Genomic DNA, 57,671 nt, shown 5'->3' with positions numbered 1-57,671 from the left:
GTCTCGGCGGACTCGAGCGAGGTCTCCAGCTCGGAGGCGGGGGTCTTCAGGAAGACCGCGGTGCCGCCGGACTGCTCCGAGACGCCGTCGAGCACGTCCTGGCTGTCCTGGTAGATCGAGACGAGCTTCGTGTAGGTCTCGTTCTCGGCGTCGTCGGCCCGGGCGGCGAAGATGTTCGTGTAGAGCAGGGAGGCGGGGTCGCTCGGGTCGTCCTGGGCGATCGCGTCCGAGGCCTTCAGGCCCGCGTTCTCGATGAAGTCGTTGTTGATGATCGCGGCGGCCACGTCCGGGAGCGACGTCGGGGTGAGGGAGGCCTCCAGCGCGGTGACCTCCACCTTCGAGGAGGACTCGACGTCGTCGACGTTCGAGAGCACTCCGCCGCCGTCCTTCAGCTCGACGAGCCCGGCCGACTGCAGCACCAGCAGCGCGCGCGCCTGGTTGGTCTCGTCGTTGGGGATCGCGACGGTGGAGCCGGCGGGGATGTCCGCGACGTCGTCGTACTGCGAGGAGTAGAGGCCGAGCGGGTAGATCGCGGTCGCGCCGATCGGCACGAGGTCGGCGTCGGCCGAGGTGTTGTACTGCGCCAGGTAGGCGATGTGCTGGAACTGGTTGAGGTCGATCTCGCCCTCGGTGAGGGCGGGGTTGGGCTGGTTGTAGTCGCTGAAGTCGACGATCTCGACGTCGATCCCGGCGTCGGCGGCGGCCTTCTCGTAGGTGGCCCAGTAGGGGTCGCTCGCGCCGACCACGCCGATGCGGACGGTGTCGTCGCCGCCGCCCGCGCCGGAGCAGCCGGCGAGGAGGAGGGCGGCGGAGGCGGCGATCGCGGAGGTCGCGAGGAGTCGGGTGCGCAGGGTCATGGCTGTGGGGATCCTTCCGTGGAGAGGATCCGGGCACTCGGCGCCGACCGAGCGGTGCTGGTCACCGCCGGCGCTGCGACCGGCCTCCGGTCGCTCGGCGCCGCGACTGCGCGGATCCCGGGGATCACCTTACGAAGGCGGTCGGACCCGCGCGGAACCCGCGCGTAACACGGCGACTCGGAGGCAGCGGAGGCGCGCGCTCACCGCGGGATCGCGCTGTGACGGCTGCTCAGCGCCTGACCGCGCCGCGCCGGACGCTCAGCTCGCGAGCGCGCCGTCCTCGCCCGCCGACGCCTCGTGCTTGGCGATCCGCTTCGCGATCGCGTCGCGCTCGGCCCGGAGCGACGCGATGGTCGGCTTGTCCAGGCGGGGGTCGGCCAGATCGGCGAAGGGGCTCGCGGCGCCGGTGCGCGCGGACACGAGCGCGGCGTACGCCTTCGTCGCGGCGCGGAGCTCGGCTCCGGCCCGTTCGACCTTCCGCGGCTTCGACTCCTTGTCCGAGACGAGTCGGGCGTGCTTGTCGAGGGCCTCTACCAGTGCGCGATGCGCAGCGTCAATCTTCTTGCTCATAGGCGCATTATGGCGCAGGATCGGCGCACGGCGCCGACTGTGACTCCCCGCGCCCGCCGCCCCCTTCCGTGAGACGCCGCCTCGGCACGCGACACGCCGGGGGAGGCGCACCGGAGCGGCATCTCGCGGGGAGGGGACGGTCGGGTCAGCGGGCGACCGGCGTGGAGACGGACGACGCGCCCGCGCTGGTGGCGACCGCGTCGAGGACGCGCTGCACGTCGAGGGCGTCGGCGAATGTGGGCGTGACCGCCGTGCCTCCGGCGATCGCCTCGACGAGGTCGACGACCTGGTGCGTGAAGAGGTGCTCGTAGCCGATGCCGTGCCCGGTCGGCCACCAGGCCGCCATGTACGGGTGCGCCGGCTCGGTGACCTGGATGCGCCGGAAGCCCTGCGCCTCCTCGGGGTCGCGGGCGTCGTAGTACTCGAGCTCGTTCATCCGCTCGAAGTCGAACGCGATCGAGCCGAGCTCGCCGTTCACCTCGATCCGGTTGGCGTTGCGGCGGCCGGTCGCGACGCGGGTCGCCTCGAAGACGCCCAGGGCGCCGCCCTCGAAGGAGGCGGTGAAGGCCGCGGCGTCGTCGACGGTCACGGCGCCGCGCGGGGCGTCGGCACCGGCGCGGCCGCCGAGGCCGACCTGCTCGCTGAGCACGGGGCGCTCGGTGGTGAAGGTGCGCAGCGTCGCCGAGACCGAGGTGATGCCGCGGCCGGTCAGCCACTGGGCGGTGTCGATGCTGTGCGCGCCGATGTCGCCGAGGGCGCCCGAGCCGGCGCGCTCCTTCTGCAGGCGCCAGGTCAGCGGCGCCTCGGAGTCGGACAGCCAGTCCTGCAGGTACTGGGCGCGCACGTGGCGGATGTCGCCGAGGCGGCCCTCCTCGATGAAGCGCTTCGCGAGGGCGAGGGCCGGGGTGCGGCGGTAGCTGAAGCCGCACATCGCCACCTTGCCGGAGGCGGCGGCCGCGGCGACCATCCGCTCCGCCTCCTCGACGGAGTTGGCGAGGGGCTTCTCGCACAGCACGTGCTTGCCGGCCTCGAGGGCCGCGATGGCGATCTCGGCGTGGGTGTCGCCCGGCGTGCAGATGTCGACGAGGTCGATGTCGTCGCGGGCGATGACGGCCCGCCAGTCGGTGGAGGCCTCGCTCCAGCCCAGCCGCTCGGCGCGCTCGGCGGTCGAGTCGGGGTTGCTCCCCACGAGCACGGCGAGCTCGGGGCGGAGGGGGAGGGGGAAGAAGCGGGAGGCGGTGCGCCAGGCGTGCGAGTGGGTGCGGCCCATGAAGGCGGTCCCCACCATCGCGACGCGCAGGGCTCGGTCGTTCGACATCGTCGTCCTTTCGTCGGCCGTACGACCCTGCCACGGGTCGGGGCGCGGGCGCTACCGCGCTCGGCGAGGCCGCCTCCGGGGCGACGCGCCCGGGCTGCACGGACATGAGCGCGTTCATAGGGTTCGGAGAGCGCTCTATCACGGACGGAATGTCTCAACCGCCGCCGTCAGATGTCGCGTAATCCCGCGGATCCCAGCCCTGACGCGGTAGCAGGAAGCCCTTGGGGCGACTGGGCGATCACTCGAACCGCCTTCGAATCGGTTCAGAACTTTTGCTTGACCCGCGACGTAAGTGGAAGTAGCTTCATCCGCATGGTCACCGCAGACCCCCGCAGCACTGCTGCACAGCCTCTTCCCCGCACCTCCGACGAGTCTCAGCAGCTGCTTCTGCAGATGCGCGGCATCGTGAAGGTCTTCCCCGGCGCCCGTGCTCTCGACGGCGTCGACCTCGATGTCCGACCCGGTGAGGTGCACTGCCTCCTCGGCCAGAACGGCGCCGGCAAGTCCACCCTCATCAAGACCCTCGCCGGGGCCCACCAGCCCACCGAGGGCGAGATCCTCGTCGACGGGAACGTCGTCACGATCCCGTCCCCGACGGCGGCCCTCGCCCTGGGCATCGCGACGATGTACCAGGAGCTCGACGTCGTCGACGGCCTCTCCGTCGCCGAGAACATCTTCCTCGGCCACGAGCTCTCCCGCGGCGGCTTCACCGCCCGGGCGAAGGCCACGAGGATCACCCGCGAGCTGATGGAGCGCCTCGGCCACTCCGAGATCTCGCCGAACCGCGAGGTCGGCACGCTCTCCGCCGCCGGCAAGCAGATCGTGCAGATGGCCCGTGCCCTCTCGCACGACGCGCGGGTCATCATCATGGACGAGCCCTCCGCGGTGCTCGACTCCGAGGAGGTGGAGAACCTCTTCCACGTGGTGCGCCAGCTCACCGCCTCCGGCGTCGCCATCGTCTACATCTCGCACCGCCTCGACGAGATCCGCGCCATCGGCGACCGGATCACCGTGATCAAGGACGGCGCGACCGTCGCGCAGAACCTCGCGGTCGCCGACACCCCCACCTCGAAGCTCATCACCCTGATGACCGGCCGCGCCGTCGAGTACGTCTTCCCGGACCGCCAGGAGCTCGACGTCGAGGCCGAGACGCTGCTGAAGGTCGAGAAGCTGGGCCTGCAGGGCTCCTTCTCGGACGTCTCCCTCGAGATCCGCGCCGGCGAGGTCGTCGGCCTCGCGGGGCTGGTCGGCTCCGGCCGCTCCGAGATCCTCGAGACCATCTACGGGGCGCGCCGCGCCAGCACCGGGACGGTCAGCGTGGCGGGCAAGCGCCTGCGCGCCGGATCCGTCACCTCGGCGGTCGACGCCGGCATCGGCCTCTGCCCGGAGGAGCGCAAGAGCCAGGGCCTGCTCCTGGACGAGCCGGTCTACCGCAACATCACCCTCTCGACCTTCGACCGCTTCGCCAAGCGCGGCTTCCTCGACGAGCGCTCCGAGCGCGCGGCGGCGGCCGAGCAGGCGGTCTCCCTCGACCTGCGGCCCTCCGGGGTCGACCGCGACGCCCGCACCCTCTCCGGAGGCAACCAGCAGAAGGCGCTCCTCGCCCGCTGGCTCGTGCGCGGCTGCCGCGTCCTGCTGCTCGACGAGCCGACCCGCGGGGTCGACGTCGGCGCACGGGCCGAGATCTACACCCTGATCAGGGACCTCGCGACCAACGGCGCCGCCGTGCTCGTGGTCTCCAGCGAGATCGGCGAGGTCCTCGGACTCTCCGACCGAGTGCTCGTGATCTCCGACGGCGCCGTGGTCCACGAGGGCCCGGCCGATTCGATCGACGAGCACCGCGTGCTCGATCTCGTCATGGAAGGAAGTGCAGCGTGAGCGGACAGCTCGACACCGCGTCGCCGTCGATCGGCGGTCCGCAGGAGGACGCCGCCCGTCACGCGTCGGCCGCGACGGGAGGCTCCTCCGGGGGCGTGCCCTCGAAGGACTCCCGCTCCGGGATCGCCCGCCTCATGCAGGGCTCCCTCGGCCGCAACGTCGGGCTGCTGCTCGCGCTGGTGATCCTCTGCATCGTCGGATTCGCGACCGCGGGGGAGCGCTTCGCCAGCGTCGACAACGTGCTCACGATCCTCCGCCTCGCCGCCGTCATCGGCGTGCTGAGCATCGGCATGACCTTCGTCATCACCTCCGGCGGCATCGACCTCTCGGTCGGCTCCGTGATGGGGCTCGCGACGGTCTGGGCGAGCACGGTCTCGACCCAGTACTACGCGGCCAACACCTCCTGGCTGGTGATCGTGCTCACCGCGGTCGTCGTCGGCCTCGTCTGCGGCCTGATCAACGGCGCGCTGATCGCCTACGGCCGGGTCGTCGCGTTCATGGCCACGCTGGCGATGCTCGTCGCCGCCCGCGGCTTCGCCGAGCTGATCTCGAACCGCCAGACGCAGGTCGTCACGGTCACGCCGTTCCTCGACTTCTTCCGCGCCGACGTGCTCGGCATCCCGGTGCTCGTGCTGATCTTCGTGGTCGTCGCCGTCGCCGGCTGGATCCTGCTCAACCGCACCACCTTCGGCCGTCGCACCATCGCGGTCGGCGGCAACCCCGAGGCCGCCCGCCTCGCCGGCATCAAGGTCCGCCGCCACACCATGTACGTCTACGGCCTCGCCGGGCTCACCGCCGGCATCGCCGCCGTCATGATGCTCGCCCGCACCACCGCCGGCAGCTCGACCAACGGCCTCCTCTACGAGCTCGACGCCATCGCGGCGGTCGTCGTCGGAGGCACGCTGCTGGCCGGCGGCCGCGGCACCATCGTCGGCACCGTGTTCGGCGTCCTCATCTTCACGACCCTGACCAACGTGTTCACGCAGAACAACATGTCGACCTCGACTCAGGCCGTCGCGAAGGGCGCGATCATCGTCGCCGCCGTCCTGCTGCAGCAGCGGTTCGCCGCCCGCGGCAGGAAGTCCTGACCCCGGGGCTCCGGCCCCGCTCCTCCACACACAGCAACCCACCCGACCACTCAGGTCACCTCTCCGCAGGACACGTGTGCCCTCGGACCCCTCGGATCGATCGAAGGAGATCACTTCCATGCCCGCACGCCCCTTCACCCGCAGCCGCCTCTCCCGCACCGCCCGACTCGGCTCGGCCGGCGTCGCCTTCGGCGCCGTCGCGCTGATGCTCACCGGCTGCATCTCGAACGCCCCGGTCGAGACCGGCAACGCCGCCTCCGGCGGGACCGCCGCCGCCGTGGCCGCCTCGGACAACGACGCCTCCGGCGACAACGTCGTCATCGGCTTCACCGCTCCCGCCGCCGACCACGGCTGGATGGGCGCGGTCAGCCGCGCCGCCATCGCCGAGGCCGAGAAGTACGACGACGTGGAGCTCCGCACCGCGGAGGGCACCAACGACGTCAACCTCCAGATCAGCCAGGTCGAGACCTTCATCAACGACGGCGTCGACGCGATCGTGCTCCTGCCGATCGACGGAGCGGCGCTCACGCAGGTCGCCACCCAGGCGATGGAGGCGGGCATCACCGTCATCAACGTGGACCGCGAGTTCTCCAGCCCCTTCGCCGCCCGGTCGACCATCCTCGGCGACAACTACGGCATGGGCGTCAGCGCCGGCACCTACATCTGCGAGGAGCTCGGCGACAACCCCGACGCCGTCGTCGCCGAGATCGCCGGCATCGACTCCCTCCCGCTGACCCAGGAGCGCAGCCAGGGCTTCTCGGACGCGCTCGAGGGCTGCGGACTCGACGTGGACAACCGCGTCGCCGCCGACTTCACCGTCCAGGGCGGAGAGCAGGCCGCGGCCAACCTCCTCCAGGCCGCGCCGAAGATCGACGCCATCTGGAACCACGACGACGACCAGGGCGTCGGCGTCCTCGCGGCGATCGACACCGCCGGACGCGACGAGTTCCTCTTCGTCGGCGGCGCCGGATCGGCCAACGTGATGCGCGCGATCGAGGCCGACGACTCCGTCGTCAAGGCCACGGTCGTCTACCCCTCGACCCAGGCCGCGGACGGCATCAAGCTCGCCCGCCTCGTCGAGCAGAACAAGTCGATGGCCGACACCAGCTCGCTCGGCGTCCCGCGCCAGATCCAGCTCTTCGCGCCGGTCGTCACCAAGGACAACGTCTCCGAGTACCTGCCCTCGGCCTTCGAGTCCTGATCGGCCCCACCAGCCCGGGTCGGCGCGGGAACCATCCCGCGCCGGCCCCCACCTCGGCGCCGCCCCGGGATCACTGACGACCCGCAGCGCAGCGCCACCGGCATCCGCGAGAGGAGGAGGAGTGCAAGACACCGGCCCCAGGGCCGGACAGGAGGAGACCGGATCCGCTCAGTCGTGCGGACAGCGACGGACCCGGCCTCTGCGATGAACACCTCATTGAAGGAATCACATCACGCATGAATGGTAAGCGATCCTCGAGAAGAAGCATCAGGCGTCTTCTCGCACTCGGCATCGCCGGGATGGTGACGGTCTCCGGACTCACCGCCCTCGGCCTGCCCGCCTCGGCCCACGACGGAGTGGACCACGGTTCCGAGGGCGGAGCATCCGCTCTCGACTGGAGCAACTACGAGAAGGTCCTGCTGACGAAGAACGTCGGCGAGCCCCTCGACCTGGCCGTCCTCCCGGACAAGTCGGTCCTCCACACCGCTCGGAACGGCGAGATCCGCCACACCGACCCCAAGACCGGCACCACCCGTGTCGTCAACACGATCCCCGTGTACCAGAACTCGGAGGACGGGCTGCAGTCCGTCGGCATCGACCCCGACTTCGCCGAGAACAAGTGGGTCTACCTCGTCTACGCGCCCCCCGGGAACACCCCGACCGGCGCGGCCCCGAACATGCTGCCCGAGGGCGCGACCGACAGCTACTGGGACCAGTGGAAGGGCATCAACCGCCTCTCCCGGTTCAAGTGGACCGGCTCGGGCCTCGATCTCGCGAGCGAGCAGAAGATCATCGACATCGAGACCCAGCGCGGGCAGTGCTGCCACGTGGGTGCCGACTTCGACTGGGACGCCGACGGCAACCTGTACCTCTCCACCGGCGACAACACGCCGGCGAGCGCTCCGGGTGCCGCGGGCTTCGCGCCGAACAACGACGCGCCCCGCATGAACCCGGGCTTCGACTCGCGTCGCGGCGCCGGCAACACGAACGACCTCCGCGGCAAGATCCTCCGGATCACCGTGCAGGAGGACGGCTCGTACACGATCCCCGACGGCAACCTCTTCCCGGTGGGAACCGAGAAGACCCGCCCCGAGATCTTCGTGATGGGCGTCCGCAACCCGTTCAAGATCGACGTCGACGCCGAGACGAACACCCTCTCCTGGGGCGACTACGGCCCCGACGCCACGAAGGCCGCTGCGGCCGACGGCGTCCGCGGCCCGATGGGCCTCGTCGAGTGGAACGCGACCGGACTGGACGAGCCGCACAACTCCGGCTGGCCCTACGTCCACGGACCCAACGCGCCGTACAACGAGTGGAACTTCGAGACGTCGACGCCCCGCGGCTTCTTCGACCCGGAGAACCTGAAGAACAACTCGCGCTGGAACACCGGCCTCGTCGACATCCCGGACGCCAGGGCGGCGACCGTCTACTACGGCGACAACCCCGGCGACCAGCCGTTCGACGAGCTCGTCAACTTCGGGACCAGCACCGGCCAGGGCCCCATGGGCGGACCGGTGTACCACTTCGACGCGGAGAACACCTCGACGTCGAAGTTCCCGGAGTACTGGGACAAGAAGACCTTCTTCGGCGAGTTCTCGCAGGACTACATCGCGGCGTTCACGCTCGATGAGGACCGCGCGGTCACGCACATCGAGGACTTCCTCCCCAACGCGGCGCTCAGCCAGGCCGCGCAGCCGATCCACGACAACCCGATGGACATGGAGTTCGGCCCCGACGGGTCGATGTACGTGATCGAGTACGGCGACGGATTCTTCCGCGCCAACCCCGACGCGGGCCTGTACCGGATCGACTACGCCGAGGGCAACAAGGCGCCGCAGGCCCGCTTCACCGCGACCCCCCTGTCCGCCTCGCAGACCCCGCTCGAGGTCACGTTCGACGCCAAGGGATCGACCGACCCCGAGGGCGACGCGCTCACCTACGACTGGGACTTCGACGGCGACGGCACCTTCGACGCCACCGGAGTGACCGTCAAGAAGACCTACACCGAGCTCGGACAGTTCACGGCCCGTCTGCGCGTCACCGACGCCAAGGGCAAGTTCAGCCTGACCTCGCGGGTCATCTCGGTCGGCAACCAGGCGCCGCAGATCCAGATCCAGACGCCCGGCAACGGCTCGTTCTTCAGCTGGGGCGACGCGATCCCCTACCAGGTGACCGGCAAGGACGCTGAGGACGGCGACCAGATCGTCAGCAGCCGCGTGGGCTGGACCTACGGCCTCGGCCACGACGAGCACGCCCACCCCGAGGTCACCGGCACCGGTGCCAAGGGAGCGTTCCCGACGTCCAAGGACTCGCCCGAGCACGGCCCCGGCGCGCTGCTGTACGGCACCGTCGTCGTGACCTACACGGACGGCGGCTTCAACGGCCTGCCCCCTGCTGCGGCCGAGGCGACGCTGCGGCTGAACCCGAAGACGCAGGAGGCGGAGCACGCCGCCCGTGAGGGCGTCCTGCCCTACGCGGACACCACCGCCAGCGGCGGCAACGCCGTCAGCGGACTCGGTGCGGGATCCTTCCTGCGCTGGGACCCGGTGAACTTCGCCAACCTGACCGGCGTCGTGGTCCGCGCCACCGGTGAGGGCACCGTCGACCTCCGCTGGAACGCTGCCGACGCAGCGCCCTTCGGAACAGCGACCATCCCCGCGGGAGCCGGCTGGAAGGACGTCCTCGTCCCCTTCGGCACCAACGTCCCCCGCGGCACCGGCTCGCTCTACGTGACCTCGCCCAACGGCCTGTCGCTCGACTCCCTCACCTTCCAGGGTGCCGGCGCCGGTGACAAGACGGCTCCGACCGTCGCGGCGACCCTCGACCCGGCAGCGCCTGCGGGCGTCGGCGGCGTCTACAACAAGCCCGTGACCCTCGGCCTCACCGCCACGGACAACGGAGCGCTCTCCACCGTCCAGTACTCCGCCGACAACGGCACGACGTGGACCACGGTCCGCGCCGTCAACGGCGCGTACACGGTCCCGTTCACCACGAACGGCGCCCGGACGATCCAGTACCGCGCCACCGACACCGGCGGCAACGTCTCGGCGGTCGGCACGGTGAAGTTCACGATCGACCTGGCCGCGGCGAACGCCCCGACCGCCGCGTCGACCACCACTGTGGCGCTCTCGGCTCCCCGCGTGACCTTCGGGGCACCCGGCGAGGCGACCGTCACGGTCACCGGTCAGGGGGGGAACCCCGGCGGAGAGGTCGTCCTCTACGAGGGCGCCACCGAGCTGGGCCGCGCGACGCTGAAGGACGGCAAGGCGACCTTCGCCCTGCCGAAGACCCTCGGCGCCGGCACCCACACCCTCCGTGCGGCGTACGGCTCGGACGCCACCTTCAAGGCCTCGGAGGGCACCGCCCGCCTGATCGTCTCGAAGGCCGCCTCGGAGCTCACCGCGACCGTCTCGCCCAACCCGGTCAAGCCGGGCGCCAGCGCGCAGGTCACGGTCGACGCGAAGTCCTCGACGGGTGTCGCCGGCACCGGTCAGGTGAGCGTGATGGTGAAGAGGAACCTCTCCACCGTCGCGATGCTCACCGGGACCCTCGACGAGAACGGGCACGTCGTGGTGACGCTCCCGAAGCTCACGGCGGGCAGCTACAAGCTGACCGTCACCCACACCGCCACGGCGGACACCAACGCCGCGTCGGCGCTGCTGAACCTCACCGTCCAGCAGTAGCCCCCGCGCAGGGGCCGGCCGGCTCGACCGGGCCGGCCGGCCCCCCACCCCCTGCACCATCTGCCATTTCGAAGGAGAAATGATGCACCACCACCACGCATCCATCACGGCCAAGCCGATGAGCCGGCGCTCGCTGATGACGGCCCTGGCCGCATCGACCGTCGCGGTCGGCGTCGGAGCGGGAGCCCTCGCGGCGCCCGCCACGGCCGCCCCCGCGCCCTCGTCCGGATCCACGCGCCTGGTCCCGATCAACCGCATCGGCATCCAGCTCTTCAGCGTCCGCGACAAGGTCTCGTCGCTCGGCTTCCGGGCCGTCTTCGAGGAGCTCGGCCGCATCGGCTACAGCGAGATCGAGTTCGCCGGGTACACCCAGGGCAACGTCGGGGCGATCACCCCGCAGCAGATCCGCCAGCTGCTCGACGACAACGGCCTCCGCGCCGTCGGCTCGCACGTCGGCACCAACCTCCTCCGCTCGGAGCTGGGCAAGCAGATCGAGATCGCGCAGATCCTCGGCACGCCGCACCTCGGCACCGGCAACGCGCCCACCAACGTCAACACCAAGGCGGGCTACCTGGCCGCGGCGGAGGAGTGGAACAAGTGGGGCCAGCAGGTCTCGGCCGCGGGCATGAAGCTCTACCAGCACAACCACGCCGGTGAGTTCGGGTTCGCCACGGACGACCCCAAGACCCGCCTGTACGACCTCTTCTACGACAACACCGACCCGCGTCACGTGTACCTCGAGATGGACGTCTACTGGGCGTACGTCGGCAAGAAGCTCTACCCGGGCTTCGAGCCGCTCGACTACATCAAGCGCAACCCGCGCCGCTACCCGATCCTGCACCTCAAGGACGGCAAGACGAACAACGCCAACACCAACGGCTACGACATCGTCGAGTTCGGCGCGGGCAACCTGCCCTACCAGGCGTTCCTCTCGGAGCTGCGCGACCGCGGCCAGCGCTTCGGCGTCTGGGAGCAGGACACCGCTCCCACGCTGGCGACGCCGCCGAGCACGGGGAACTCCCTCGAGGCCGCTTCCCGCAGCTACTCCGCGATCGCTGCGCTCCGTGGCTGAGCGCACCCCGCGCCGCGCGCGCCGCACCGACAGCACCACCACCAGCACGACGCGCACGAGCGCACCGAGGAGAACCCCCATGAAGTGGAAGACGCCCACGGCGGTCCTCGCGGCCGCCTCCCTCGCGATGGTCGCCGCACCGTCCGCCTTCGCGGCGACGACGGACTGCACCACCGAGCTCGGGAACCAGACGATCACCGGAGACCTCAACGTCGGCGCGGGCCAGACCTGCGTGCTCGGCAACGTGACCGTCACCGGCAACGTCATCGTCGGCGACGACGCCTGGCTGGACGCCACCTCGGCGACCATCGGCGGCGACGTCATCGGCACCGACGCGTACGGCATCTCGATCGACGGCACCAGCGTCGGCGGAGACGTCGTGTCGTTCTCGGACGGCAGCCGCAACGGCTTCCTCTACCTGCGCGACCTCACGGTCGGCGGCATGGTCGAGGCCGGCGGGATCGACGTCGAGTTCAGCGACCTCTCGGTCGACGGCTCGGTCAGCACCGACGCGGCGAACTACGTCGACGTCGACCGCACCAGCGTCGGCGGCGACGCCACCTTCGCCGGCAGCGACTTCGGCGTGAACGTGCAGGGCGCCATCGTCGGCGGCTCGCTCGCCGTCACCGGCTCCTCGCGCGGCGTCCTCCTGGGCGCGAACGAGGACGGCTCGGCCTCGGCCCTCGGCAACACGGTGGGCGGGAACCTCACGCTCTCGGGCAACTCCGGCAACGTCCAGCTCGCGGGCTCGACGGTCGGCGGGCGCATCGCGCTCGCCGACAACGCGCCGGCGGTCAACTTCGGCGCGGGCAACACCGCCGCCGGAGTCGACGGCACCTTCACGGGAACGGCGGCGGGCGCTGCGGCGGCCGGCGACCAGGCCGTGGCCGTCATCGTCCCCGAGGCCAACAAGGGCGAGCTGACCTGGACGCTCGAGGGCACCAGCAACCTGGTGAACCTCGGCGTCGCCGAGGAGCAGGGCGACCACTTCGCCGCCTCCGGTGAGCTCGTGCCGGTCCGCGTGACCGACACCCGCCTCAACGGCCCGGCCTGGTCGGTCACCGGCCAGCTGAGCGACTTCCGCTCCGGCGAGAAGACGTTCTCGGGCAAGCACCTCGGCTGGACCCCCGAGGTCCTGGAGAACACGGGCGGTGCCGTCGCCGGCGCAGCCGTCCCCTCCGGGTTCGACTCGGGCAACGGCCTCGCCACGCCCCGCGTCCTCGGCTCCGCCGCGGCGCAGCACCCGACCGGATCCTCGGTCCTGGGCGCCGACCTCGACCTGAAGCTCCCGCTCTCGGTCGGAACCGGCACCTACACCGCGACGCTGACGCTCACCGCGCTCGGCTAGCACCGGTGGGGCGGCCTCCGGGCCGCCCCACCCTCCCCCCGTCTCCCCGCGAGACGCCACTCCGGTCCGCCCCGCTCGGCGTGCCGCGTACCGGAGCGGCGTCCCGCGGGGAGGCATCCCCCCTTGCAACGGAAGCCTGATCGATGTCGCTCATGCCACGCACCTCCCGCACCACCGCCGCCCTGCTGCTGATGACGCTCCTCGCAGCCGGCGGCCTCTCGGCTCAGGCGGGTGCCCAGGAGGCGGACCCCGCCTCCACGCCGGTCACCTGGGGGGTGCGCCCCGCCGACACCGAGCAGGGCAGCGAGCGGCCGAACTACGCGTACGCCCTCGATCCCGGCGGCCGCCTCAGCGACGCCCTGATCGTCTCCAACTACGACGACGAGGAGCAGACGTTCCGCGTCTACGGCTCCGACGGCTTCATCACCGAGGCCGGCCAGCTCGACCTGCTCCCCGCCGCGGAGCCCTCGACGCAGCTCGGCAGCTGGATCGCGTTCCCCGAGCCCGAGGTCACCGTGCCCGCCGGCGAGAGCGTGCAGGTCCCGTTCGAGGTCGTCGTCCCCGACGACGTGACCCCGGGCGACTACGCCGCGGGCGTCGTCTCCTCGATCCTGGTGCAGGGCGAGACCGGAGTCTCGGTCGACCGGCGCCTGGGCTCGCGCATGTACCTCCGCGTCGGCGGCGAGCTCGCCCCGCGCCTGTCGATCGACGGCCTCGCCGTCTCGTACCAGGGCGGCTGGAACCCCTTCGCCCCCGGCTCCGCGACCGTCGACTACACCGTGACCAACGCGGGCAACACCCGCATCGCGCCGGGCGCCGAGATCAGCGTCGCCGGCCTCTTCGGCCTCGCGCCGGTGTCCGCGACCGACCCGGAGCCGCTGCCCGAGCTCCTCCCCGGAACCTCCGTCTCGCGCACCGTGACCGTCGCCGGAGTCTGGCCGCTCTTCGTCGCGACCGCCCGCGCCGCGCTCTCGGGCACCGTCGTCACCGCCGACCAGGCCGCGCAGGCCGACTCCGCCGTCGTCGTCCCCGACGTGCCGGTCGCCACCGCCGAGACCTCGGCCGCGGCCGTGCCGTGGAGCGCCGTGCTCCTCCTCGCCCTGCTCATCGGGCTCATCGTGCTGACCGTCGTCCGCCGCCGCCGCCGGGCCGCGGGGGAGCAGGCGCGCATCGACGCCGCCGTCGCCGCCGCTCTCGGCGCCCAGCCGGAGGACGCCGACCGCGCGGAGGTCCGCTCCTGACCGGGTGCGGCCGACGCGGTCCGCGGGGGATCGCGCCGGCGCGGCCCGCCGTCTCCGGGCGCGCGGCCGCCGCTCTAGCGGACCGCCCGCCCCTCGGCGCGCAGCTGCTCGAGGAAGCCGTCCACCACGGCGGGGCTGAGCAGGTGCCCGCGCAGCATCAGCGCGGCACCGCGCACGCCCCCGCTGCCGCCCAGCTCGGCGGTCACCACGTCGAGCCGCTGCGTCGCGAGGGGGAGGGAGCGCTCGTCGATCACCGAGCGCACGGCCGTCAGGATCTCCGGGCTGGCGAGGGCGACCGCGCCGCCCAGCACGATGACGGAGGGGTTCAGCAGGCTCACGCAGGTGGCCAGCACCTCGCCGAGCTGGAGTCCCGCGATCCGCGCCGCCTCCACGGCCTCGGGATCGCGCGCCTTCAGCAGGTCGATCAGCTCGCGCACCGACTGCACGTCGCGGCCCGCCCGGGCGAGCCCGGCGGCCAGAGCGGAGCCGCCCGCGACCGCCTCGAGGTCCCCCTCCTGACCGCCCGCCGCGGCCGGGGCCGTGCGCGGCACCTGGACGTGGCCGAGATCACCGGCGGAGCCGAGGGCTCCGCGCTGGAGCAGCCCGGACGAGACGATGCCCGCGCCGATGCCGGTGCCGACCTTCACGAACATCAGGTCGAGGGCGTGCGGGAACCGCGAGGCCCGCTCGCCGAGCGCCAGCAGGTTCACGTCGTTGTCGACGAGCACCGTGGTGTCGTAGCGCCGGCGCACGAAGGCGGGGATGTCGAAGCCGTCCCAGCCGGGCATGATCGGCGGGCGCACCGGGCGGCCGCTCGCGTGCTCCACCGGGCCGGGCACGCCGACCCCGATTCCCGCGAGGGCGGTGCGGTCGACCCCGGCCGCGGCGAGGATCCCGTCGCAGACGTCGAGCGCGTGCCCGAGCACCGCCACGGGGCCCTGCGCGATGTCGAGCTCCTCGCGGCGCTCGGCGATGATGCGGCCGTCGAAGTCGGTCAGCGCGATGGTCGAGTGCGCCGCGCCCAGGTCGATGGCCAGGAGCGAGCGGACGGCCGGGTCGAAGACGAGGCGCGCGGACGGGCGGCCCCCGGTCGACGGAGCGCGGTCGAGGTGCGCGATCAGTCCGAGCTCGAAGAACTGCTCCAGGCGCGTCATCACCGCGGTCCGCGCGAGGCCCGTCTCCTCGACCAGCTCGGCGCGGGTGCGCGGTCGACCGTCGGCGAACAGCCTCAGCATGTCGCCGGTCGCGGTACCCGCGCGCTCGGCCACGCTCAGCTCCTTCTCTCGGCCCGGAGGACGGGTTCGGGGGACAGCACACCTGAGGAAACCAGTCGACGCACGGTCGCGCAATCTCGGCGGGCCCTGCGTGCGGTTCCTGCGCAACACGGCCGGCCGGAGGCGCGACGCGCGCCCGGCCGAGGCCCCTCCCCACTCCGATCGCCCGGGTGCGCCCCGACGATCGCCGCTCAGCCAGCCCTTCCAGACAGGAGAGAACGATGACCTCGTCCGACACCACCACCACAGGCGCCCCCCGATCGAGCGGGCGCATCGGCCTCTGGCTGATCGGGGCCCGGGGCAGCGTCGCCACCACGGCCGCCGTGGGCCTGCACGCCATCGCCGCCGGAGCCGCGCCCAGCTCGGGCTGCGCCACCGCGACCCCCGCCTTCGAGGACGTCCCGCTCGCCGGGTTCGCCGACATCGTCATCGGCGGCCACGACGTCTCGCCGACCCCGCTGCTCGAGAAGGCCACGGGCCTCGCGGCCGGTGGCATGTTCCCGACCTCGGTCGTCGCCGAGGTGGCCGACCGGATCGACGCGACCGACGCCGAGATCCGCCTCGCCCCCGCCGACGCCGCGTCGCAGCAGGAGGAGATCGACCGCCGGGCCGCCGACATCGTCGCCTTCCGCGAGCGCCACGGCCTCGCCCGGGTCGTCGTGATCGACGTCGCCTCGACCGAGGTGCTGCCGGCCGACCGTCCCGAGTTCCACGACCTCGCCGCTCTGCGCGCCGCCCTGGCGCGTCCGGGCGAGCGCCTCCTGCCGCCGAGCTCGATCGCCGCCCTCTCGGCCGTCGTCGCGGGCGCGGCCTACGCCTGCTTCACTCCCTCGACCGCGCTGGCTCTGCCGGCCCTGGAGGAGTGGGCCGCCGAGGCCGGGATCCCGATCGCCGGCCAGGACGGCAAGACGGGGGAGACCCTGCTCCGCAGCGTGCTCGCGCCGATGTTCACGGCGCGCGGGATGCGCGTGCTCTCGTGGGCGGGCGCGAACCTCCTCGGCGGCGGCGACGGGCAGACCCTCGCCGACCCGGAGGCGGTGCGCTCGAAGCTCGTCTCGAAGAACCGCGGACTCCGCTCCCTCCTCGGCGACGACGTCGTCACTCCGCTCCACATCGACAACGTCCCGGACCTCGGCGACGTCAAGACCGCCTGGGACCACGTGCACGCGGAGGGCTTCCTCGGCTCGCGGATCACGGTGCAGACGATCTGGTCGGCATACGACTCGGCCCTCGCGGCGCCGCTGATCCTCGACCTCGCCCGCCTGCTGGCGCTCGCGGACGAGGCCGGCGTCTCGGGCCCGGTCGGCGAGCTCGGCTTCTTCTTCAAGGACCCGTGGGGCAGCGACGTGCACGGCTTCGCCGAGCAGACGGCGGAGCTGGTGGCCTGGTCCGCCCGCACCGGCGCGCTCGTCGCCGAGCGCCGCACCCCGGTGACGAGCGGGACGCGGAGCGATGGCTGAGCTGCGCGACTACCTCGAGCTCGTCCGCGCGAAGGCCGCGCTCACCGTGATCGGCGACACCGTCGCCGGCGGAGCGTGGGCGGGCCGCGGCGTGGGAGCGCGCACGGTCGCGCTCCCGCTGTCCTCCGCGCTGCTCTACTCGGCGGGCATGGCGCTCAACGACTACGCGGACGCCGAGCTCGACGCCCGGGAGCGGCCCGAGCGGCCGATCCCCTCGGGGCGCATCCGGCGCTCGGCGGCGCTGGGCACGGCGGCCGCGCTGACCGCGGCGGGGATCGCCGTGGCGGCCGTCGTGGACGGGCGGCGCTCGCTCGCGCTCTCACTGCCGCTCGCGGCCGGGATCTGGTCGTACGACCTGCTCGCGAAGCCGACTCCGCTGGGCCCGGTCGTGATGGCGGCCTGCCGCGGTCTCGACGTGCTGCTCGGCGCGGGCGTCGACGGCGTGCGCGCGGCGGCCCCCGCCTCCGCCGCCGTGGCCGCGCACACGCTCGGCGTCACCGTGCTCTCGCGCGGCGAGGTGCACGGCACCACCCCGGTCGCGGCGGGAGCGGTCTCGGCCGGCACCGCGGCGATCGCGCTGTCCACCGCGGCCGGCGCTCTGGCCGAGCGCCGGGCCGCCCCCGCCGCGGTCGTCGCCGCGGGCCTCGGGCGCTGGCTCCTGCTCGTGCTCACCGCGCAGCTGCAGGCCGTGCGGACGCCGACGGCCGCGGCCGCGCGGACGGCCACCCGCGCGGGCATCACCGGGATGATCCCGCTGCAGGCCGCGCTCGCCGGTCTGAAGCGTCCCGAGCTGGGGGCGGCGCTGCTCGCGCTCGACGCGCTCGGCTCCCTCCTGCTCCGCCGCCCGCGGACGGCGGACATCACATGAGCGCCACCGGACCCGTCCTCGGCTACGGCACCAACGGCTTCGCCGACCACACCCTCGACGACGCGCTCACGGTGATCCACGCCGCGGGTTACCGCGCCGTCGCGCTCACCCTCGGGCACCCGCACCTCGATCCCTTCGCAGCCGACTGGCGCGAGCGGACGCTGGCGCTCCGGTCGCGGCTCGACGAGCTGGGCCTGCGCGTGGTCGTCGAGACGGGCGCGCGGTACCTGCTCGACCCGTTCGCGAAGCACCGCCCCACGCTGGTCGACGAGGAGGCCGGCCCCCGGGTCCGCTTCCTCGAGCGCGCGATCGAGATCGCCGCGCTGCTGGGCGCCGACGCCGTCTCCCTCTGGTCGGGGGTCGTGCCGGCGGGCGCGGATGCGGCCGCGGCCTGGCGGCTGCTCGTCGAGCGGATGCGCGGCGTCGTCGCGACGGCCGAGCGCCACGGCGTGCGGCTGGCCGTCGAGCCCGAGCCGGGGATGCTGGTGGAGACGGTGGCCGACGCGCTGCTGCTGCGCCGCGAGCTCGGCGACCCGGAGTCGGTCGGGCTGACGGTCGACCTCGGCCACTGCGTCGTGGTGGAGCCGGACGGCGTGGTCGGAGCCCTCCGCAGCGCCGGGGACCTGCTGCTGAACGTGCAGGTCGACGACATGCTCCCGGAGCGGCACGAGCACCTCGAGCTCGGCACCGGATCGCTCGACCTCGCGGCCGCCTTCGCGACCCTCGCCGAGATCGGCTACCGCGGGATCGCCGCCGTCGAGCTGCCCCGGCACTCGCACGACGCGCCCCGCCTGGCCGTGGCGAGCCTCGCGGCGATGGAGGAGGCGCTCGGCGGCGCCTCCTCGCACGCCGAGCACCCGTGGACCGCGGCCGCCCGCTCCGCCGTCCTCGAGCGCCCGTCGCGGATCGAGCGCTTCTTCCCCGCCGCGGGCCGCGAGGCCGGACGCGAGCCGCTCCGGCCCGCCGAGGACCCGCACGGCCTCGTCCACGGCACGCACGACGACGCGGCCCGCGCCGCCCTGGTGCAGGCCGCCGCGCAGGCGCTCGGCGACGACGACCTGGCCGCTCTCCTCCTCCGCCTCTACCGGGGCGGGGACGGCGCCGAGCGCCGCGGAGTGCTGGCCGGGCTGAACGCCCTCGGCGACCCGGGACCGGCGACGACCCTCGCCGGCCTCGAGCTGACCGCCGACGCCCTGCGCGCCAACGACACCCGGCTCGTCGCCGCGGCGATGGGCTCCTTCGCCCGCCGCCACCTCGACGCGCACGCCTGGCGGCACGGGGTGCTCAAGCTCGTCTTCCTCGGCGTCCCGCTCGCGGCGGTCGCCGGGCTGGAGGAGCGCAGCGACGCCGAGCTGCGCGCGATGGCCGGCCGCTTCGCGGACGAGCGCCGCGCGGCCGGGCGCCCGCTCCCGGACGATCTGGCGGTGCTCCTGCCGAGCTGACCGCCCCCGAACGCCGCCCCGACCGCGGGGCACCACCACCGATGAGAAAGGCGCGACGATGCGCATCTTCGACCCGCACATCCACATGACCTCCCGCACCACCGACGACTACCAGGCGATGTTCGACGCCGGCGTCCGCGCGGTCGTCGAACCCTCCTTCTGGCTCGGACAGCCGCGCACGAACGTCGGCTCGTTCACGGACTACTTCGACGCCCTGATCGGCTGGGAGCGCTTCCGCGCCGCGCAGTTCGGCATCCGCCACCACTGCACCATCGGGCTCAACCCGAAGGAGGCGAACGACCCGCGCTGCCGGGCCGTCCTGCCCGAGCTCGACCGCTACCTCGCCAAGGACGGCGTCGTCGCGGTCGGCGAGACCGGCTACGACTCGCTCACCCCCGAGGAGGACCAGGTCTTCCGCCAGCAGCTCGAGCTCGCCGGCGAGCACGGCCTCCCCGCGATGGTGCACACCCCGCACCGCGACAAGGAGTCGGGCACCCGCCGGACCCTCGAGGTCGTCGCCGACTCGGGTCTCGAGCCCGGGCGGGTCCTCGTCGACCACCTCAACGAGGTCACCGTCGACGCGGTCCGCGACTCCGGCTGCTGGATGGGCTTCTCCATCTACCCCGACACGAAGATGGACGAGACCCGCCTGGTGACGCTGGTCGAGCGGATCGGGCTGGACCGCGTGCTGGTCAACTCCGCCGCCGACTGGGGCCGCTCCGACCCGCTCACGACCGCGAAGACCGGCCGCCTCCTCCTCGTCGCCGGCTTCAGCGCGGGCGACGTGGACCGGCTGCTCTGGCAGAACCCGGTCGAGTTCTACGGGCAGAGCGGACGCCTGGACCTCTCGCCCGTCGCGGGCTTCGACGTGCAGGAGTCGGCCGGCCGCACCTTCGAGGGCAACTCCGTGCTCCGGGGCGCGCCGCGCGTGGCGGAGGTCGTGTGATGCACCTCTCCTACTGCACCAACGTCCATCCCGCCGAGGACCTGGCCGGGGTCGTCCGCCAGCTCGACGTCTACGCCGGGCCCGCGCGCGTGGCCGCCGGGCTCGCCCTGGTCGGAGTCGGCCTGTGGATCCCGCGCGACCTCGCGGCCCGCCTGGTCGCCAGCGCCGAGGACCGCGCCGTCCTCCGCGCGGCCCTGCAGCGCAACGGCCTGGAGGTGCGCACGCTCAACGCGTTCCCGTACGCCGCGTTCCACGCCGAGGTCGTGAAGCTCGACGTCTACCGCCCCGACTGGACCACGCCGGAGCGCCTGCAGTACACGATCGACTGCGCGCGGATCCTGGCCGACCTGCTGCCCGCCGGCGCCGACGGCAGCATCTCGACGCTGCCGCTGGGCTGGCGCGAGGGCTGGGGACGGGAGCAGGACGAGGCCGCCTGCCGGAACCTCGCCCGGCTCGTCGAGGAGCTGCGCGACCTTCGCCGCTCCACGGGCCACGCGATCCGCCTGGCGATCGAGCCCGAGCCCGGCTGCATCCTCGACACCGTGGACGACGTCGTCGACTGGCTGCACCCGCGGATCGGAGTGGTCGACCCGGCGTACGTGGGCGTGTGCCTCGACACCTGCCACCTCGCCGTCTCCTTCGCCGACCCGGTCTCGGCCGTCCGCCGCATCCGCGACGCGGGTCTGCGCGTGGTCAAGGTGCAGGCCTCGGCCGCGCTCCACCTGGAGGACCCCTCGGGCCGCGCCGCGCTCACGCCGTTCGTCGAGAAGCGCTACCTGCACCAGACCCGCGAGAACGGGATCGACGGGGTGCTCCGCGTCGACGACCTGCCCGAGGCGCTGGACACGCTCCCCGGCACCGGCCCGTGGCGCGTGCACTTCCACGTGCCGCTGCACCACCGGCCGGAGGCGCCGCTCTCGGCCACCACTGCCGTCCTGGCGGAGGCGGTCTCGGCGGTCGACGCCGCCTGGCCGTACGACGAGATCCACCTCGACGTCGAGACCTACACCTGGTCGGTGCTCGCCGACGCCCCGAGCGACCTCTCGACGGGCATCGGCGCCGAGCTCGCCTGGGCGGCCGCGCACCTGCTCACGCCCGCCTCCCGAGAGGCGCTGCTGGCGCCCCTCCTCCCGCAGGCGGCGGCGCTGTGAGGCCCGTGCTGCTGCTCGACGTGGTCGGGCTGACCTCGACGGCGCTCGCCGACATGCCCCGCCTCTCTCGGCTGGCCCGCGCGGGCGGGCGCCTGCCGCTGGACACGGTCCTGCCCGCGGTCACCTGCAGCGTGCAGTCGACCATGCTCACCGGCTCGATGCCCGCGCAGCACGGGATCGTCGGCAACGGCTGGTACTTCCGCGACCTCGGCGAGGTGCACCTGTGGCGCCAGCACAACCGCCTGGTCACGGGAGAGAAGGTCTGGGAGACCGCGCGCCGGCTGAGCGGGGAGCCGTACCGCGCGGCCAACATCGGCTGGTGGTACGCGATGGGGGCGACGACCGACGTCACCGTCACTCCGCGCCCGATCTACCACGCCGACGGCCGCAAGTCGCCGGACGCGTACGTGCGCCCGCCGGCGCTGCACGACGAGCTGGTCTCGCGCTTCGGCGCCTTCCCGCTGTTCCAGTACTGGGGGCCGACCGCGTCGCTCCGCTCGACCCAGTGGATGGTCGACGCGACCCGGCACGTGCTGGCCGGAGACGGCTCCGGACCGCCCGAGCTGACCACGGCGTACCTGCCGCACCTCGACTACGACCTCCAGCGCTTCGGTCCGGACTCGCCCGAGGCGCGCCGGGCCGCGTCGGAGCTCGACGTGGTGCTCGCTCCGCTGCTCGACGACGCGGAGGCGCTGGGCGCGTCGGTGATCGTGGTCGCCGAGTACGGGATCGCCGACGCCGACACTCCGGTCGACGTGAACCGGGCGCTCCGCCGCGAGGGCCTGCTCGAGGTCTACGTGCAGGACGGCCGCGAGCAGCTGGACCCGTGGACGTCGCGCGCGTTCGCCGTCGCCGACCACCAGGTCGCCCACGTCTACGTGCAGGACGCGGCGGACCTGCCGCGGGTGCGCTCGATCCTCGAGGGGCTCGACGGCGTCGACGAGGTGCTCGACCGGGAGGCGCAGGCCCGCTACGGCCTCGACCACGAGCGCTCGGGGGAGTTCGTCGTGGTCGCCCGGCCGGGGGCGTGGTTCACCTACTACTACTGGCTCGACGACGACCGCGCGCCCGACTTCGCCCGCGGCGTCGACATCCACCGCAAGCCCGGCTACGACCCGGCCGAGCTCTTCTTCGATCCGGCCGACCCGCTGGTGAAGGCGAAGGCGGCGGGCAACCTGGCCAAGAAGGCCCTGGGGCTGCGCTACGCGATGAACCTGGTGCCCCTGGACGCGTCGCTCGTGCGCGGCACGCACGGGAGGCTGCCGTCCTCGTCGGCGGACACTCCGCTCGTGCTGGCCTCGGACGCGGACCTGCTGCCGGCCGGAGCCGCGTCGCTCCCGGCCACCGCGGTTCGGGACCTGGTGCTCGCGGCGCACGGCCCGGCCCTCGCGAAGGAGGCGTCGGCGCTCGCGCGCTGAGGGAGGGGACGCCCGGCGGCCTGCGCTCGTGTACGGGCCGTCAGGCGTCGGGGGCTCAGCCGAGGTCGCCGCGGCCCGACGCGAGCTCAGGCGAGCTCGCCGCGGGCCGCAGCGGGCTTCGTCCGGGCCGCCGGGGGCTCAGCGCGGCACGAGCCCGGTGAGCCGCGCCGTCAGCCGCTCGACGGGGCCGGCACCGAGGAACCGCCACCACAGCACGGCGGCCGTGCACAAACCGAGCACGAGGGCGAGAGCGGCGAGCGGAGTGTCGGCGGAGTAGCCGAGGCCCGCCCGCGCGAGCGCTGCGACGAGAGCCACCTGCAGCACGTAGATCGAGAGCGCGAGCGTGCCGATCGCCCGGAGCGGCACCAGCAGCCGCTGGACAGCGGGGGAGCGCGACGTGGTCGACAGCACCACCGCGACGTAGGCCAGGAGCACGAGCCCGAGGTCGTGCAGGGTGTCCGGGAGGCTGCCGGAGGGCGACTCCACGCCGAGCAGGAGCGCGACCAGCGGCCGCACCGGGTACGCGACGACCGCGACCGCCGCGAGCACCGGCAGCAGCCGGTCGCGCTGCGCGCCGTGCCGCAGCAGCAGGGCTCCGAGGAGGAAGAAGGGGAGCAGGTTGGTCGCGCGGTAGCTCGGCCCGGTGAAGAGCCAGACGGCGAGCGGAGAGCCGGGTGCGGCGGCGGCGACCGCGGCGTTCACGGGCCCGGCGGCGAGCGCGAGCACGGCGGCCAGCGCGGCGATGATCCGGGAGCGGAGGAGCAGCAGCGGCGTGCCGAGCACGAGCACGACGCCGAGGTACTGCAGCACGATCGCGATCCAGCTGCCCCAGGTCTCGAGCCAGACGCCGAGCGCCACGAGCACCGCGCCGCGGATCGCGTTCCGCAGCAGCACCCGCCCGGGGGAGGCACCGGGCCGCGCGAGCACCAGGGCCGCCGACATCCCCATCACCAGCGCGAACAGCGGTGACGCGAGATCGTTGACGTTCCACGCCAGGAACCCGACGACCCCCGTGCGGGCGCTCGGCACGAGCGGCATCGCGTGCGCGACGAGCATGGCCGCCACCGCCACTCCGCGCAGCACGTCGGGGGCGACCAGTCGGTCGTGCCGGAGTCGCGGAGCCGTCGCAGTCATCCCGCGAGAGTAGGCGCGCCCCCGCCGCCGCGCCCCGCGCGAGCGCACCTCGCGCCACCGGCCGTCCGCCGGGCCGTCGGCCGCGGCGCCGCCCGCCCCGCCGACGTGCGCTGCTGTCCGCTCCGCTCCGTCGGCCCGGCCTCCGGCCGCCCGCTCCGATCCGTCGCTGACGGCCCGTTCCGTCCTCCCGCACGGGCCGTTCGTGACGGATCGACGCCCGGCGCCCTCCGGCAGGCCCGCGCTCGCTCCGCATGCGGCGCCCAGTCGCGCCCGGCCCGCTCCGATCCGCCGCGGACGGCCCGTCCTGCGCTCCTCCGCAGGCCGTGAGCGACGGATCAGCGCCCGCCCGCGCCGCCGCCTCGCGCGGATCCCCGCCGCGATGCCCCGTCCGTGCCCTCGGCCTGCTCCGATGCGTCACGAACGGCTCCTTCCGTCCTCCCGAAGCGACCGTTCGTGACCCCTCGGCGCCCGTTCGTCCGTACGCGCGCCCGCGCCGCCGCCTCGCGCTCGGCGCCGCCGCGACGTCCCGGCCTGCTCCGATGCGTCACGAACGGTCCCTTCCGTCCTCCCGAAGCGACCGTTCGTGACCCCTCGGCGCCCGCTCGTCCGCACGCGCGCCCGCGCCGCCGCCTCGCGCTCGGCGCCGCCGCGACGTCCCGGCCTCGCCTCGGCCTGCTCCGATGCGTCACGAACGGCTCCTTCCATCCTTCTGAAGCGACCGTTCGTGACCCTTCGACGCCCGTTCGTCCGCACGCCCGCCCGTGCCGCCGCCTCGCGCTCGGCGCCGCCGCGACGTCCCGGCCGTGCCTCCGGCCTGCTCCGATGCGTCACGAACGGCTCCTTCCGCCCTCCCGAAGCGACCGATCGTGACCCCTCGGCGCCCGCCCGCGAGCGGCCCGCACTCGGCCCGCACCGAGCACGACCGGGCATGCTGGACGGATGACCGACGCCGCCCCGTCCCCCGACCGCCCGCGCCGCGCCCGCAGCCAGCACGTGCTCACCGTGCTGCGGACCGAGCGCCTCACCGGTCACCTGGTCCGCGTGCACCTCGGCGGCGACGGGCTCGACGCGTTCCTCGCCGAGTCCGACCCCGAGCGCCTCGCCGCGACCGACCGCTACGTGAAGCTCCTGCTCCCGCCGCGCGGCTCCGACCTCCAGCCGCCCTTCGACCTCGACGCGCTCCGGGCGAGCGTCGCCCCCGAGCAGCTGCCCGTGCGCCGCACCTACACCGTCCGCTCGGTCGACCTCGAGCGGCGCTCGATCGCCGTCGACTTCGTCGTGCACGGCGACGAAGGGGTGGCGGGACCGTGGGCGCTCGCCGCGGCTCCCGGCGACCGGATCGCGCTCTCCGCGCCCGGTGGCGCCTGGTCGCCGAGCGCCGACCCCGAGGCCGTGCACCTGCTGCTCGGCGACGACTCCGCTCTGCCGGCGATCGCCTCCGCCCTCGAGGGGATGTCCGCGCACGCGCGCGGCCTGGTCCTGATCGAGGTGGACTCGGCCGCCGACGAGCTCGCGCTTCCCGCTCCGGCCGGAGTGGAGGTGCGCTGGCTGCACCGCGGCGGTCTCGAGGCCGGCCGGGCGCTGGTCGCGGCCGTCCGGGCCGAGCCGAGGCCCGAGGGCGTGCTCGAGGTCTTCGCGCACGGCGAGCGCACCGCGATGAAGCAGCTGCGCGCCCTCCTGCAGGACGAGTGGGGCGTGGAGCGCCGGGCGCTCTCGCTCTCGGCCTACTGGGCTCTCGGCCGCGCCGAGGACCGCTTCCAGGCCGAGAAGCGCGAGCCGGTCGGCGCGATCTTCGCCGACTGACGCGGGAGCGCACTCCGTCCGCACACCTCCGGGAAGGGACCAGCCTCGGACCCACCTCTACTCCGGTCCCCACGACCGGACCGTCCGATGGCGGTCCGGCCCTGCGAGCCTCGCACCCGCCGCCCCCGCCGTTCTGCGGGCTGCTCGACCGACACGATGAGGAGAGCCCCTGTGGGAGTGCTGATCTTCGGCGCCTGGCGGCGCCGGATCGAGTTCGAGGACCGGACGCTCGCGCACGTGCGGATCGCGGTGCGCGCGCGGATGGAGCAGGGACAGCCGTTCCGCTTGACCTGGAGGACGCTGCAGGAGTCGGAGCCGCGCTCGCACACGATCCTCGTGCAGCCGAACGCGGTGCTGGAGTACCGCTTCGATCGTCCCCGTCTGCACGCCGTGAACCGCCTCTGGCTGCGCGAGCTCCTCACCCCCGCGTCCGGGCGCGACATGGTCCTCGCCGCCGAGCCCGAGCAGGCGCCGCTCCTCGGTGACGACCGTCCGTCCCCGGTTCCCGAGGGAGGGCTCGCGGCCTAGTCGGAGCGGAGCCCCTCAGTGCCGGGCGAGGTCGACCGGGAGCCCGCCCGCGAGGGCGGCGGCGGATCCGAAGAGCAGCGCCCCCACCCCGCCCAGGGCGGTGGCGACGACGGTGTTCAGCACGGCTCCGACGAGCGCGAAGCCCAGCACGTTCGGCAGCGAGAGGATCGCGTCGAGGTCGACCTGATCGCCGACGACCTGCCCGAGGAGCGTGTCGGCCTGGGTGAAGAGCTCCGAGTGCACGAGCAGCGGATGGGCGACCAGGACGGCGACGAGGCCGAGTACCGCGAGCGCGAGGCCGAGCAGGAACGAGAGCTTCACGGCCGACCAGAAGTCGACGTGCACGAGCGTGAGGCGGAGCGGAGCCTGATCGCCGGCCGGCTTCCCGGAGCCGGTCATCGGGCGTCAGCGGCGTGCTGGACGACGTCGACGACGACGAGGGCTGAGGCGGCGGCGAGGGCGAGGGCGCGGTTCACGAGGGTCTCCTGGGGCGGGACGGACGCCGGGAGCAGAGGCTCGGCGGCGTTCTGCCAGAGTCCCGGGCCGGAGGAGTCCGGTGCGTCGTCCGGGAGTCGCGTCCGGTGCGCCTCGGGGATGACCGCGCGTCCGCTGCTCCCTCCGACAGCTCGCCACCCGCCGAGGGCCCCTTCTCTCCGGCGTGCGGTCGACGCGGATCGCCGCCTGCCGCTCGCAGGACCTCCCCCGCGCGGTGGATCCTGCCCGGACACGGAGCGCGGCGCAGGACGCCAGGGCGACCGCCCCACCGGGACTCCCGCGGACACGGATGTTGCATCGCCGCCGCAGCCGGACAGGTACCTGTGACTCCGCGAAAGGGGAACCATGAGCATCCGCTCCCGAGACGACTTCTCCGAGCTGTACCGCGCCCACTACGACGACCTGCCCCGCTTCGTCCGCCGCCGCGCTCCCGCCGCGACGGTCGACGACATCGTCGGCGAGACCTTCCTCGCCGCCTGGCGTCGCCGGCAGGACCTGCCGGAGAACGTGCGGCCCTGGCTGTTCGGCACGGCCCGGCACGCGATCCTCAACGCCGCCCGCGGCGAGAACCGCCGGCAGGCGCTGGCCGTGCGGGTCGGGACCCTCGCCCCGGAGGAGCAGGCCGACCGGTCGGTCGGCGACCGCCTCGACCTGGCGAGCGCGTGGAAGCGGCTGCCCCTCGCCGAGCAGGAGGCTCTGGCCCTCCACGTGTGGGAGGACCTCCCGCAGGCCGAGGCGGCGCAGGTGCTCGGCTGCTCCCGGGCCGCCTACGCGACGCGGCTCACCCGCGCGAAGCGGCGGCTAGCGGCGCTGCTCGCCCCCCCTCGACTCCACCCTCCTCTCCGGCACGGCAGAACGGACCCTCTCATGACCGACCAGCTCCTCGACCTGCTCCGCGCGCACGACGCCGAGCCCCGCACCCCCCTCACCGCTGGCGAGGCCGCACGTCGGGACGCGCTCCTCGGCGAGATCCTGGTCAGCGAGGACGCGGCCGCTCCCCGTTTCTTCCGCCCCCGCGACTGGGCCGTCGCCGGCGCGGCGACCGTGCTCCTGGCCGCCGCCGCCGCAGCCGCGGTGATCGTCGTGGTCCCGGGTCTCATCCCCGGCACCGGCTCCGTCGGGCTGAACCGCGCGGTGCTCGCCTCCTGGACCGCGATCCCCGAGCGCATCCTGCCGAGCTCCGAGCTCGGGCAGTCGGCGACGCAGTGGTGCGCGACGAACCTGCAGAGCCCCAACGGCGAGGCCGGGCCGGCGGAGGTCTCGCACCTCGACGCGCGCGGCGACGCCGCCTCGATGATCTACCGCTTCGACGACTCCCTCTACTACTGCCTCAGCGCCGGGAACGGCGCGGGGATGTGGGAGGTGGCGGACGCCGCACCGGTCGGCCCCCTCGCCGCGGACGCCGTCCAGCTCAGCTCGGCCGGAACCTTCGGAGAGGGGGACGCCGCTCTGATCTACGCGGTCGGCTTCGCGGGCGCGGACGTGGAATCGGTGGTGTTGAACGAGGCCGGCGTCGAGCCGGTCGTCGCGACCCTCGAGGGCGGCTCCTGGACCGCCTGGTGGCCCTCGTCCGACGGTCTCGCCGCCGGGCCCGCCGGCACGGTCACGATCACCACCCGGGACGGCTCGAGCCGCGAGGTCCCCGTCGACTCCCTCTACCGCCCGTGAGCGGGCCGCGGCACTCCCGTTCGGACGGGCCGGAGCAGGAGGGGACGGGTGCGCGCGTCCTGTCCACGCGCTTCACCGACATCCACTACCTCGACGAGGGACCGGAGGACGGCACTCCGCTCGTGCTCGTGCACGGCTTCCCCGACGTCCCCGCCACCTGGGACGGCGTCCTGGAGCTGCTTCCCCCCGGACTCCGGGTGGTGCGCCCCGTCCTGCGCGGGGTCGGGCGGACCCGGGTCGTCGACCCCGGGGCGCGGTCCGGGCAGGTGGCCGCGCTGGCCACCGACCTGCTCGATCTCCTCGAGGCGCTCGACCTCGGGCCTGTCGTGCTCGTCGGCCACGACTGGGGAGCACGGACCGCTCACGCCGTCGCGGCGCTCGCGCCCGAGCGGGTCGGCGCACTGGTCACCCTCGCCACCGCGTACGGACCGTCGAGCGAGCTGAGCGGCGGCGAGGTCCTCGACGCCGCCGCCGCGGCCTGGTACCGCTACTGGCTCTGCACGGCCGCGGGAGCGGAGGCGTTCCGGGGCGACCCGGCGCAGCTCGTCCGCTGGGCGTGGCGGGAGTGGTCGCCTCCGGGCTCCCTCCCGCCGGAGGCCCTGGAGGAGGTCCTCGCGGCGACGGCGACCAGCGGCTTCGCCGACACCGTCGTCGACTACTACCGGCACGGCGCCGGGGAGGCGCCCGGCCGGGCCGTGTACCGCGCCGCGCAGGAGGCCCTCGACGCCTGGCCGCGCCTCGACGCGCCGACGACCTTCCTCCTCGGGACGGCCGACGGCTGCGAGACGCCCGCCCTCGCACGGGCGAACGGCCGGTACTTCTCCGCAGGCCGGGAGCTGATCGAGCTCGACGGCGTCGGCCACTTCGTGCAGCGCGAGGCCCCCCGGGGCGGTCGCGGCCGCGATTCTCCGGCACCTCCGACCGGTCGTTCCCTCACCCGCGCCTCCCGGGACGCGCTAGAGCGTCTGCGGCCGCGGACGGTCCGTGCCCACCCCGCGGACGCTCCTGCTGGAGGCCGCGAGGAGCGAGGCGACGAGGACGACCGCGGCGCAGCCGAGCAGGGTGCGGTCGAGCCCGACGAGGTCGGCGAGCGGGCCCACGAGCGCCTCCCCGAGCGGCACGGCGAGGAAGGAGCCGACCATGTCGTAGGAGTAGACCCGGGCGAGCGCCTCGCGGGGGACGTGGGTCTGCAGCGACTGGTCCCAGGCGATGGCGAAGATCTCGAGCGCGACTCCGCCGAGGGCGAAGGCGAGGAGGAGGGCGGGGAGCGCCGGGAGGATCCCGAGGGCGGCGACCGGGACGGCCGTCACCGCCATGAGGGCGACGCCCGCCCCGAGCGCCCGGCGGGGCCGCCAGCGCAGCGCGATCACGGCCCCGATCACCAGGCCGACGGTCTGCGCGGCGATCACGAGTCCCCATGCCGCTCGGCCGAAGGACCGGTCGGCGACGACCGGGCCGAGGACCGTGGTCGCGCCGACGAACGCGGCGTTGACGGCGGTGAACTGCGCCACGACGATCCACACCCAGCGCCGGCTCGTGAACTCCCGCCACCCCTCGCGGAGGTCGGCGAGGACGGAGGCGCCCGGGCCCGAGCGGACCGTCCGCGGCAGCCGCACACGGGAGTAGAGGACCGCGGCCAGGGCGAAGCCCGCGGCGTCGACCGCCAGCCCCCACCCGGGACCCACCAGTGCGACGAGCGCGGCCCCGCCCGAGGCGCCGACGATGCTCCCGGCGTTCAGGCCCAGGCGGAGCAGGGCGTTGGCCGGGCGGAGCTCGCCGACCGGCACCGTCTCGGAGACGAGGGCGGCCGCTGCGGGCAGGCTCATCGCCGCGACGGCGCCGTTGAGCACGCTGAGCACGACCAGGGCCAGGACGGTCGCCGTCCCCGTGATCACCGTCACGGCGACCGCGGCCTGAGTGGCCGCCGCCGCGAGCGAGGTGCCGATGAGGATCACGGAGCGGGGGAGCCGGTCGGCGAGGACGCCGCCGAGCAGCAGGACGGCGACGTTGGCGAGGGAGCGCGCGGCGACGACGAGTCCGAGGTCCGTCGGCGAGCCCGTCAGGTCCAGCACGGCGAAGGCCAGGGCGATCGGAGCGACGGCGTTGCCGAGGACCCCGGTCGTGCGGGCGGCGAGGAGCCAGCGGAAGGGGCCGTGCGCGAGAGGACCGTGCGCCAGCGGCCCGCGCCCGTCGCGGGTCACGGCCGGCGGAGCGGGAACATGGCGGTCGTCATCGACACCGGCGAGGTACCGGGCGTCCTCGGCGGCCGGGCCGCCGCGTGCAGCAGCGCGGACGCCTCCCCGACGTGCCGCACCACCCGCCGCCAGACCTCGGGGTCGACCCAGAGCTCCGCGTCCGTCGAGAGCTGAGGACCGTCCGCCCGACTCGACGAGCGCCGCCGGAGCTCCTCGATCAGGGCCTCGAGGTGCAGGTCCCGCTCCTCCTCCGGCCCGGCGTCCACTGACGCGGTCACGTCGAAGGGCCTTCCGGAGGCCTCGTGCCGGTACCTCTTCGCCTCGCCGCCCCGCAGGCGCACGGTCTCGACGACGGCCACGAGCCCGGCGCGCTCCAGCACGCGGAAGTGGTAGCTCGCCGTCGCCTGCGACAGCTGCAGCTCGCGGGCGGCCTCCGCGGCGCTCATCGCCGCTCCCGTCACCAGGGACAGCAGGCGGAGGCGGATCGGATGCGCGGTGGCGCGCAGCTCGTCGAGAGAGGACATGCGGCCATGGTGACCGGCGGCTCCCGCACCGTCAAACAGGGCTTTGGGGGTGGGCCGGCGCTCACCGGGCCGCTCCGGTGCACATCGGGCGGCGCTCGCCGGGCCGCTCTGACGAGCGATCCGGAGGCTCCACCGGCGCTTCCCGGCCGCTCGCTCTCCCCAGCGATCCGGGAGCGGGGCCCGGAGTCGTCCTCCGGGCCCCGTCGCTCACACCTGGGCGGTGCCGCTGTCCTCGACCGGGCCGGACGCGTCCGACTCCTCGGTGATCTCGGTGTCGGTCTCGTCGGCGCGGTCGCGGAGCGCGTCGGCCATCGCGCCGGCGCCCTCGGCTCCGTGGTCGTGCTCGACCTGGTCGATCAGGCCGCCGAGCTTCTCGTCGTTGCTGGCGTCCTCGGCTCCGTCCATCACGGGGCTGTTCTGCTCGTTGTCGCTCATGGCGCTCCTCCTGGGTCGACCGGCCTCTGCGCCGGTGGTCCGACGCTACGCGCGCGGCCCGTGCGGTGCAGGTGATCGACGGGAATCGGCCAGTCCGGTATCGAGCGCTCGATGGGCGTTCCCGGTCATCCCCGAGTCGAGCGGATATCGCTTTCCACCCTCCGGAGAAGTGAGCGGATATCGCCTGTCGAATGAGCCCCTATCGCTTTCCGGCGAGGTGAACAGTTCTCTCAGAGAAGTGCCCCTCGGAGACCCTCCCTGCTATGATCGGGCGACTTCTGCACCAGGGACCGGGGGGTCGTTCTCGGCGGACGATCGATCATCCACACGCCTGTTATCTCGATCATCACCAGTGAAGGCGCGTATGGCTTCGTATCTCTTCGTCTGCTCCGGCGGCGGGCATCTCAAGGAGATGTTCGCCCTCTCGGGGCTCCTCGGAGTCGACCCGGAGGAGCAGCACTGGGCGACCGTCGACAGCGCCCTCAGCCGCACCCTCCTCGCCGACCGGCGCGTGACCCACCTCGCCGATCCGCCGCCCCGCGCCGTGGTGCCGGTGCTCCGCAACGCGATGATCGGCCGCTCCCTGCTGGCCCGCGGGTCCTTCGACGCCGTCTTCAGCACCGGCGCCAGCCCCGCCCTCTCCTTCCTGCCGCTCGCGGCCTCGCGCGGCATCCCCGCGCACTACATCGAGAGCGCCGCCCGCGTGCTCGGCCCGTCGATGACCGGTCGGATCCTCGCCCGGGTCCCCGCCGTCTCGACCTACACCCAGTACCGCTCCTGGGCCGACGACCGCTGGAGCTTCGGCGGCTCGATCTTCGACACCTACCGCGTCGAGGACGTCGTCCCGCAGCCGATCCGCCGCGCCGTGGTCTCGGTCGGCACGCAGGACGGCTACCCGTTCCCCCGCTTCTTCGCCGCGCTCGCGCCGCTGCTCGAGGGCGTGGAGGTGCTCTGGCAGACCGGAGCGAACGACGTCTCCGGGCTCGGGATCGACGGCCGCCACTCCGTGCCGCACGACGAGCTCAACGCCGCGATGAAGGCGGCCGACGTCGTCATCGCGCACGGGGGAGTGGGCACCGCGCTCAGCGCCATCGAGCAGGGCCGGGTGCCGATCCTGGTTCCGCGCCGCGCCTCGTTCGGCGAGCACGTCGACGACCACCAGGTGCAGATCGCCACCCGCCTGGCCGACTCCGGCCTCGCGGTCACCGTCGACATCGAGGGCCTCTCCCGCGAAACGCTCGAACTCGCCGCGGCGAGGCGGGTCGTCTCCGCCGATTCCGCCGTGCCCTTCGTGGTGCACGAGACGGCCGAGAAGTCCTCGAGCCTCTCCCGCCGACTCTTCCCCTCCTCCCGCTGATCCCCGCCCGAGCGACCAGACGTGATGAGAACGACATCCACGCGTCATCCGCGGCCCGTACACTCTCGAATGGGTTGGGGGGCCGGACGTCACTTCATGTGCGTCGAATTCGGAATGGTCGGCCGACTCGACACTGATGGCGAAAGCTCCGAAGGATTCTCGATATGACTGACACCCCGCGCGGCCTCTCGCGCCGCCTCCTGCTCGCCGCCTCCGCTGTCGGAGCCGCCGCGACCGCCTCCGCTCTCGTAGCGACCCCGGCGCTCGCCGTGCCGAACTACAGCGTGATCCCGAGGCTTCCGGGCGAGGTCTCGCGCCTCGACACCGCGTTCTCGAAGAACGGCAGGAAGCCTTACGAGATCATCGATGTGAAGATCGGCGGCGACTCCACCCGCCTCTTCGTCCCGCACTCGGCGAAGCCGAAATCAGGCTCCTCGGTGCCGGTCGCCTGGTTCTACCACGCCAGCGGCAGCGACTACACGTCGCTCTACTTCGCCTACAGGTACTCGGCCGATCCACTCGTCGATCTGGGCTTCGTCAGCATCTGCCCGAACTTCGGCGGCCCGAGCAACTACACCAACCCCACGGCGCTCGCCGTGCAGACGGCCGCCACGGCCTGGGTGCAGAACCTCTGGGACGTCCGCGCGAGCTTCCTCCGCTCGAACTCCGGCGGCGGAGCGATGATGTGCTGGGCCTACGCGAAGAAGATGGTGCCGAACATCTACGGGGCGTACCACGCCAGCAGCGTCTTCGACGTCGAGGACCTCGCGGCGCGCGATACCAGTCCGTCGAACCGCGTTCTCGCCGTGTACGGGGGAGACCGGGCGCTGATGCGCGCGACCAACCCCGCCCGGCTGCCGCAGGACGCGTGGAAGGGCATGCGTCTGCGCGTCAGCGCTGGCACGGCCGACAAGCTCGCTCCCGCCGAGCTCCACGGCGGACGCCTGCGTCGCCTGGCGCTCCCCGTCGCCAGGGAGGCGACGATCGCGTACCACAGCGGCGCCGAATTCGATAATGGTCACGTCGTACCGGAATTCACCAACAAGGACTCGGTCGCGACCTTCCGCCGCTGGCTTCAGGAGGGCCCCGCCTGATCCGCGGCAGGACCGACGCGACCCCTCCTCCCCGGGGGTCGGCGCCAGGGTCGAGCAGTGGAGGAGGAGGGCACGGCATCGCAGGCGTCCCAGCCGCCGAGAGGCGGCTCGCGAGGGCATCGCGATCCTCATCGAGGCCGACGGGACCACTCCCGTGAGCGCCGCACCGCCCGCCCCCTCCTCCACCACTCCGCTCCGACGCCAGAAGGACTCCCTGACGTGATCGACATCCTCCCGCGACGACTCCTCGTCGGCGCGCTCTTCTCGGTCGCCCTGGTGATCGTCCTCGGGATGGGGTACATCTTCTCGACCCGGGAGCCGGCCACCGGCCTCCTGGTGATCGCCGCCGGAGTCGGCGGCATCGTCGGGGCCTACGTGCTGCTGCGGGTCCCCGCGCACTGGCTGCCGGCGATGGCGCTCGCGTTCTTCGCGCTCGTCCCGACGCCGCTGACCCCCTCGACCCTGACGTTCCGCATGACGCTCTGGGCCGTCATCCTCGTGATCTGGGCGATCCGGCGCGGGCTCGCTCCCGAGCTGTGGCGCGCCCCCGTCAAGGCGTGGACCCGCGAGCTCGTGCTCTCCCCGTGGCGGGCCGTGGTGATCCTCGCGTTCATCGCCCTCATGCTCTGGTCGGCCCTGGCGACGGTGCGCAGCTCCTATGCGACCGAGGGCGTCTCGTGGATGTTCAGCTTCGCGATCTGCGTGGGCGTGCCGATGCTCGTCTTCGACGCCCAGCGCGAGGCCGTGCTGCTGCGCAAGACGTGGGTGATCCTCTCGGGGCTGCTCGCCCTCTACGCCGCCCTCGAGCTGGTCGCGCAGAGCTCCCCGATCCTCGGTGCCGTCTACGGCGCCCTCGGCTACGAGCAGGACCAGCACTGGTCGCTCTACCGCGCCGAGATCACCTTCGGCCACCCGCTGCTCGCCGGCACCTTCCTCACGGTGGGCGCCGGTCTCGCGTTCGGCTCCTGGCTCCAGGGCTCCCGCAAGTCGGACCTGCTGCTGGGCATCCTGGCCTCGGGCGGCGTCGTCGCGACCGTCTCGCGCGGACCGATGGCGGCCATCGCCGTCGCGGTCGTCGTCGCGCTCGTCGCCGTGGGCTTCCTCAACCCGAACCGCTCGCTGCTCCGGCCCGGCTCGATCCTGATCGCCGGGCTCGTCGCGGGTGTCGGAGTCCTGAACTTCGAGCCCGTCACCGCCCGCAACAACAACCTCGACGCCTCCATCTCGGCCGGCGCCCGCGACCTCGCGGTGACCGTGTCGCTGAAGGCGGCCGAGCTCACGCACTGGCTCGGCTCCGGAGCGGCGACGTCCGGCATCAGCGGCAGGCGGTTCTCGGACGTCGTCATCGAGAACTCGTTCCTGCAGCTGCTGATCAGCGTCGGCATCCCCGGCCTGCTGCTCTTCGTGATCATGGTGGCCGCGATGTTCGGCGCCACGCTCAGCCGTCGCGACGTCGGTCCTGCGGCGGGCCTGCTCGGCTTCATGGTCTGCCTCGCCGGCTACAACGCCATCGACGCGGTCCGCCCCAGCCACCTGCTCCTGGGATTCCTCGTCATCATCTGCCTCAACCCGGTGCACGTCCCCGACTTCTCGAAGGGCATCCGGATGCGCCAGCCCCTCGGGGCGAGGATCTTCGACGCGCCGATGGCCGTCGGGATGCGGGGCGAGCGATGAGCCGCCTCGCCCGCAGGAACGACTCGTCGCCGGCCGCGCTCGTCGTCCAGCAGTCGCTCGCGCCGCCGGACTCGACCACGCAGTACGTCGACTCGATCGTCGACGGCCTGGCGCCCGGCGTCGAGCTGCTGTTCTTCTCCTGGCGCAGCGCCCTGCTCGCCGACTACGACGTGCTGCACGTGCACTGGCCCGAGCTGATGATCCGCGGCCGCAGCCCGCTGCACCGCTTCCTCCGCCGCCGCGCCCTCGACGTGCTGCTGGTGCGCCTCGCGCTCCAGCGCATCCCGCTCGTGCGGACGGTGCACAACCTGCACCCGCACGAGCTCGGTCCCGCCGCCGAGCGCCGCTCGCTGGCCCGGGTCGACCGCGCGACCGACCTGTTCGTCCGCCTGAACCCGACGACCGTCGCTCCCGGCCGGGCGCCCGCCGTCACCGTGCTGCACGGCCACTACCGCGACCAGTTCGCGCAGCACCCGCTGCCCGAGCGCGAGCACGGCCGCGTCCTCTACTTCGGCATCATCCGCCCGTACAAGGGCGTCGTCGAGCTGATGGACGTGTTCCGCGGCGTGGAGGACGACTCCCTCTCCCTGCACGTGGTCGGCAGCCCCAGCCCGGGCCAGCGCGAGCTGGTCGAGGAGCGGGCCGCCCGCGACACCCGGGTGCGCACCACGCTCCGCCGGGTCGACGACGCCGAGATGGTCGACGAGATCGGCCGGGCCGAGCTGATCGTCCTTCCCTACCGCGAGATGCACAACTCCGGCTCGATCCTGGTCGCCCTGTCGCTCGGCCGGCCGATCCTGGTGCCTCGCACGCCCACCAACACGGCCCTGGCCGAGGAGGTCGGCAGCGACTGGGTGATCGAGTACGACGGCGAGCTCACCCCCGAGCTGATCACCGCCGCTCTCGAGCGCACGCGCACCCGGCCGCCGGAGGGGCTCCCCGCCCTCTCCGGTCGGGACTGGGACGTGCTCGGACTCCAGCTCAAGAAGGCCTACGAGGGCGCGATCGCCACCAAGAAGGGCTCGACCCGATGACCGGGACCACGCAGAAGCCGTCACCGAGCCTCAGCCGCTCGGCGAGCCGCGGCGCCGCCGTCACCATCGGCGGGCAGGCGATCCGCATCGCCGTCCAGCTGGGCGGCATCGTCATCCTCGCGCGCCTGCTCTCGCCGGCCGACTACGGCCTGCTCGCGATGGTCACGGCGATCATCGGCATCGGCGAGATCTTCCGCGACTTCGGCCTCTCCTCCGCCGCCATCCAGGCGAAGGAGATCACGCCGGGCCAGAAGAGCAACCTGTTCTGGATGAACTCGGGCATCGGCCTCACCCTCACCCTGGTGGTCATCGCGGCCTCCTGGCCGATCGCCGCCCTCTACGGCGACGACCGGCTCCAGCTGCTGACCGTCGTGCTCTCCTCGACGTTCCTCCTCAACGGGATCTCGACGCAGTTCCGCGCCGACCTCGCCCGTCACCTCCGCTTCGTGAAGATCACCCTGGTCGACATCGTCGCCCAGGTGCTGGGCCTCGTGGTCGGCGTGCTGATGGCGCTCGGCGGCGCCGGCTACTGGGCGCTGGCCGGGAGCCAGATCGTGCAGCCGCTCATCAGCGTGCTGATGCTGGTCTTCATCACGGGCTGGCGTCCCGGCCGCTACCGCCGCGGCGAGGCGATGGGCCACTTCCTCCGCTACGGAGGCGGGGTCTTCGCGACCCAGGCGCTGACCTACGTGAGCAAGAACGTCGACTCCGTCATCATCGGCGCGCGCTTCGGCCCGGTCGACCTCGGCCTCTACAACCGCGCGTTCCAGCTGATGATGCTGCCGCTGCAGCAGTTGAACTCTCCGGTGCAGCGCGTGGCACTGCCCGTGCTGTCCAAGCTGCAGGACGAGCGCGAGCGGTTCCGCACGTTCATCCTCTTCGGCCAGTCGGCGATGCTGACGGCGATGGGCCTCGTGCTCGCCGTCCTCGGCTCCCAGTCCGACTCGGTCATCCGGATCCTGGTGGGGGAGCGCTGGCTCGCCTCGGTCCCGATCTTCCAGATCCTGCTCGTGGCCGGGTTCTTCCAGGCCACGGCGTACTGCTCCAACTGGGTGTTCCTCGCCAAGGGTCTCGTGCGCCAGAGCGTCTGGTACAGCCTGGCGACCCGCCCGCTGATGGTCGTCCTGATCCTGCTCGGCTCCAACTGGGGAGTGACGGGCGTCGCCATCGCGTACGCCGGCTCGCTCGCCCTCACCTGGCCGACCGCGCTGATCTGGATCGGCCGCACCTCCGATGCCCCCGTCCGCGAGATGTTCACCAACGGCCTCCGCAGCGGCATCACGTTCGGATCGATCACGGTGGGCGCCTACTTCTCCACCGTCTGGATCGCCGCCGACCAGCCCGTCCTCCGCCTCCTCCTGGGCGGCGCCGCCGTCCTGGTCGGGGTCGGGCTCTGGATGCTGATCCTCCCCGCGTTCCGCCGCCAGATCCTCAGCCTCGCCGACCTGCGCCGCCACTTCCGCCGCAGCCGCCCGGCCGCCGCTCCGGCCCCGGCCACGGTCGACGCCATCAGCCCCACCGGCGACAGCGCGCTGGTCGACGGAGCCGTCACGGCCGGCATCCCCGACTCCGAGCGGCCTCCCGCCGCCGTTCCTCCCACCGAAAGAGATCGATGAAACTCAAGCTCGGCGTCGTCAAGTCCTGGAAGAAGGACTTCGTCACGACGACCCGCCTGCCCGCCCGACGCGACGCGGCGGTGCTCCGCGCCGCCCTCGCGGACCTCCGACCCGAGCCCGAGTCTCACCTCGTGATCGCCGCTCCCGGCAGCGGCAACATCGGCGACCAGGCCATGCTGGAGGCGTTCCTCGAGAACACCACCGGCCCCGTCGTGGTCGTCCAGCGCTACGCCGGCGACGTCGTGATCCCCGAGGAGCAGGCCGACCGGGTCGAGGTCGTCGAGCTCCCGCACCTGGTCTACGGAGTGGGCGACGCGCACGCCGCCGACCTCCGCGCCTACGCCGCGCTGATCCGCCGCGCCCGCTCGGTCTCGGTCGTCGGCGCCGACATGATGGACGGCAAGTACAGCCTCCGCGGCTCGGTCCGCCGCTCCCTGCTCGCGCAGGCGGCCGCCGAGGCTGGGGTGCCCACGCGCATCCTCGGCTTCTCCTGGAACGCGGCGGCGCGCCTCGCCGCCCGCCGCTCCCTGATCGCCGCCTCCCGCGCCGGCGTCGTCCCGATGCTCCGCGACCCGCTCTCGGCGGAGCGCGCCCGGAGCATCGGCGTGCAGCGCGTCGAGGAGGTCACGGACATCGTCTTCTCGGCGCGCACCCGCGACCGCAGCTTCCGCGAGGGGCTGGGGCTGCCCGAGGGCGTCCCCTTCGCGCTCGTGAACGCGAGCGCCCTCGTCGCCGGCATGGTCGACCAGGTGCCGGAGTACGAGCGCATCGTCGACCGCCTCCGCGCCGCCGGCGTGCACGTCGTGCTCCTCCCGCACGTCTCCCGCCCCATCGGCGACGACAAGGTGGCCGTCCGCGCGGTCGCCGAGCGCGTGGGATCCGAGGGCGTCACCGTCGTCGACCGCGTGCTCATGCCCGCCGAGATCCGCGGCCTCGCCGAGGACGCCCTGCTGACCGTCACCGGCCGCATGCACCTCGCGATCATGTCGCTCTCGCTCGGCGTCCCCGCGATCACCCTCGCCACCCAGGGCAAGGTCGAGGGCATCATGCGCCTCATCGGCCTGCCGCAGCTGTGCGTCGAGCCGGTCCCCGGCTTCGCCGACCGCGTCCTCCCGGTGATCGACCGCATCCTCGCGGAGCCGGGCGACGGCGGCGTGCGCGCCACCATCGACGCGGCCATGCCCGAGGTGCGCCGCCTCTCGGCGCTCAACACCCGCGGCCTCGGCGCGGAGGTCGTGCGATGAGCGCGGCGCAGGAGAAGGGACCGCGCATGCGGATCATGTTCGTCGTCACGTCGCTGCACGGCGGCGGGGCCGAGTTCGTCGCCCGCACCTGGATGGGCTGGCTCCTCGAGCAGGGCCACCACGTCGACGTCGTCACCACGTCGGTGAAGGGCACCGACGAGTACCTCCCCGAGGGCGCGGTGCTGCACCGCATCGGCGAGGGCAAGGGCCACGTCGGCAAGGCGCGGATGCTCAAGGAGCTGTTCCGCCGCCGCACCCCCGACGTCGCGGTCGCCCTGCAGGGCTACCCGAACATCGTGCTCCTGGCCTCGGCCGAGATGACCGCGAAGGCGGACCGCCCGAAGACCATCGTGAGCGAGCGCAACCTCGTCTCGCTCGGCATCCCGGGCTTCTCGAGGACCCAGAAGGTGCAGCTCGGGCTCGCCAAGACGCTCTACCGCCGCGCCGACCACGTCATCGCGATCTCGCACCCCGTCGCGGGCGAGCTCGTCGCCGGCTTCGGCGTCTCGGGCGAGCGCTGCACCGTCGTGCCGAACCCGGCGACCGCCAAAGTCGACCGCTCCCGCCAGGTCTCGCGCACCCCCGGCACTGCGGCGGGCCTGCAGATCGTGCTGCCCTGCCGCCTCGTCGTCCAGAAGCGCCCCGAGCTCGCGATCCTCGCGGCCGAGGAGCTGGAGCGCCGCGGCATCCCCGCGAAGGTCGTCTCCTTCGGCGGCGGCCCGCTGCTCGGCAGCATGAAGGCGGAGGCGACCGCGCGCGGCGTGGACTTCCAGGACATGGGCTGGGTCGAGGACTGGTTCCACCACTTCGACGAGAACGCCGTCGTGCTGCTCCCGTCGCTGCGCGAGGGCTTCGGCAACGTGCTGGTCGAGGCGGCCGCCGCCGGCGTCCCCTCGGTCGCCGTGTCCGGGGCGCTCGGAGTCGCGGACGCGATCGTCCCCGGCCTGACCGGCGAGCTCGCGCTCACCCCCTCCGCCTCCGACCTCGCCGACGCGCTGATCCGCGCGAGCGAGCTCGAGATCACCGGCATCGACCGCTGGCTCGACCGCTTCTCGCTGGAGTCGAGCGGCCGCGACCTCGAGACGGTGCTCCGCCGGGTCGTGGGGCAGAAGTGACCCTCGTCTCGGTGGTGGTCCCGGCGCACCAGGAGGAGGCGCACCTCGCCTCGGCCCTGGAGCGCCTGCTGCGGCAGACCCACGCCGAGCTCGAGATCCTCGTGGTCGACGACGCCTCGACCGACGGGACCGAGACGATCGGCCGCGCGTTCGCCGAGGAGCACGAGCGGATCCGCTACCTGCGCCAGGACGAGAACCAGGGCGTCGCCGCCGCTCGCGAGCGCGCCGTCGGCGAGGCCGCCGGCGAATGGGTCTGGCTGGTCGACGCCGACGACGAGTGGCCGGAGACCGCGGTCGAGGCCATGCTCACCGCGGGGGAGGCGGGCCGCGCCGACGTGGTGGTCGCCCAGGCGGTCACGGTCGACGCCACCGGATCCACGCCCGTCGGCTCCCTGCGCGGCCCGCTCGCGCTCTCGGGCCGGGGCGCCTTCACCGCGCTCCTGGTCGGGGAGCTGACCGGGCACCTCTGGAACAAGCTGTTCCGCCGCGAGCTCTTCGACGGCATCGACTTCACGCGGATCCGCCAGCACTCGGACCAGGCGCAGGTCGCGCAGCTGCTCGCCGCGGCCGACGAGGTCGTCGTCGTCCCCGACTCCGTCTACGAGTACCGCCTCCGCTCCGGCTCGATCATCCGCTCGGGCGCGAAACGCGCCGACTCGCTCGCCGGGCTCGCCGCTGTGATCGAGCGGACGGCCCGCGGGCTCGACCCGCGCCTCCTCGACTCGCAGGACTACTCCTACTACCGCGCGCGCTTCTCCCTGCTCTCCCGCTTCAAGGACGCCACCTCGGGCGCGCACAGCCCCGAGGAGGCCGACCGGCTCTGGCGGGCCGCGCACGACGAGGCGGGGCTCCGGCACCTGGTCGCGCTCGTGCGCCGGCGCGACCTGAAGCGCTCCGTCCTCTTCGGGCTCGCCGCCGCGGCGCCCGCGCTCTACCGTGCGGCGATGAGCGCCGGGAACGGACGCCGGTGACCGTCGTCTCCTCGGTGAGCGGAGAGGCCGGAGTGCGCTTCCCGGCAATCGAGTCCTCGTCACTATTCCGACGAATGTGCGGCGCAGACGGTACACCCTTAGTCTTGATCCTCGGTCGCATTCTGCGACCGAGCCTGCGTCCTTCTCTGAGCCTTGTTCACCTCGGATGGAATTCACGAGCGGTACGACCGGGCACAAGGGGGAGAGAATGAAGCTGCTGAAGCCTGCGGGCGGGGCCCGACGCGAATGGGTGGATTTCGCCAAGGGTGCCGCCATCCTGATGGTCGTGTACTACCACACGTCGTTGTACCTCGGCGACATCGGGGTCGAGAACACTCTCGGCCGCATCAAGGTCGTGTTCGAGCTCTTCCCGATGCCCCTCTTCTTCCTGGTGTCCGGCCTGTTCGGCTCGCGCATCCGCACCTGGAGCTTCCCCGACCTCTGGCGTCGCAGGCTTTACCCGCTGCTCTGGCTCTACGTGGTCTGGTCCGTGATCCGCATGGCCTTCTACCTGGTCGTGCCGCTCGCGAACGGCGGACTCGGCGAGCTCCCCGCGACCGACCCGCTCAACCTGCTCCTGCTGTTCTTCTGGCCCAGCAGCAGCTACTGGTTCATCTACGGCCTCGTCCTCTTCACGCTCGGCGCGTGGCTCCTGCGCAAGGTCGACCACCGCGTGCAGGTCGCCCTCGCCGCGGTGATGGGGACGATGTTCACCACCGGTCTCCTCAACACGACCAACGTGGGCTGGAACCGCATCGGCGCCCTGTTCGTCTTCTTCCTGGTGGGCACGCTCTACTCGAAGAGGATCATCGACTTCGTCGAGCAGAAGGGGAGCCGCGCGTTCCTCTACGTCACTCCGGTCTTCGTCGTGCTGAGCGCGGTGCTCTTCCTCTTCCCGATCCGCTGGGTGCCGTTCCTCGCACTCGCCGGCCAGATGGCCGCCGTCGCGATGGGCATCCTCGTGTCGCGGGCCCTCTCCCGAGTGCGATTCCTGAACTTCTTCACGATCTGCGGCGAGCGCAGCCTGCACATCTACCTGCTGCACCTCTACTTCATCGTGATCGCCATTACGATCCTGCGGGTGATCCTCCCCGAGGACCGATCCGAGATCGGCGGCTTCGAGGTGCCGCTGCTGCTGGTCGTGATGGTGCTCGCGGTCGTCCTCTCGCTCTTCGTGACCCGCTACCTCTCGAAGGTCAAGTGGATCTACGTCCCCCCGGCCGCCCTCGGCGGCCCCGGCAAGCGGCGCAAGCCCGTGCCCGTCCCTGCGCGCGGCCCCGGAGTCGTCTCCGATCCCGTCGCGGTCCCGGCCGATGAGCCCGGCACCTCCCCCAGTTACGAGAAGAAGAGAGCGGAGTCCCACGAGTGAAGACGACACGAGCACGCAGAGCCGGAGTCCTGGCGGCCGTCGTGGCCGTCGCCCTCGGGCTGGCCGGCTGCTCCTCGCAGCCCGAGCCCGTCCGCACGCCCGACGGCTTCACGACGGAGAAGGCGATCGAGTACCGCTCGGTCGACGGCGTCTCGCTGAAGGCCGACGCCTGCCTCCCCACCGCGGGCGGCACCGACCGCCCCGCGCTGCTGATGCTGCACGGCGGAGGGTTCGTCGACGGCGCCCGCGACGAGGGCGGGATGACCGAGCTCTGCGAGTACTACGCCGAGCGCGGCTTCGTCTCGGTCTCCGTCGACTACCGCCTCCTCCAGGACAGCCGGTACCCCGGGCAGATCGAGGACGCGCAGGCCGCCGTGGAGTGGCTGCGCGAGCCCGCGCAGGTCACGCGCTTCGGCCTCGACCCCGCCCGCATCGGCGTGATGGGTAGCTCCGCCGGAGCGATCATCGGAGCGACCATGGGCACGCTCGGCGAGGGCTCCCTCACCGAGGGCTCGCGGGTCAAGACGGTCGTCGCCTTCTCGGCGGTCGCCGACATGACCGAGACCGGGATGTCGCTGGGCACGCCGGTGCCCGAGGCGAAGGAGCAGATCCTCTCCTACCTGGACTGCGACGAGATCGACTCGACGACCTGCCCGCAGAGCATCCCCGCGTCGCCGATCACCTCGGTCGACTCCACGGACGCCCCGCAGATCTGGCTGACCTCCGAGGACGAGCTCGTCCCGGTCGAGCAGGCCGACGCGATGCAGGTCGCCCTGCAGGACGCCGGAGTGGCGTCCGAGGTCGGCGTGGACGGCTCCGGCCACCACGGGCTCCAGAACAACACCCCGAACAACAAGAAGGCGATCCTCGCCTTCCTGCAGGCACACCTCTGATCCACCGCTCCCGCGCGAAACCTCGCGGCCGGTTCCGCGCAACGCGGACGACACATCACGACGCTACAGTCAGACCCCCTGCACTCCGGTGCAGTCGACGAAAGGGACACCACACACCATGACCTTGAACGGACTGTTCGCCGGCATCGGCCGGAGGTGGGTCTACATCGTCGCCTTCGCTCTGCTCGGCGCCGTGGCGGCCCTGGTACTCAACGCCGTCCTCCTCCCGCAGTACAAGGCGGACGCACGCGTGTACGTCGCGGTCTCCTCGTCCGGAGTCCTCTCGACCGCGGACCGGGTCGCGGCCAACAGCGCCGCCTCCCAGGCCACGGTCACCTCCGTCGCCCTCGGCACCTCGGACACCGTCCTGCAGGGCGTCATCGACGGCCTCGGCATCGACGAGCCCATCGAGGACTTCGCCAAGCGCGTGACCGTCCTCGCCGAGCCGGAGTCCGTGGTCATCACGATCTCGGCCACCGACCCCTCGCCCGAGCAGGCCGCGGTCATCGCGAACGCGATCGCCGCCCAGCTCGACGCGGCCGTGAAGGGCGCCGATCCGGCGACCACCACGAACGGCGTCGCCGTCCCGCAGATCCAGCTCCAGGTGCTCAGCCAGGCGCTCCCGCCGGAGCTGCCGGTCACCGGTGGCATCCTCGTCCTGCTCGCGCTCGGCATCCTCGGCGGCGCCGTGGTCGGCGTGGGAGTGGCGATCGTGATGACCGCCCTCGACCGCCGCCTCCGCAGCGGCGACGACGTCCGCTCCGCGATCGACCGGCCGCTGCTGGGCATCGTCCCGGTCAAGGCCACCAAGCTCGACGAGATGCTGAACTCGACCGAGATCCCGGCCCGCTACTCGGCCGTGGCGTTCGAGCTCTCCGCCATCGCGCGCACCCGCTCGTACTCCTCCTTCGCGATCGCCCCGGCGTCCGAGAAGACCCCGCACACCGCCAGCGCGGTGCTGCTCGCCAAGGCGCTGGCCGTGCTCGGCTCGTCCGTCGTGATCGTGGACGGCACCGCCGAGGGCTCGGCTCTCGCTTCCGCCTCGGGCGGACGCCCGGGCCTGCGCGAGGTGCTCGCCGGAGCCGCCTCGCTCGACGACGCGATCATCAAGCGCTCGACCGACCGCGTCGACCTGCTCCCCGCGGGCGGCGCCCAGGCCGGCACGCCGATGCCGACCGACGCCCTCCGCGCGCTGGTCGAGGAGCTCGAGAAGGTCTACGACATCGTCCTGATCGTCACCGGCACCCTCGGCGCGACCGAGCAGTCGCCGACCTTCCGCGGCGTTGCCGACGGAGCCGTCCTCGTCCTGATCGAGGGCAAGGTCGACTCGCCCCAGGCCGCCGCCGACGTGCACTGGATCGAGACCGCCGGCACCCCCGTGGTCGGCGCAGTCGTCCTGGCCCGCCACAAGCTGCAGAAGGCCCCCGCGATCGTCTGATCGCGTCCTCGCACGCTGCGGAAGAGCGCACCCCGGCCCCGGCCGCGGTGCGCTCTTCCGCGTCCGGGGACTGCGCGGTGCCCGGCGGGGGCCCGGCTGCCCTCTCTCCGGGCCCAGCCGGCCCCTCCGACGCCTGGCCGGCACTCCAGCCCCCTCCACCCCTCCGCGAGCCCGTTCACTCCGCGAGCCCGCAGAACTCGCGGTACTCGCGCGCGACTCCGCCCACCTCCGCGGACTCGGCAGGAGGCGGCGTCACCGTCCGGGCCCGCGGGCTCTCCGGGGCCGACCGACCGGTCCGTCCTTCCTCAGCGTCTCCAGCGCCCGCCGTGGCCTGATCACGTGCCTCACCGGCTCCCGGGAGCCCGCTCACCCCGCGAGTCCGCAGAAGTCGCAGTACTCGCGCGCGACTCCGCCCACTTCCGCGGACTCGACAGGAGGCGGCGTCGCCGTCCGGGCCCGCTCGACTCCCCGGGACCTGCCCGGCCCGTCCAGCCCTCTCCAGCGCCCGCCGTGGCCGGAACCGGCTCCCGGGAGCCCGCTCACCCCGCGAGTCCGCAGAAGTCGCCGTACTGGCGCGCGACTCCGCCGACTCCCGCGTGGTCGGCGGGAGGCGGGCAGACGCAGAACCGCCGCCGTCGAGGGGACGACGGCGGCGGTTCTGCGCGCGGGGAGCGGATCAGGTCACGGCGTGCAGGCCACGTTCCCGATCAGGTCCTTCCCGGAGTTGGAGCAGCTCAGCGTGTTGCCGCTGGTGGACCAGTTGGACGGCTGGTGGAGGTAGACCACCGCGTTGCTGGTCTTCAGCGCGAGGTTGCCGCTGATGGTGTTGTCGTTGCCCGAGCCGTCGGCGCGGGTGATCACCTGGTAGCCGTAGGTGGTGGTGCCCGCGGCGGAGTTGCCCGCGGCAAGCCAGCTGTTGCCCGAGACCAGGATCAGCGAGACGACGTCCGAGGCGAGCCGCGATCCGCCGAGGACCGTGTTCCCGATGATGTCGCCGTCGAGGGTGCCCTCCTTGGCCTCGATCGGCTCGGCGCCGGTGTCGCTGATCGCGTTGTCCACGACCGCGATGCGGGCCGTGCGGTCAGGGTTGCAGCTGTTGTACTCGCACCAGTTGCGGTCGGAGGTGCCGACGTAGACGCCCTCGCCGTACTTGGCGGAGACGAGGCCGGTGCGGCGGATGGTGCTGCCGACGATCAGGGAGTCGGTGGTCTGGCTGCGGAAGTGGACCGCCTCGTAGCCGATCTCGCTCACCGTCAGGCCGGCCATCTGGACGCCCTTGCTGGCGAGCACCTGGATGCCCTGGAAGGAGCTGCGGACCGAGAAGCCCACGAGGTGCACGTCGCTCACCGTGTTCAGGATGAGTGCGGTGCCGCTCGAGGTGGATCCGGAGGTGAGGACCGCGTTGGGCGAGCCGCAGATCCAGATCGAGCCGGGCTGGGCGGCGGTGCCGCGGAGGGCGAACTTGCCGGTGTAGACGCCGTCGGCCAGGCGGATGACGTCGCCGGAGGAGGGGTTGGTCAGGGCCGTGACGAGCTGCGCCGAGGTCGACACCGTCTTGGTGGCGGCGGGGCAGTCGAAGGCCGCGAGCAGCGAGGCGCGGGAGGCGAGGATGTCGGCCGAGGTGGTGGCCGACTCCTTCAGCCGCGAGTCGCGGCCGGCGTCGTCGGTCGCCGTGACGGTGTACGTGTAGGCGCGTCCCGCCTCGGCGGTCTCGTCGCGGTACTGGCGCACCGGGTCGGCGACGGTGCCGACGACCGTGTCGCCGGAGCCGTCCTCGTTCGAGCGGTGCACGTCGTACGAGACGACCCGCGAGCTGAAGGGCGCGTCCCAGGCGACGGTGTAGCCGTCGGTCAGGGGGGAGAGCTCCACGGCGTCGGTCGCGAGGCCGTCCTCGGCGAGGACGAACGCGTCGATGATCAGGTTCTTGTCGGTCGACTGGGAGTTCTTCGTCCCCGTGTAGGAGATGGTCACGGTGTGTGTGCCCTCGGCGAGGTCGGTCGTCTCGTAGACCGGCACCTGGTACTGCGCGGTCGAGCTGTAGCGGTCGACCTTGGTGACGGGTCCGCCGTCGACCGAGACCGCGGCGATGCCGGAGGAGGAGGTCTTCCGGCTGATCCAGCGCCACGACGTGCCGACGAAGGTGAACTTCACCGATCCGGCGGAGGTCAGGTACTTCATCCCGCCGCCGCTGTCGCCGCCCGCCATCGATCTCCACGAGCCGGTGTACTGCAGCGCGGGGTCGGTCTCCTGCACGAGGAGGCTGGTCGCTCCGGAAGGATCGAGCACGGGGCCGTCGTCCTCGCCGCCGCCGGTCTCGTCGGTCGGCTCCTCGGTGGCGGGAGTCGCGCGGGTGATGTCGAACGCGTCGATGACCAGGTTCTTGTCGCTCGCGGAGCTGTTGGCCGTGCCGCTCCAGGCGATCTTGACCGTGTGGACGGTGTCGGCGAGGTCCTTCTTCGTGAACACCGGGACCTGGTACGCCGTGGTCTTCGTGTACCGGTCGACCGAGGTGCTCGCGCCGTCGACCGTGACGGTGGCGATGCCGGCGGAGGCGGTGGTGCGGCTGACCCAGCTGAAGCCGGTGCCGCGGAAGCTGAACGAGACGGAGCCGGTGCTGTTGAGGAACTTGATCCCGCCGCCGCTGTCGCCGCCCGTCATCGTGCGCCACGAGCCGCTGTAGGTCAGCGAGGAGTTCGTCTCCTGGATCCGCGTGCTCTGCCCGGCGCCCGGGTCGAGAGTGGCCGCGGAGGCGGCGGGCGCCGTGAGGGGGGCGACCAGGATGCCGAGAGCGGCGATCAGAGCGGTGGTGAGGGAGAGGCGTGCGCGTCGTCGGCGAGGGCGGGTCGGGTCTGGCGTCGTCTGAGGATTCACGATCGGCTCCGGGTCTTCGAGGGGGCGTCGGGGGCGGTTCGAGGGGGCTGCTCAAGGGGGTGGTGCTGGTCCTCCCGACGCTATAGACGGGCCTTGCGACTGATGGCTGGATGAGACGGATTCAGGTTGTAGTACCCCATTCGGGCGTGGTGGTCGGGCTTATATCAGCGATTCCGCTGAAGGACTGGCGGACCGCCGCGCATGCGTGTATACGGAACGGTCACACGCGCTGTCGACGACGGATCGGAGGGCGGATGTCGGATCGGGAGGGGACTCCGGGAATGCCCGTCCGCGGAATGGACGAGGGGGAGTGCTGCTCGGTCGAGGAACGGCGACCCTACCCGGCGACTCTGGACACGGCCCCGGGCCGGGCCGCTGGGCGAGAGAATTGACCGGGCGTTCACCGGGCCGACCCCTCGCCGAAACACTGCGATGATGGGCTCTCCACTGGTGATCGCCGTCGCACCCGCGTCGCGGATCACCCGCCGCGGGCGAGCGGCGGTCCCGACGAGAGGGAGGACGCGATGGACACGGCCACGACCGCGACCGGCGACCGCCCGTCCACCCCGCCGTCCCGGGAGCGCCCGAGCTGCCCCCGGGTCCGCGCTCGCACCGTGATCGGACGGCTCCTGCTCGTCCCCCTCGTGGTGCTCGCCCTCTTCGGCGCCGGGATCCCGCTCTACGTCACGCCCCCGATCGACCCGATCCCTGAGCAGGCGGACGCGGTCTTCGTGCTGGGCCCCTCCACGAGGGCACGCGTCGAGTTCGCCCGCCGGATCATCACCTCCGGGGCGACGGACACGATGGTGCTCTCGGTCGGCCCCGGCGAGATGAACGCTCCCTACGAGGCCAAGAAGTACAAGAAGTGCAACGAGCCCGGCGGCGACGTCCTCTGCTACTCCGCCGACCCGCTCACGACCCAGGGAGAGGCCCGGCAGCTGCGCGACATGGCCGAGCAGTACGGCTGGGACCACGTCATCGTGATCACCAACGCCTCCCACCTCGTGCGCGCCGAGATGATCATCGAGCGCTGCTACTCCGGCGAGCTCTCGATGGTGCCCTCGGGCGAGCCGATGGGCCTGGACTACCTGGTGAACCAGTACGTCTACCAGACCGGCGCGTTCCTCAAGGCCTTCCTGGTCACCAACGGCTGTTGACGCGAGCACTCCTCCTCGAGCCGCCGAGCCCGCCTGCGCTAGTCTGCCCGGGGCGCCATCGGCCCCGAGCCCGCTCCTGCGGAGCCCGGCCGGCCCGGCCCACGACGGCAGCGCGGCAGGAGGATCGACCGGGGAGACCCGCGACGCTCCCCGCTCCGCACCGGTCACCCCCACGCGAACCCCTCCGAAAGGCCCGCCCGTGACACCTGCCCGATCGATCTTCGCCGTCGGCCGCGGCCAGTACGAGAACATCGGCGACATCATCCTGCGTCGCCAGCTCCTCGACTGGCTCCGCGAGTCGGGTCCGCTCCACGTCTACGTGGGCCACTCGCCGTGGGGCTACGACGACGGCCTGCGCCTGGGCCCGGACGACACGGTGTACCGCTCGCTCCTGCGCTGGTACGCGGCGCTCGCCCGCGAGGCCCTCGCCGGCCGGGCGAACTCGGTGTTCAAGCCGGGAGAGATCCAGCTGACCCTGATCGGGATGAAGGAGCACCTCGTGATGCTCCCGGGCATCGCCCTCGTGCGCCTCGGCGGCGGCCGCGTGATCCGCGCCGGCGTGGGCACCCGCAACTTCGCCCCGCTGCCCCGCGCGATCATGTGGCCCTCGATGGCGCTCTCGAGCTACACCCGCTGGCGCGACGACAAGACGGCCGGCTACATGCGCGTCGGCGCCGCCATGCCCGACCTCGGCTACGGCGAGGGCTCGAGCGACGCGGAGCTGACCGCGTTCGCCGCGCAGCCCGACGAGGAGCGGCGCGTTCTGGTCCTCTCCCTCCGCGAGGACCACGAGGTGGACGCCCGCCCCTACCCCGAGCAGGAGTGGCTGGCCGCGATCAAGGGCTTCGCCGAGCGCGAGGACCTCGACATCGTCGTCGTCACGCAGGTCGCCGTCGACGCCGAGCGCTCCCGCCGTCTCGCCGCCGACCTCGACGCGGACATCCTCGACTGGGATCCGGCGCACACCCACGACGAGCACGAGATCCTGCTGCGCGAGCTCTACCGCACGGCCCGCGTCGCGATGAGCGACCGGCTGCACGTGATCATCATGGCGTTCACCGAGGGCGCGGCCCCGGTGAGCCTGCAGATGGACGGATCGACGAAGGCCTCGCGCCACTTCGAGACCATCGGGATCCACGACGTCACGGTCGACATGTCCCGGACGACCCCGGCCGCCGGCGTCGAGACCTTCTCCGCCGTCGTCGCCCGCCGGAGCGAGCTGCTCGAGAAGCTGCTCGTCGCCCGCGGGCGCCTCCGCGGCGTCCGCGACGACATCCAGGCGCTGCTCGCCGTGCCGCCCCGCAGCCGCCCGGCCGCCGCGGCAGCCCCTGCCGGCCCGAAGACGCGGGTGTACCACGTCGGCCGCAGCGGAGAGGTCCCCGGAGGCATGACGCAGGTCGTCAACGGGTACCTCCGCTGGCCGTTCGAGCGCTCGGACGTCCGGGTGATCTCCTCCCGGACCGCTCCGGGCGAGCACGTCGCCGCGGCCCGCCTGGCCGCCGGCGCCGCCGCCCGCATCGTCGCGATCGCGCGCCGGGAGCCCGGCGCCGTGATCGTCGTCCACCTCTCGGAGCGCGGCTCGTTCCTCCGCGAGGGGTCCCTCCTCCGCCTCGCGCACCGTCTCGGACTGCGCACGGTCGCCCACCTGCACGGCAGTGAGTTCGCCGCCTTCACCGCCGCGCACCCGCGCCTGGTGAAGGACGTGCTGCGCAGCGCGGACGAGATCATCTCGCTCTCGGAGGAGACCTCGGCGATCTGCCGCCGCTACGTCCCCGCCGAGCGCGTGCACCTCGTGCCCAACGCGCTCGAGCAGGGCACCCCGCGCGAGAAGACCCGCACCGTCGTCTTCGGCGGCGTCGTCAGCCACCGCAAGGGCGTCGACGTGCTGCAGAAGGCGTGGGCGCAGGTCGAGGGCAAGGAGGGCTGGCGCCTGCTTGTCGCCGGTCCGATCCGCGAGCCGGAGGTCGTCGACCGCGGCGTCCCGGGGATCGAGTTCCTCGGCTCGCTCGAGAACGCCCGCCTGCTCGCCCTGCTCGACGAGGCGTCCATCGCCGTCCTGCCCTCGCGCGACGAGGCGATGCCGATCTTCATCCTCGAGGCCCTCGCCCGCGACGCGGCCGTCGTCTCGACCGCGGTCGGCGGCATCCCCGAGGTCCTCGGCGACGGCTGCGGCCGCGTGGTCGCGCCCGGAGACGTCGAGGGCCTCGCCGCCGCGCTGACCGAGCTCATCACCGACGAGGACGCCCGGGCCGAGGTCGTCGAGAAGGCCGGGGCGCGCTTCCGCGAGCGCTTCTCCGCCGACGCCGTGTTCCCGCGGGTCGAGGAGGTCTGGCTCGGCTGAGCCGCCTGCGACTTCGCCCCGGATCGCGCCCCGGGCCCCGCTCCGGGCCTGGGCGGAGCCGCGGGAGCGTAAAATCGCTGGAGTCCGCGTCGCCGTGCCGTCGCGCGCCCAGCCGTCCGCTCCCGGACGCCTTCTCCCTCCATCCCAGAGAGGCTCGACCGTGGCCATCGCCGCCGACTCCGACCGCCGCCTGTGGACCCTGCCCCTCGCGCGCGCCGTGATCGCGGCGGTCGCCGGCTGCGTCGTCACCTTCTCGCCCGACCACGGGCCCGCCTTCGGCCTCGCCGTCTTCGGCGGCTTCGCGATCGCGACCGGCGCCGTCTCGCTCGCCCTCGGGCTCCGCAGCTGGAGCGGCCGGGCCCGCCCGCTCGCCCTCGGCTCCGCGGTGCTCACCCTGGTCGCCGGAGTCGCGGCGCTCGTCGCGCTCCCGGTCGCCAACCTGCTCTCCTTCGTCGCCCTCGTCGCCGGCTGGGCGCTGCTCTCCGGCTTCCTCGAGTTCTCGAGCGGCCGCCGCGGTCAGGGCCTCGCCGCCCGCGACTCCGTGATCGTCGGCGTCGGCACGATGCTCCTCGGCGCCGCCTTCGGACTCCTCCCGCCCCACCCCGTCGTCACCGTCGGCCTCCTCGGCGCCTACGCCGTGATGGTCGCCGTCTTCCTCGCCATCGCGGCGTTCTCGCTCAAATGGGCCGCCGGCGCCGACGCAGCCACCGGACACGATCCCGTCGCCCCCACGACACCGACCTCCGGAGGAGACCGATGACCGCCGAAGGCCAGCAGCCCGACCCCGCCTCTCCCGCCGACCGCGCCTCGGCGGCCGACTCCGCCCCGGCGCGCGACCCCGGCGAGTTCACGCCCCGCACGTTCCAGCCGACCCGCAAGGACCGCCTGCGCCCGCTCGAGCTCATCGGCTTCTCCGCGGTGATGGCGGCCTTCGTCGGCCTGGTCGTCATGCTCTCGACCCGCGAGCCGGTCATCGCGCTCATCTCGTTCGGCGTCGCCTTCATCGTCGTGCTCGTCGCGATCGCCATGTTCTCGCTGACCTTCAAGCCGGACGAGGCCGAGATCGCGGACATCGACGAGCAGGACTCCGCACACTAGGCGAGGGACGGCTCCGCCGCTCCCAGTCGGCCGGGAGCACGCCGCGCGGGCGGATAGTCCCTTCCGCCGCGCATGCTGATGGAGCAGCCCGCAGGGCGTCTCGAGATCCCGCCTGCGCACGCGGGCGCCGCTTCCGCGTCGGTGGTCGCGCGTAGCGTGCGGAGGGTGGCGGAGGCGATCGGGCGGTGGTGGCAGAGGCGGCGGTTCTCGCGCGGCGCCGACGTCCCCTACGCGGTCGGCACCTACCGGGAGGCCTGGGCGTCCTACCCCGTCCTGGTGCGGCAGTACCGGCCCGAGTACAACGAGGGCATCGTGCTCAGCCAGATCCCGCCCGCGGCCGACGTGTACCTGTGCTGGCTCTGCGACGCCGGACACGTCTTCGTCGCCACTCCCGAGGAGCAGCGCCACCGTCCCGGCCGGGAGCGGCGCCGCTCCTCCTGGTGCCCCGACTGCGCCGAGCTCGCCTCGCCGCGCCTGCCCCGGGCCGCGCCGATGATCGGCGGCCGGCTCGCCGAGGTGCTCGCGCCGGCGGCCGCCCCCGACGACGGCTCCTTCGTCCTCCTGGCGCCGCCCGCCGTGATCGCGCGGGGGCTCCCGACGTCCGTGTCACCCACCGGCCGCGGGTCCGTGTCACCCGCCGACCCGAGCGGATCCGCGCGCGCCGCGTCGTCGACTCCTCCGTCCGCTCGATCCACCCCTCCAGCTGCCGCCGCTCGGGCCGCGCTCCCGCGCCCGCCCCCGAGCCGACCGAGGCCCCGCAGCCGACGGCGGAGCCCCTGCCGCAGCCCGAGCCCACCGCGGTGCTCCCTCCGCGGACCTGCGCCGACGACCCCCGCCTCTGCACTCCTGCGCCCGAGCCGACCATCGGCGGGCCCCTCACCTGAGCCCCGGCTCGCGGCCCGCCCCGCCTGCGGGGATAGTGGAGGCATGAGCAGACTCCTCCTCGGCCTCCTGACCAACGCCGTCGCGATCTGGCTCACGACCCTGGTCGTGGCGGGCGTGCGCGTGGACCCGTACGAGGAGGGCCCCGCAGCGGCGGTCCTCACGTACCTGCTGGTGGCGGTGATCTTCGGCGTCGTCAACGCCGTCGTCGGCGGAGTGGTGCGGGTGGTCGCATTCCCCCTGTACGTGCTGACGCTCGGCCTGGTCTCGTTCCTCGTCAACGGCCTCCTGCTGCTCCTGACCGCCTGGATCAGCGGCCTCTTCGGCTTCGGCCTCGTCGTGGACGGCTTCTGGTGGGGCGTGCTCGGCGCCCTCGTGCTCGCCCTGGTGAACTGGTTCATCGGCCTGCTCCTGCGCCCCTTCCTCCGCCGCCGTCAGGACTGACACCGCGGGCTCGGCAGTCAGCATCGGCCGCGCCGCCGCCGCCCGGGAGGCGTCGCGCGCCATCGGTGGACGACGGCCGCGATCGGCCTGCTGTGGAGGAGCCGCGGTGCGCCATGATGGGCGGGTGACCCCCGACTCCCCTGCGCCCTCGGCCTTCGCCGTGTGCTTCGTCTGCACCGGCAACATCTGCCGGTCGCCGATGGCCGAGGTGGTGCTGCGCTCCCTGGCGGAGCAGGCGGGGCTCGGCTCCACGATCGAGATCAGCTCGGCCGGCACCGGCGAATGGCACCTCGGCGAGCACGCCGACAGCCGCGCCCTCGCGGCGCTGGAGCGTCACGGCTTCGACGGGGGCCGCCACCGCGCCCAGCTCTTCGACCCGTCCCGCTTCGCCGAGTTCGACCTGGTCGTCGCGCTCGACCACGGGCACGAGCGCGCGCTGCGCTCCTGGGCGCGCACCGAGGTCGACCGGCAGAAGATCCGCCGCCTGCTCGACTTCGAGCCCGGCCTCTCCCCGCAGGGCGACGTCCCCGACCCCTACTATTCCGATGCGGCGGCGTTCGACTCGGTGCTCGCGCTGATCGAGCGCGCCTGCCGGGCCCTCTTCGCCCAGATCGAACCAGGACTGCGCGGCAACCGCTCGGTCCGCCCCGACTCCACCGACGCGCGCGCCGCCCTCGCGCAGGACACCTGAGAACCGGAAGGCACCACCGCATGACCTCGCTCCCCACCCAGCCGCTGAGCCCCCTCGACGGCCGCTACAGCGGTGCCGTCTCGTCGCTCGGCGAGTACCTCTCGGAGGCGGGGCTGAACCGCGCGCGGGTGCACGTCGAGGTCGAGTGGCTGCTGGCGCTGACCGACCGCCGCCTCTTCGGCTCCGAGCCCGTCGACGCGGCGACCGCCGAGGAGCTGCGCCGCCGCGCCCGCGACTTCGGCCAGCCCGAGATCGACGAGCTGGCCGCCCTCGAGGCCCGCACCCGCCACGACGTGAAGGCCGTGGAGTACCTCGTCCGCCAGTGGCTCGAGGAGCTGGGACTGCAGCGCATCGCCGAGCTCACCCACTTCGCCGCCACCAGCGAGGACATCAACAACCTCTCCTACGCGATCGTGGTCCGCCAGGCCGTCGGCGAGATCTGGCTGCCGAAGCTGCGCTCGGTCGTCGCGTCGCTCCGGGAGCTGGCCGTCCGCTACCGCGACGAGTCGATGCTCAGCCGCACCCACGGCCAGCCCGCGACCCCGACCACGATGGGCAAGGAGTTCGCGGTCTACGCGTACCGGCTCGAGCGGGTCGTCGCGCAGATCGAGGCGACGGAGTACCTGGGCAAGTTCAGCGGAGCGACGGGCACGTTCGCCGCGCACCTCGCCGCCGACCCCGGCACCGACTGGCCCGCCCTCGCGGAGGAGTTCGTCACCTCCCTCGGCCTCGTCTTCAACCCGCTGACCACCCAGATCGAGTCGCACGACTGGCAGGCCGAGCTCTACGGCAGGGCCGCGCACGCGAACCGCATCCTGCACAACATCTGCACCGATGTCTGGACCTACATCTCGCTCGGCTACTTCCGGCAGATCCCCCAGGCCGGAGCGACCGGCTCGTCCACGATGCCGCACAAGATCAACCCGATCCGCTTCGAGAACGCCGAGGCGAACCTCGAGCTCTCCAGCGCCCTGCTCGACTCGCTCGCGCAGACCCTGGTCACCTCGCGCCTCCAGCGCGACCTCACCGACTCGACCACGCAGCGCAACATCGGCGTCGCGTTCGGCCACTCCCTCCTCGCCCTCGACAACATCGCCCGCGGCCTGCTCGAGATCGACCTCGACCCGACCGCCCTCGCCGCCGACCTCGACGGCAACTGGGAGGTGCTGGCCGAGGCGATCCAGACGGTGATCCGCGCGGAGGTGGCGGCCGGCCGCTCCTCGATCACCGACCCGTACGCGCTGCTGAAGGACCTGACCCGCGGCAAGCGCCTCGGTGCCGACGACCTCGCCGTCTTCGTGCAGGGTCTCGACATCGGCGACGCGGCGAAGGAGCGCCTGCTGGCGCTGACGCCGGGCGGCTACACGGGCCTCGCCTCGTCGCTGGTCGACCGCCTGAGCTGATCCGCCGGGCAGCGAGCGCGCGGGTGCCACCGTCCTCGAGAGCGAGCACTCCGACTCCTGCGTGCTCGCGGCGGCGCGGTCGACGGCGGCGCGATGTCGGGGGTCGCACCTAGCGTCGGCGGCATGTCAGCGTGCGCGATCGGAGGGTGCGCCTCCTCGGCCGAGACGGGCGCCCCCCTCGCGCTCTGCGCGGCGCACCTCGAGCTCGCGCACGACTGGGTCGCCCGCGAGGACGGCGTGATCGACGCCCTGCCCTCGCCGTGCGCGGCGTGCGGGTCCCGCCTGGGCGTCCGACTCCCCTCCGCCTGGCTCTGCGCCGCCTGCGAGTGGCGGCTCGGCGATGCTCCCGACGGCGAGCTCCCGCCGCCCCGGGTCGACGTCGTCTACTACATCCGCTTCGGCGAGCGGATCAAGATCGGCACCAGCGGCAATCCCCGGCAGCGCCTCCACCGGCTCCGGCACGAGGAGCTCCTCGCGTTCGAGCGCGGCGGGCGAGCACTCGAGCAGCACCGGCACGCCCAGTTCGCCGACGAGCGCCTGGAGCGCACCGAGTGGTTCGCGCGCAGCCCCGCGCTCGACGCCCACATCGAGACCGTGCGCGCCGGGGAGCCCGACCCCTGGGCCCTGCACCGCCGCTGGCGCAGCGAGGCGCTGGCCCTGCGGCTCTGACGCGTCGGCTGCGAGCCGGCGGCGACGACTCGACCGCTCCGACTCGCCGGTTCCCACGCGACGGTTCCCGCTCGCCGGCACTGCGTCCGCGGGTCCCGTTCCGCCGAGCCGGACACCTGCACGGAGCGACGGGGAGGGAGCGACGGGGGCGGGTCCCGGAGGACCGTCCCGCAGCCGCCGCGCGACGCGCTCAGCGCCCCCAGGCGTCGACGAGCAGCGGACCGCGGATATCGCGGAGCCGGTCGACCAGACGGTCCGCCAGCGCGGCCGTGACTCCCGTGGCGACCAGGTCGTGTGGGCCGAGCGGCAGCAGCTTCCCCGTGCGGATGCGCACCACCTCCCATCCGGCGGAGCGGAGCGCGCGGTCCTTCCGCCGGTCGGCCTCCTCGCGGTGCCCGACGTGCTCGAGTCCGTGACGGCCGGTGGAGTCGTACTCGATCGCGACGCGCAGCTCGCCGAGCACCAGGTCGGGCCACGCCTCGCAGTGCTCGAAGAACGGCCGCGCGAGACGCACCGCCGTGTGCGCCGGATCGAAGACGAGCCGCTCGGCGAGGAGCGCCCGGAGCCGGGCCTCGACGGCGGAGGCGGGAGGAGGCGCGCACCGGCTCGCGAAGGGCTCGCCGACGGGGAGGTCCGGCGTCTTCGGGCACACGCGGGCGGTGGTGGCAGAGGCGGCGGTTCTCGCGCGGCGCCGACGTCCCCTACGCGGTCGG

At 73.1% G+C, this 57,671-nt stretch carries 45 protein-coding genes and 2 pseudogenes (1 of these 47 running past the window's edge); 36 read left to right on the top strand and 11 right to left on the bottom strand.

All coding sequences use genetic code 11. From position 1 onward, the window contains the following. From C5C53_RS10105 to C5C53_RS10095, 3 genes are all read right to left on the bottom strand, one after another. Positions 1–857, bottom strand: partial view of a MetQ/NlpA family ABC transporter substrate-binding protein gene (locus C5C53_RS10105; RefSeq protein WP_104237943.1) — the 5' portion only. Its footprint begins 22 nt before the window's first position; 857 of the gene's 879 nt are visible here — the first part of the coding sequence; it begins with the start codon at positions 855–857; the stop codon falls past the left edge of the window. A 258-nt stretch (positions 858–1,115) separates the two neighbouring features. Further along, on the bottom strand, positions 1,116–1,427 hold the full coding sequence (locus C5C53_RS10100; protein ID WP_104222458.1) for a hypothetical protein: 312 nt from the start codon (positions 1,425–1,427) through the stop codon (positions 1,116–1,118). 145 nt (positions 1,428–1,572) lie between these two features. Further along, the gene (locus C5C53_RS10095; protein ID WP_104226598.1) at positions 1,573–2,745 is read right to left on the bottom strand and encodes a Gfo/Idh/MocA family protein; all 1,173 of its coding nucleotides are present in this window, start codon (positions 2,743–2,745) and stop codon (positions 1,573–1,575) included. A gap of 393 nt (positions 2,746–3,138) precedes the next feature. Between C5C53_RS10095 and C5C53_RS10090 the strand changes: the two genes are divergently transcribed. The 7 genes from C5C53_RS10090 (at position 3,139) to C5C53_RS10060 (ending at position 14,256) form a co-directional block, all read left to right on the top strand. Continuing rightward, positions 3,139–4,623: a sugar ABC transporter ATP-binding protein gene (locus C5C53_RS10090; protein WP_208543410.1), complete on the top strand. Its 1,485-nt coding sequence runs from the start codon at positions 3,139–3,141 to the stop codon at positions 4,621–4,623. 134 nt (positions 4,624–4,757) lie between these two features. Beyond that, a complete protein-coding gene (locus C5C53_RS10085; RefSeq protein ID WP_068256795.1) occupies positions 4,758–5,711 on the top strand; it encodes an ABC transporter permease in 954 nt (317 codons plus the stop codon). 118 nt (positions 5,712–5,829) lie between these two features. Further along, complete coding sequence (locus C5C53_RS10080) at positions 5,830–6,912, top strand: substrate-binding domain-containing protein (RefSeq protein ID WP_104222461.1); 1,083 nt, start codon at positions 5,830–5,832, stop codon at positions 6,910–6,912. A gap of 236 nt (positions 6,913–7,148) precedes the next feature. Next, on the top strand, positions 7,149–10,595 hold the full coding sequence (locus C5C53_RS10075; protein WP_146084664.1) for a PQQ-dependent sugar dehydrogenase: 3,447 nt from the start codon (positions 7,149–7,151) through the stop codon (positions 10,593–10,595). An 82-nt stretch (positions 10,596–10,677) separates the two neighbouring features. After that, positions 10,678–11,667 carry a sugar phosphate isomerase/epimerase gene (locus C5C53_RS10070; protein WP_219813837.1) on the top strand — a complete coding sequence of 330 codons (990 nt, stop codon included), beginning with the start codon at positions 10,678–10,680 and terminating at the stop codon, positions 11,665–11,667. 79 nt (positions 11,668–11,746) lie between these two features. Continuing rightward, positions 11,747–13,015 carry a hypothetical protein gene (locus C5C53_RS10065; protein WP_104226600.1) on the top strand — a complete coding sequence of 423 codons (1,269 nt, stop codon included), beginning with the start codon at positions 11,747–11,749 and terminating at the stop codon, positions 13,013–13,015. 152 nt (positions 13,016–13,167) lie between these two features. Beyond that, on the top strand, positions 13,168–14,256 hold the full coding sequence (locus C5C53_RS10060) for a hypothetical protein (protein WP_146078976.1): 1,089 nt from the start codon (positions 13,168–13,170) through the stop codon (positions 14,254–14,256). A 74-nt stretch (positions 14,257–14,330) separates the two neighbouring features. Here C5C53_RS10060 and C5C53_RS10055 read toward each other — a convergent pair whose 3' ends face one another. Further along, positions 14,331–15,524 (bottom strand): ROK family protein, encoded by a 1,194-nt coding sequence (locus tag C5C53_RS10055; protein WP_258062157.1) that lies wholly within the window; start codon positions 15,522–15,524, stop codon positions 14,331–14,333. Positions 15,525–15,751: 227 nt separating this feature from the next. Between C5C53_RS10055 and C5C53_RS10050 the strand changes: the two genes are divergently transcribed. From C5C53_RS10050 to C5C53_RS10025, 6 genes are read left to right on the top strand one after another with little or no spacing between them, the layout of a single operon-like run. Further along, positions 15,752–16,990, top strand: a complete 1,239-nt coding sequence (locus C5C53_RS10050; protein WP_104222464.1) for an inositol-3-phosphate synthase — start codon at positions 15,752–15,754, stop codon at positions 16,988–16,990. After that, entirely contained in the window at positions 16,983–17,858 is an 876-nt protein-coding gene (locus C5C53_RS10045) for an SCO3242 family prenyltransferase (protein ID WP_208543324.1), read from the top strand. Before C5C53_RS10050 ends, C5C53_RS10045 begins: the two co-directional genes overlap by 8 nt. Then, complete coding sequence (locus C5C53_RS17450; protein ID WP_104222465.1) at positions 17,855–19,300, top strand: EboA domain-containing protein; 1,446 nt, start codon at positions 17,855–17,857, stop codon at positions 19,298–19,300. The genes C5C53_RS10045 and C5C53_RS17450 overlap by 4 nt, the downstream gene beginning before the upstream one ends. A gap of 58 nt (positions 19,301–19,358) precedes the next feature. After that, the gene (locus C5C53_RS10035; protein ID WP_104222466.1) at positions 19,359–20,246 is read left to right on the top strand and encodes a TatD family hydrolase; all 888 of its coding nucleotides are present in this window, start codon (positions 19,359–19,361) and stop codon (positions 20,244–20,246) included. Then, complete coding sequence (eboE, locus tag C5C53_RS10030) at positions 20,246–21,397, top strand: metabolite traffic protein EboE (RefSeq protein WP_104222467.1); 1,152 nt, start codon at positions 20,246–20,248, stop codon at positions 21,395–21,397. Before C5C53_RS10035 ends, eboE begins: the two co-directional genes overlap by 1 nt. Then, positions 21,394–22,815 (top strand): alkaline phosphatase family protein, encoded by a 1,422-nt coding sequence (locus C5C53_RS10025; protein ID WP_104267455.1) that lies wholly within the window; start codon positions 21,394–21,396, stop codon positions 22,813–22,815. The genes eboE and C5C53_RS10025 overlap by 4 nt, the downstream gene beginning before the upstream one ends. Before the next feature lie 138 nt (positions 22,816–22,953). On the opposite strand, the gene C5C53_RS10020 is transcribed toward C5C53_RS10025, so the two are convergent. Next, positions 22,954–23,949: a DUF418 domain-containing protein gene (locus C5C53_RS10020; RefSeq protein WP_104267454.1), complete on the bottom strand. Its 996-nt coding sequence runs from the start codon at positions 23,947–23,949 to the stop codon at positions 22,954–22,956. A gap of 939 nt (positions 23,950–24,888) precedes the next feature. Between C5C53_RS10020 and C5C53_RS10015 the strand changes: the two genes are divergently transcribed. Further along, positions 24,889–25,752, top strand: coding sequence for a siderophore-interacting protein (locus C5C53_RS10015; RefSeq protein WP_104267453.1), 864 nt, complete (start codon positions 24,889–24,891; stop codon positions 25,750–25,752). Between the two features lie 171 nt (positions 25,753–25,923). Next, positions 25,924–26,280: a hypothetical protein gene (locus C5C53_RS10010; protein WP_104267452.1), complete on the top strand. Its 357-nt coding sequence runs from the start codon at positions 25,924–25,926 to the stop codon at positions 26,278–26,280. Positions 26,281–26,295: 15 nt separating this feature from the next. Here the strand turns inward: C5C53_RS10010 and C5C53_RS10005 are convergent, their stop codons facing one another. Then, positions 26,296–26,679, bottom strand: a complete 384-nt coding sequence (locus C5C53_RS10005; RefSeq protein WP_104267451.1) for a DUF3566 domain-containing protein — start codon at positions 26,677–26,679, stop codon at positions 26,296–26,298. 441 nt (positions 26,680–27,120) lie between these two features. On the opposite strand from C5C53_RS10005, the gene C5C53_RS17120 reads away from it, so the two are divergent. Beyond that, the gene (locus C5C53_RS17120; protein ID WP_181127747.1) at positions 27,121–28,443 is read left to right on the top strand and encodes an RNA polymerase sigma factor; all 1,323 of its coding nucleotides are present in this window, start codon (positions 27,121–27,123) and stop codon (positions 28,441–28,443) included. Continuing rightward, positions 28,335–29,315 (top strand): annotated as a pseudogene (locus C5C53_RS17600) (alpha/beta fold hydrolase); the annotation flags it as partial. The gene C5C53_RS17120 and the pseudogene C5C53_RS17600, both read left to right, overlap by 109 nt. 84 nt (positions 29,316–29,399) lie before the next feature. Here C5C53_RS17600 and C5C53_RS09990 read toward each other — a convergent pair. The 3 genes from C5C53_RS09990 to C5C53_RS09980 form a co-directional block, all read right to left on the bottom strand. Next, positions 29,400–30,644 (bottom strand): MFS transporter, encoded by a 1,245-nt coding sequence (locus C5C53_RS09990; protein ID WP_258075408.1) that lies wholly within the window; start codon positions 30,642–30,644, stop codon positions 29,400–29,402. Next, complete coding sequence (locus C5C53_RS09985; protein WP_104260669.1) at positions 30,641–31,162, bottom strand: helix-turn-helix domain-containing protein; 522 nt, start codon at positions 31,160–31,162, stop codon at positions 30,641–30,643. The genes C5C53_RS09990 and C5C53_RS09985 overlap by 4 nt, the downstream gene beginning before the upstream one ends. 207 nt (positions 31,163–31,369) lie before the next feature. Next, complete coding sequence (locus C5C53_RS09980) at positions 31,370–31,597, bottom strand: hypothetical protein (RefSeq protein WP_104222474.1); 228 nt, start codon at positions 31,595–31,597, stop codon at positions 31,370–31,372. A 364-nt stretch (positions 31,598–31,961) separates the two neighbouring features. On the opposite strand from C5C53_RS09980, the gene C5C53_RS09975 reads away from it, so the two are divergent. From C5C53_RS09975 to C5C53_RS09925, 11 genes are all read left to right on the top strand, one after another. Continuing rightward, a complete protein-coding gene (locus C5C53_RS09975) occupies positions 31,962–32,954 on the top strand; it encodes a glycosyltransferase (protein WP_104324895.1) in 993 nt (330 codons plus the stop codon). A 164-nt stretch (positions 32,955–33,118) separates the two neighbouring features. Continuing rightward, positions 33,119–34,048: a S9 family peptidase gene (locus tag C5C53_RS09970; RefSeq protein WP_104267449.1), complete on the top strand. Its 930-nt coding sequence runs from the start codon at positions 33,119–33,121 to the stop codon at positions 34,046–34,048. A gap of 219 nt (positions 34,049–34,267) precedes the next feature. Further along, entirely contained in the window at positions 34,268–35,722 is a 1,455-nt protein-coding gene (locus C5C53_RS09965; protein ID WP_104267448.1) for an O-antigen ligase, read from the top strand. Continuing rightward, the gene (locus C5C53_RS09960) at positions 35,719–36,756 is read left to right on the top strand and encodes a glycosyltransferase (protein ID WP_104267447.1); all 1,038 of its coding nucleotides are present in this window, start codon (positions 35,719–35,721) and stop codon (positions 36,754–36,756) included. Before C5C53_RS09965 ends, C5C53_RS09960 begins: the two co-directional genes overlap by 4 nt. Further along, positions 36,753–38,372, top strand: a complete 1,620-nt coding sequence (locus C5C53_RS09955; protein WP_104263234.1) for a lipopolysaccharide biosynthesis protein — start codon at positions 36,753–36,755, stop codon at positions 38,370–38,372. Before C5C53_RS09960 ends, C5C53_RS09955 begins: the two co-directional genes overlap by 4 nt. Beyond that, positions 38,369–39,616 carry a polysaccharide pyruvyl transferase family protein gene (locus tag C5C53_RS09950; RefSeq protein ID WP_104233543.1) on the top strand — a complete coding sequence of 416 codons (1,248 nt, stop codon included), beginning with the start codon at positions 38,369–38,371 and terminating at the stop codon, positions 39,614–39,616. Before C5C53_RS09955 ends, C5C53_RS09950 begins: the two co-directional genes overlap by 4 nt. Continuing rightward, a complete protein-coding gene (locus C5C53_RS09945; protein WP_104222481.1) occupies positions 39,613–40,731 on the top strand; it encodes a glycosyltransferase in 1,119 nt (372 codons plus the stop codon). The genes C5C53_RS09950 and C5C53_RS09945 overlap by 4 nt, the downstream gene beginning before the upstream one ends. Continuing rightward, a complete protein-coding gene (locus C5C53_RS09940; RefSeq protein ID WP_104267446.1) occupies positions 40,728–41,702 on the top strand; it encodes a glycosyltransferase family 2 protein in 975 nt (324 codons plus the stop codon). The genes C5C53_RS09945 and C5C53_RS09940 overlap by 4 nt, the downstream gene beginning before the upstream one ends. A gap of 208 nt (positions 41,703–41,910) precedes the next feature. Continuing rightward, positions 41,911–43,071 (top strand): acyltransferase family protein, encoded by a 1,161-nt coding sequence (locus C5C53_RS09935; RefSeq protein ID WP_181074569.1) that lies wholly within the window; start codon positions 41,911–41,913, stop codon positions 43,069–43,071. Then, complete coding sequence (locus C5C53_RS09930) at positions 43,068–43,964, top strand: alpha/beta hydrolase (RefSeq protein WP_104247646.1); 897 nt, start codon at positions 43,068–43,070, stop codon at positions 43,962–43,964. The genes C5C53_RS09935 and C5C53_RS09930 overlap by 4 nt, the downstream gene beginning before the upstream one ends. A gap of 118 nt (positions 43,965–44,082) precedes the next feature. Continuing rightward, positions 44,083–45,402 carry a Wzz/FepE/Etk N-terminal domain-containing protein gene (locus C5C53_RS09925; protein ID WP_104222485.1) on the top strand — a complete coding sequence of 440 codons (1,320 nt, stop codon included), beginning with the start codon at positions 44,083–44,085 and terminating at the stop codon, positions 45,400–45,402. A 681-nt stretch (positions 45,403–46,083) separates the two neighbouring features. On the opposite strand, the gene C5C53_RS09920 is transcribed toward C5C53_RS09925, so the two are convergent. Further along, entirely contained in the window at positions 46,084–48,273 is a 2,190-nt protein-coding gene (locus C5C53_RS09920; protein WP_104222486.1) for a hypothetical protein, read from the bottom strand. Positions 48,274–48,797: 524 nt separating this feature from the next. Between C5C53_RS09920 and C5C53_RS09915 the strand changes: the two genes are divergently transcribed. The 8 genes from C5C53_RS09915 (at position 48,798) to C5C53_RS09875 (ending at position 56,958) form a co-directional block, all read left to right on the top strand. After that, positions 48,798–49,430, top strand: coding sequence for a YdcF family protein (locus C5C53_RS09915; protein ID WP_104225187.1), 633 nt, complete (start codon positions 48,798–48,800; stop codon positions 49,428–49,430). A 199-nt stretch (positions 49,431–49,629) separates the two neighbouring features. Beyond that, complete coding sequence (locus tag C5C53_RS09910; RefSeq protein WP_104226626.1) at positions 49,630–51,771, top strand: glycosyltransferase family 4 protein; 2,142 nt, start codon at positions 49,630–49,632, stop codon at positions 51,769–51,771. Between the two features lie 160 nt (positions 51,772–51,931). Continuing rightward, a complete protein-coding gene (locus tag C5C53_RS09905) occupies positions 51,932–52,531 on the top strand; it encodes a DUF308 domain-containing protein (RefSeq protein WP_104225185.1) in 600 nt (199 codons plus the stop codon). Next, the gene (locus C5C53_RS17445) at positions 52,528–52,869 is read left to right on the top strand and encodes a hypothetical protein (RefSeq protein ID WP_258075407.1); all 342 of its coding nucleotides are present in this window, start codon (positions 52,528–52,530) and stop codon (positions 52,867–52,869) included. Before C5C53_RS09905 ends, C5C53_RS17445 begins: the two co-directional genes overlap by 4 nt. A 927-nt stretch (positions 52,870–53,796) precedes the next feature. Next, positions 53,797–54,195, top strand: coding sequence for a phage holin family protein (locus tag C5C53_RS09890; RefSeq protein WP_104225199.1), 399 nt, complete (start codon positions 53,797–53,799; stop codon positions 54,193–54,195). Positions 54,196–54,319: 124 nt separating this feature from the next. After that, entirely contained in the window at positions 54,320–54,886 is a 567-nt protein-coding gene (locus C5C53_RS09885; RefSeq protein ID WP_181127746.1) for a low molecular weight protein-tyrosine-phosphatase, read from the top strand. Between the two features lie 20 nt (positions 54,887–54,906). Then, positions 54,907–56,289, top strand: coding sequence for an adenylosuccinate lyase (gene purB, locus C5C53_RS09880; RefSeq protein ID WP_104237969.1), 1,383 nt, complete (start codon positions 54,907–54,909; stop codon positions 56,287–56,289). A 123-nt stretch (positions 56,290–56,412) separates the two neighbouring features. After that, entirely contained in the window at positions 56,413–56,958 is a 546-nt protein-coding gene (locus tag C5C53_RS09875; RefSeq protein ID WP_104233549.1) for a GIY-YIG nuclease family protein, read from the top strand. A 190-nt stretch (positions 56,959–57,148) separates the two neighbouring features. On the opposite strand, the pseudogene C5C53_RS09870 reads toward C5C53_RS09875, so the two are convergent. After that, positions 57,149–57,671: pseudogene (locus C5C53_RS09870) on the bottom strand (endonuclease domain-containing protein); the annotation flags it as partial.

This window comes from Rathayibacter sp. AY1E3 (assembly GCF_002932235.1).
In the GTDB taxonomy this organism is placed as follows: Bacteria; Actinomycetota; Actinomycetes; order Actinomycetales; family Microbacteriaceae; genus Rathayibacter.
The sequence above is the reverse complement of the archived record's forward strand: the minus strand, read 5'-3'. Positions and strand labels throughout refer to the sequence as shown.

Coding starts and splice junctions, on each gene's coding strand:
- C5C53_RS10100 (WP_104222458.1), bottom strand. CDS start 1,427: ATGAGCAAGAAGATTGACGCTGCGCATCGCGCACTGGTAGAGGCCCTC.
- C5C53_RS10095 (WP_104226598.1), bottom strand. CDS start 2,745: ATGTCGAACGACCGAGCCCTGCGCGTCGCGATGGTGGGGACCGCCTTC.
- C5C53_RS10090 (WP_208543410.1), top strand. CDS start 3,139: ATGCGCGGCATCGTGAAGGTCTTCCCCGGCGCCCGTGCTCTCGACGGC.
- C5C53_RS10085 (WP_068256795.1), top strand. CDS start 4,758: ATGCAGGGCTCCCTCGGCCGCAACGTCGGGCTGCTGCTCGCGCTGGTG.
- C5C53_RS10080 (WP_104222461.1), top strand. CDS start 5,830: ATGCCCGCACGCCCCTTCACCCGCAGCCGCCTCTCCCGCACCGCCCGA.
- C5C53_RS10075 (WP_146084664.1), top strand. CDS start 7,149: ATGAATGGTAAGCGATCCTCGAGAAGAAGCATCAGGCGTCTTCTCGCA.
- C5C53_RS10070 (WP_219813837.1), top strand. CDS start 10,678: ATGCACCACCACCACGCATCCATCACGGCCAAGCCGATGAGCCGGCGC.
- C5C53_RS10065 (WP_104226600.1), top strand. CDS start 11,747: ATGAAGTGGAAGACGCCCACGGCGGTCCTCGCGGCCGCCTCCCTCGCG.
- C5C53_RS10060 (WP_146078976.1), top strand. CDS start 13,168: ATGCCACGCACCTCCCGCACCACCGCCGCCCTGCTGCTGATGACGCTC.
- C5C53_RS10050 (WP_104222464.1), top strand. CDS start 15,752: ATGACCTCGTCCGACACCACCACCACAGGCGCCCCCCGATCGAGCGGG.
- C5C53_RS10045 (WP_208543324.1), top strand. CDS start 16,983: ATGGCTGAGCTGCGCGACTACCTCGAGCTCGTCCGCGCGAAGGCCGCG.
- C5C53_RS17450 (WP_104222465.1), top strand. CDS start 17,855: ATGAGCGCCACCGGACCCGTCCTCGGCTACGGCACCAACGGCTTCGCC.
- C5C53_RS10035 (WP_104222466.1), top strand. CDS start 19,359: ATGCGCATCTTCGACCCGCACATCCACATGACCTCCCGCACCACCGAC.
- eboE (WP_104222467.1), top strand. CDS start 20,246: ATGCACCTCTCCTACTGCACCAACGTCCATCCCGCCGAGGACCTGGCC.
- C5C53_RS10020 (WP_104267454.1), bottom strand. CDS start 23,949: ATGACTGCGACGGCTCCGCGACTCCGGCACGACCGACTGGTCGCCCCC.
- C5C53_RS10015 (WP_104267453.1), top strand. CDS start 24,889: ATGACCGACGCCGCCCCGTCCCCCGACCGCCCGCGCCGCGCCCGCAGC.
- C5C53_RS10005 (WP_104267451.1), bottom strand. CDS start 26,679: ATGACCGGCTCCGGGAAGCCGGCCGGCGATCAGGCTCCGCTCCGCCTC.
- C5C53_RS17120 (WP_181127747.1), top strand. CDS start 27,121: ATGAGCATCCGCTCCCGAGACGACTTCTCCGAGCTGTACCGCGCCCAC.
- C5C53_RS09985 (WP_104260669.1), bottom strand. CDS start 31,162: ATGTCCTCTCTCGACGAGCTGCGCGCCACCGCGCATCCGATCCGCCTC.
- C5C53_RS09980 (WP_104222474.1), bottom strand. CDS start 31,597: ATGAGCGACAACGAGCAGAACAGCCCCGTGATGGACGGAGCCGAGGAC.
- C5C53_RS09975 (WP_104324895.1), top strand. CDS start 31,962: ATGGCTTCGTATCTCTTCGTCTGCTCCGGCGGCGGGCATCTCAAGGAG.
- C5C53_RS09970 (WP_104267449.1), top strand. CDS start 33,119: ATGACTGACACCCCGCGCGGCCTCTCGCGCCGCCTCCTGCTCGCCGCC.
- C5C53_RS09960 (WP_104267447.1), top strand. CDS start 35,719: ATGAGCCGCCTCGCCCGCAGGAACGACTCGTCGCCGGCCGCGCTCGTC.
- C5C53_RS09955 (WP_104263234.1), top strand. CDS start 36,753: ATGACCGGGACCACGCAGAAGCCGTCACCGAGCCTCAGCCGCTCGGCG.
- C5C53_RS09950 (WP_104233543.1), top strand. CDS start 38,369: ATGAAACTCAAGCTCGGCGTCGTCAAGTCCTGGAAGAAGGACTTCGTC.
- C5C53_RS09945 (WP_104222481.1), top strand. CDS start 39,613: ATGAGCGCGGCGCAGGAGAAGGGACCGCGCATGCGGATCATGTTCGTC.
- C5C53_RS09935 (WP_181074569.1), top strand. CDS start 41,911: ATGAAGCTGCTGAAGCCTGCGGGCGGGGCCCGACGCGAATGGGTGGAT.
- C5C53_RS09925 (WP_104222485.1), top strand. CDS start 44,083: ATGACCTTGAACGGACTGTTCGCCGGCATCGGCCGGAGGTGGGTCTAC.
- C5C53_RS09915 (WP_104225187.1), top strand. CDS start 48,798: ATGGACACGGCCACGACCGCGACCGGCGACCGCCCGTCCACCCCGCCG.
- C5C53_RS17445 (WP_258075407.1), top strand. CDS start 52,528: ATGACCGCCGAAGGCCAGCAGCCCGACCCCGCCTCTCCCGCCGACCGC.
- C5C53_RS09890 (WP_104225199.1), top strand. CDS start 53,797: ATGAGCAGACTCCTCCTCGGCCTCCTGACCAACGCCGTCGCGATCTGG.
- purB (WP_104237969.1), top strand. CDS start 54,907: ATGACCTCGCTCCCCACCCAGCCGCTGAGCCCCCTCGACGGCCGCTAC.
- C5C53_RS09875 (WP_104233549.1), top strand. CDS start 56,413: ATGTCAGCGTGCGCGATCGGAGGGTGCGCCTCCTCGGCCGAGACGGGC.